Raw genomic sequence first — 50,368 nt, 5'->3', positions numbered from 1 at the left:
AGTGGGGAGTGGGGAGTGGGGAAGATAAGGGAGAATTAGAAAATTATCGACGCCCCATTATAAGGATGTATGGATAATCCATTTGGAATGACATTGACTTATGCACTTAGAAGTAAATCAACTTTACAAGCAGTTTCCCACAGCCAAGAGTTCTTTTGTTGTCCTCAAAAATATAAATATGTATGTTGAGGAGGGAGAATTTGTTTGCGTGGTGGGTGCTTCGGGTTCGGGTAAATCAACTCTCTTGCGTTTGATTGCTGGGTTAGATAGTCCGACAGCCGGAGAGGTGAGAGTGGATGGGGTACAGGTAACAGGACCGAGTTGCGATCGCGGTATGGTTTTCCAAAGCTATACCCTTTATCCCTGGATGACGGTAGCGAATAATGTCGGATTTGGTTTGAAGTTGCAGGGAATTCCAGCAGCACAGCGGCAGCAGCAGGTTTCTTTCTATTTAGATGTCGTGGGGTTATCTGGGTTTGCAAAGGCGCTACCAAAGGAACTGTCGGGGGGAATGAAGCAGCGAGTCGCGATCGCTCGCGCCCTTGCCTGCCAACCGAAAATTCTCTTAATGGATGAACCGTTTGGGGCATTAGACGTTCAAACGAAGGAAGCCATGCAACAATTTTTGCTCCAAGTTTGGCGGCGTACTGGCACGACTATCTTCATGATTACCCACGATGTTGGAGAAGCCGTATTTCTTTCCCAGCGAATTTATGTTCTAACAGCCCAACCCGGTACTGTTAAGCGGGAGTTGAAGATTGATTTATCAGGCGATCGCACCTACACAACCAAGCGTCAACCCCAATTTCAACATTACATCGATGAAATTATTGAGTTGCTTAGAGGTAAGCAAGAAGAGGTGGTGTTGGCAATCTAGGAGATTTTGAAGAAGAATCTAGGAGTTCAGGAGTTCAGAAGCAGAAAGAATCAACTCCCGCTTAAAATTTCATCGTCGAGGGAAGTCCGCAAAAAAAACAGACATCCACCTTCAGTATGAGGGTTATGAGTTGAACCAGGAGCCGAGCGAATGTAATCCCCTTTCTCATACTTCTTCTGCCCAACCACTAAGTCTCCTTCTAGAAGAAAAACCTCCTCGACTCCTGCATGACGGTGAAGAGGGTAGTGTACGCCAGCCTCAAGTTGAGCTAGGGCGCTCAACTGGCGTTGTTCCATGTCTACATACAGTTTAGCAACCTTAACTCCTGGAATTGGGTGAGGTTCCCAATGAACATCAGCCGCGCATACTGCAAAGGAAGCTACATTCATTAATTGACTGTCGTCAAGTTTATCCATGTTGTTAATCTAACCAATCATCAAGATTGCTGGTTTTAAAACTAACGGAGGACTTGGTGTCCTTAACCGTTCGCCTAGTTTCTTCTTCCCTTGTCCGATTGACTTGGGGTTTGTATAAATCCACGGCTGGAGAGGAAGAGCGAGGGGGTGAGGATAGGGGGGATTTGGATGTCGGGCGTGAAACCCTGTGACGAGGAGTGGGTTGGCAAGAACGCAGTTGCTCATGGGCTTCATTGAGTTCTTGAAGCTTGTAGTGCGCTTTCCTTTGTAATCGAGGATGATTAACAAATCGGTCGGGGTGCCACACCCAAGTCATATCAAGGTAGCCTTGGTGGACTTCTTCGGCTGAAGCGCCCGGTTGTAGATCGAGGACTCTGTAGTACTGTGCCACGTTTAACATCGACAGCATCCTAATTAGTGACAGCAACATATTTGATCTTTGATGAAAATGGTAGTTCAACTTTTAAGGAACTGAAGGGGGTAGAAGCAAAAAAAACACATCAGTTTAGGAAAGATATATTTTGTAGTCTTTCGTTTACTTAAGTTAATGATTTGACATTCTAGCGTTCACTGTGCAGTTTACATTTAGGGCATGATGGTATTTGATACTTTTCTCAGTAAACTATCCTACTGAAAATAAATCTTAACTATAAAATTAATCCTTAGCCGCTTTCAGTGCTTTGTATTCTTTGTGGGAAAGACGTTGCTCTAGTGCTTCCCTTGGGAATAAATTGACTAGGAGTACACTAAAATCACTGAGTTCATTTTAGTTGTTCGGATTTAGTAAGCATGAAGCTGGCAGCACGAGTTGGTCAAGTCTCTCCGTCCCTAACCCTGGTAATTGCCGCCAAAGCCAAAGCGATGAAAGCAGAAGGCTTGGATGTTTGCAGTTTCAGCGCCGGGGAGCCTGATTTTGATACCCCCACCCATATCAAGGCAGCGGCAAAGAAAGCCTTGGATGAAGGAAAAACCAAGTATGGTCCTGCGGCTGGGGAACCCAAGTTGCGAGAAGCGATCGCTCGCAAACTGCGCCAAGATAACAATTTAGATTACCAAGCTGAGAATGTGATTGTCACCAACGGCGGCAAACATTCTCTGTTTGGATTAATGTTGGCATTAATTGAGCCAGGGGATGAGGTTCTTATTCCTGCCCCCTACTGGCTTTCCTATCCCGAAATGGTGAAGTTGGCAGGCGGTACCCCCGTCATTATGCCAACAGATGCTTCAACGGGTTACAAAATTACCCCTGAGCAGTTACGGGAATCTATAACCCCTAATACTAAGCTGTTTGTTCTCAATTCTCCCTCCAACCCCACCGGTATGGTTTACACTCCAGAAGAGGTGAAAGCGTTGGCAGAGGTTATCGTCGAGGCAGATATTTTTGTCGTCTCTGATGAAATTTACGAAAAGATTCTTTACAACGGTACGCAACACTTAAGCATTGGTGCAGTTGGCTCTGAAATCTTCCAGCGCACCTTTATCAGTAATGGCTTTGCAAAAGCCTACTCAATGACGGGTTGGCGTATCGGCTATCTCTCCGGTCCAGTGGAACTGATTAAAGCCGTGACGACGATTCAAGGTCACAGCACCTCCAATGTCTGTACCTTTGCTCAGTATGGCGCGATCGCAGCCTTAGAAGGGTCACAAGACTGTGTTGAAGAGATGCGCCTTGCCTTTGCTGGACGACGGCAGGTGATGTACGACCGTCTCAATACCATACCCGGATTACGCTGTCCTAAACCAAACGGTGCTTTTTATCTGTTTGCCAACATCAGCAAAACAGGCATGAAATCTCTAGAGTTTTGCAATGCGTTGTTGGAATCTCAGAAAGTTGCAGCAGTTCCTGGTATCGCCTTTGGTGCTGACGATTGCATCCGCTTCTCCTACGCTACTGATATGGCGTCGATTGAGAAGGGGATGGACAGGTTAGAGCAATTTGTACACGACTTGAAGGTAGCAGCGACCTAATATTGGTGATGGGGTGAAGGCATTTAAGTCGCGGTCAATTATCCAGTCCGCAGCAGTCACACTTGAACACTCTTTCAGATAGAGAGAGTGTTTTTTTGTTTCGCAATTGGAGCAGAGCTGACCTACCTCAGGTATGAAAGTGGTTCCGTTTCTATATCCCACAGTTGCAGGAGGGCGATCGCCTTTGGGATGATGTAAAAGGGCGATCGCCTCAAGTTTCAATTCAACTCTCCCCCTACAAAGTTACTGCCATTTGTTTCTCCGGCAGTTGCGTGTATTGGGCAACGATTTTGCGGAATTGATCGCCTTCAATCGTTTCTTGATCCAACAAATTATCAACTAAGCGGTCTATCAAGGCTCGGTTCTCGCGAATTAGGCGACAAGCTTCCCCATAGCAACGCAGAGCGATCTTTTGCACTTGTTGATCAATTTTTGCCGCCACCTCTTCTGAATATTCTGATCGCTGCGACCAACCGCCGCCCAGAAAAACTTCACTATTTGGACTTTCGAGGGCAACTGGACCCAAGTCAGACATTCCATAACGAGTCACCATCTCGCGGGCAAGTTCAGCGACTTTTTTGATATCACTAGCGGCACCAATCGTCACCTCACCATGACCAAAAACTTCTTCCTCTGCTGCCCTTCCCCCTAAAGCGATGGTAATCTGATCGATCAGCCAAGTCCGAGGCAGATAAAGGTCGCCTAAATCTCGAAAGCGACTGGCATCCATGAACTCTTCATTCGGAAGCGGTTGGGCAAACCCGCCAACGCCGCCAGAACGAGGCAGAATCGTGACTTTATTGAGCGGGTCAGAGTTTTTCAGTATAGTCATTAACAAGGCGTGTCCCGTTTCGTGGTAAGCAATCAACCGCTTTTTCTTGCTATCCAGTAGGGGTGCCAGTTGCAGACCAATGCTAACCCGATCAATGGCATCGGCAATTTCGAGAGGAGTAACCGCCTCTTTTCGCCGTCGTGCTGTTAAGATGGCGGCTTCATTCAGCAAGTTAGCCAGATCCGCTCCAGAAAAACCGGGCGTGCGTCGGGCGACGCCTTCGAGAGACACCTCCGATGCTAACTTCTTATTGCGAGCGTGTACCTCTAAAATTCCCAGCCGTCCCTTATAAGTCGGTAAATCCACGATGACATGGCGGTCAAATCGACCCGGTCTAAGGAGGGCGGTATCCAAAACATCGGGACGGTTCGTTGCTGCAATAACGATAATACCCGTGTTCCCTTCAAACCCATCCATCTCAGTCAGCAACTGGTTAAGGGTTTGCTCTCGCTCATCGTTACCCCCACCGATGCCTGCCCCCCTCTGTCTACCAACGGCATCAATTTCATCGATAAAAATCAAGCAAGGGGCGTTTTCTTTGGCTTTTTTGAACAAATCGCGGACGCGGGAAGCACCGACACCGACGAACATTTCTACAAACTCACTGCCGGAGATACTGAAGAATGGAACTCCTGCCTCTCCTGCAATCGCTTTTGCCAAGAGAGTTTTCCCTGTACCAGGAGGTCCCACCAACAGGACGCCTTTGGGAATGCGTGCGCCTACAGCCGTGAAGCGTTCCGGTTCTTTGAGGAAGGTAACGACTTCCTGCAATTCTTCTTTGGCTTCTTCAATGCCTGCTACATCATTGAAGATGACTCCGGTTTTTGCTTCCATCTGGAAACGAGCGCGAGACTTACCGAAGTTTAGGGCTTGACCAGAGCCACTGCTAGAGCGGCGCAGGATCATCATTAATCCTGCCAGTAATAATAAAAGTAAAAATAAGTTCATGACTAGCCCCAAAGCCGCAGAGTTATCGGTAGTGGGTTCTACATCAAATTCAATGTTCGTCCTGCGGAGTTTCTCAATGAGTTCCAAATTTTGATCGAGGAGTACCAACTCTTGGGGGTCTTCATTGGCATCTTGTCCTTTGAGGTAGACTTCGGCAACTCTCCTAGCCGGATCGATCTGGACTTTGGTAATATCGCAATTCACTTTCGAGACTGGTTGAGCGTCTCTAGCTTCAGATGCTGAGGAGGGTGAGGGGATGCAGGCATCAATTTTTTGTAATATCTGTCCGTAGCTGAGAGACGGATCACTTTCTTGGGCTCGGACGGGAGTACCCAGCATCATTCCTTGAAATAGTAATAAACTGGCAGCAAAACGCCAGAGGTTTCTCGGCGTAGTTTGTGGCTTGTTTGGCTGGGAAACCGAACCGCTAGTCCGTTCGTGTTTTTTCGATTCTTTCATTGTGCGTCCTGTCTTGACTCAACCCCTATGTACTGCGCGTTACGGTCTAAGTACGTGACGCGACGGTTAAACATTGTTAACCATCTCTAGTTTAGCTTTCTCAATTCCAGTCGTGGTTGTCTACCTTGGTTGACGAGGTTGAGCAACAATCGGTATATTATTTGTAGTCATAACGACTTTAGCTTAATGCGTGTGATGTTGTACCGATAAGTGGCTTAATCTTGGTATAGAGGAAGCTTGGCAGACTCGCTGACTCAGTTAGGCTAAGTAGTTTTGAGCAGAGGGTGTTAGGGAAATGGTGAAAATTGTCGGGATTAACGGGAGTTTGCGCTCTAAATCGTATAGCTATCAAGCATTAACGCTAGCCGTTCAGCGAGTGGAAGCGTTGGGAGCAGCAACGGAAATTCTCGACCTGCGACAAATGCAGTTACCATTTTGTATCGGCAGCGATGACTATCCGGGGTATCCAGATGTTACTCGGTTGCGGGAAACAGTTCAGACAGCCGATGGATTGATTTTGGTAACTCCGGAGTATCACGGTGGAGTCAGTGGAGTTTTAAAAAATGCCCTCGATTTGATGACATTTGACCATTTATCGGGGAAAGTGACGGGGTTGATTAGTGTATTGGGAGGTCAGTCCAACAGTAACGCCCTCAACGATTTGCGGTTGATTATGCGTTGGGTACACGCTTGGGTGATTCCCGAGCAAATTGCGATCGGTCAGGCTTGGAAAGCGTTTGGTGAGGATGGCAAGCTTTTAGATGAGAAACTCTCGAAGCGTTTGGATCAGTTTGCTGAAAGTTTGGTACTGAGTAGTCAGACTCTGACGGGGTGAGAAAAAGGTCTAAAATATGTCTTCTTTGAGTTCGTCCATATTCTTTAACACATCCCACATAATTCTGTACTCCCATACGTTTAATTTTTGCCTCGATAGAGTTGCCCCGTCAGAGGCTTCCTCTAGCTGGGATCTTTACAATAAACTCTGTTCCTTTTCCTAGAGCAGAACTACAACTGAGTTGCCCCTTATGTTTCTCTACTACAATTTGATAACTAATTGATAACCCCAATCCCGTGCCACTGCCGACGGGCTTCGTGGTAAAAAATGGGTCAAATATTTTCTGTTTTACCGCTTCACTCATGCCAGCACCATTGTCAGCAATACGAACGACAACAAAATGAGAATTGAGGAGACAGGAGCCAGAATTCGGACTGGTATTCTGATGAGTAACATCTGTGTGAATCGTAATCGTCGGTATCACTTCTGACTCGTGACTCGGTGCTTCTGAATCCTCTTGTAGAGCATCAATTGCATTCGAGAGCAAATTCATAAACACTTGATTTAACTGACTGGCATAACAGCTAACCCGTGGAAGTTGACCATAGTTTTTAATCACTTTTATTTCCGGATAATTTCCCTGTGCTTTCAGTCTGTGCTGTAAAATCAGGAGGGTATTATCAATACCTTCGTGGATATCGACTGCTTTTAGCTCTTTTTCATCCAGCCTAGAGAAGTTTCTGAGTGATAAGACAATTTGGCGAATCCGTTCAGCGCCAATCTGGATTGAATCTATCAGCTTTTGCCAATCTTCCACCAGAAAATTAACTTCGATCTCAGACTCTAGCTGCTCAATTTCGGGTGTAGGCTCAGGGTAGCTTTGTTGATAAAGTTCAATCAGGGAGAGCAGGTCCTGGAAATAGTCTCTGGCAGGAGTAAGATTACCATAGATAAAGCTAACTGGATTGTTGATTTCATGAGCAATACCTGCTACCATTTGACCAAGAGACGACATTTTTTCAGTTTGAATTAGTTGGGATTGAGTGCGTTTTAATTCGTCTAAAGCAAGTTCTAGCGCTACTGCTTGTTGTTGAGTATGTTGGAGTAACTGAGCTTGCTGCAAGGCGATGCCCAACTGAACACCAATCTGCACCACGGCACTAATTTGGGATTCACTCCAACAGCGGGGAGCCGAATTTTGATAAGTCGCCAGTAATCCCCAAAGTTGATTGCCATAAAAAATGGGGACAATGATGTAAGCTCGGACTTGAAATCGTTCTAAGAGGTTAAGATAACAAGGGGTAAATCCAGCGTTGTAAATGTCTTGGGTAACTCGGTAATTTACGCCTTGAGAGTATGCCCCACCTCTAGTCTCTTGTAGATAAGTGTCCTGTACTGAGTCATTTTCAATATCCAGGATTTTGATAATGCAATTTTCATCTTCTACTGCATCCTCTTTCAGAGAAAAATCATTTTTCTGCTCGACGATTAGAGGTATCCAGCCATCCGCTACCGACTCGGATACAAACTCCCCACTCCAGTCCGGATTGAAACGATAAATAGCGACGCGATCGCAATTTATGACGTGCCGCAATTCTTCGGTTGTAGCACTAAATATCGTCTCAATATCAAGTGTCTTACGCATCCGTTGCAGAACATGGGCGATCGCTTTTTCCCGCAAAGCACTCTGTCGTAGGGCTTCTTCTATTCGTTTGCGTAAGCGAAGCTCGTCGTAGACATCGCTAATATCAGTAGAGGTTCCAATCACTTGCTTAACTGTGCCATCAACAGTCCTCTCAAACACCGTTTCCCGAGTCAGCAAAGTCCGCCATTCTCCTTGAGCATTTCTGATCCGGTACTCGATTTCTAGAATGTCATCATCTGTCGCTGTCTTCCATTTATTTAAATGCTCTGGAAATCTTGCCAAGTCATCAGGGTGAACAATGGTTGGCAGAAGTGCTGCACCCATCCCTTGCATCTGTTGGGGAGTATAGCCTAAAACAGCGGCAATTTCGCGATTGGCATAGACATTGCGTTTTTCAATATGATCGTAAATATACCAAAGATTAGGAGACGCATTAGCAATGCGTTCAATAAAACGCTTGCTTTCTCGTAGCTCTTCTTCGGTTTGTTTGCGCTCAGTAATATCTTTACCAATACCAACAATAGAGCCATTCGGTAAACGAACATTTGCCCAAGAGGTAAATAGACTATTACCATTGCGAGTTTTAAGCTGAATATCTCGCCATGTGCTATCAGCTCTCATCATGAACTCCATAACCGAGGCGCGGTAGTCTGGATCTGGATAGCATTGCGCCATAATATCAAATTCTCGAATTTCTGCGAGGGACCAACCCAAGGTTTTCTCAAAGGCTGAGTTGATAAGCTGCACTTCCATGTTGGCATTATAGAAGCACAACATACCCGGAATATTTTCAAAAGTAGTTTGCAGAATTTCTTTTTGTTCTTTGAGAGCAAGTTCGGTGATTTTACGCTCGGCAATTTCAAGTTCCAACTGCTCATTAATATGAATTAATTCCGCAGTTCGTTCTATAACTTGGTTTTCTAAAGTACGGTTATATACGTCAGTATTCAAGGGAAGACTTTGCTTGGTATTCCGACGAACGAGAATAATACCAATTCCTGTCGCTAGGATTAAAGCAGCTATACCCAGTAAAATAGTCATGGGAGTACTTAGTATTTCAGTATATTTATTCTGAGATGGGCATCTTACCCGTCCCAATAATGCCAATTAGATGCACAGCAGCTTACTTTCAGAGAACAAAGCTAATATTTACTCTAAACTAAGGTGAGTGAACTTTCCAGGAGTGGTTAGAGCAAACAGGCTCTCCAACTTTGCCTACCTAGCTATGACATCTGTCCTCTTTTTGCTTCTCCTGGTTTCCCTTCTCGATTAAGCTGAGGTAGGGCAAAATAAAGTTATGAAAATTTGCAAAATTACTAAACTGTGTGGCTGGTCATTGGGTATTGTGTTTTTCTGCACTACTCCGGCTTGCGCTCAAAATCACCAACTTCAAACTGAACCCGTAGAGACACCTTCTATTGAGTCTCGTGAAACCATAGTGCAGGAACTGCTAAAAGCAGATATTGTTTACCTAGGTGAAACCCACGATAGTCCTGAAGATCACAACGCTCAGTTAGAAATTCTGCAAGCACTCTACCAGCAGAATCCCAAAATTGCGATCGCTATGGAAATGTTCCAGCGACCCTATCAGGATATCCTTGATCGCTACTTGGCAGGACAAATTACAGAAGCCCAACTCATTCAACAAACCGAATACGAGCAACGCTGGGGCTTTCCGTGGGAGTACTACGCCCCCCTATTGCGTTTTGCCAAAACCCATCAACTGCCTGTTTTAGCACTCAATACCCCCACAGAAGTAACGCGCAAAGTTGCCCGCACTGGCTTAGAAAGCCTGACTCCCACTGAACAACAGCACATTCCCCCCCGTTCAGAAATTCGGACTGATAACGCCGAATACCGTCAAATGATTCGAGAAATCTACGAACAGCACCATCCAAAGGGGCAGGGCAACAGTACCAACTTTGAACGATTTTTCACCGCCCAAGTTCTATGGGATGAAACGATGGCAGCCGGAATTGCTGACTTTGTCAAGGCTAACCCAGACTATCAGGTGATGGTAATCGTTGGGAAAGGTCATATTGTTTACGGTTACGGGATACCCAGCCGAGTGGCTCGTCGCCTCAATACCCCTGAGTTGGTGCAGCGTTCGGTTTTATTCGGTGTGCCAGAAGCGGTGCAACCTGACGGGGAAAAAGCGATCGCAGATTTCTTCTGGTAATCTCGATAATATTCTATAGAAAAAGCTCGCCCAAGGGTCAATGCACTGACATAACATAAGGGACAGGAGATTGCTTTGAGTATGTACAGTTTACAAAACTCATTCGACCGTTTTGGCTATCATGGGGTTTACCCCTGTCCGATTTGTCGTTTGGGTCAAATCCAAGCTATGCCTTTGATGGAGGCTTTAGCTTGTGAGTCGTGTCGTCACATTTTCACCGCTGACTTGGAGCGACAGCTACTCAAAATGACAGACAGACAGCCCCCCTTAACCTGGCACTGGAATGGCAAAACTTGGGTAGGAGCGCACCTCGAAGGAGTGAAGTGGGGATGGGTTGCCGGAATTTTTGCAGTCGCATTCGTAATCCTGCCACCGACTTTAATTGGTCTTTCTGCCTACACCTTTCCTCCAGATCCAAATAGCCACTTATCCTGGTTGCCGACAGTTTGGACTGGATTAACCTTTGTGTCGCACTTAACCATTATCCTGTGGCTGGTGATGGAGTTTTATCAATTTCCCCTGGGGGTGTACTTGAGAGTCAGGCGGCAGCAGTTGTTCAATCGCTGACTTATAGCGGTTCTCAGGCTGAGAAGAGTACGCTCATCTCTAGTCCTGACTTGATTTTTAAGAAAGATATAGTTATTGTATCTGTTTCTGTTTCTGTTCAGAAAGAAAGAATTGCGATATTTTTTCTTTCTTAGAGGTTATTATGTATTATCTACCTCACTGAGAGCTGGGGAGAGGAGAATTCCCAAAGTCCCTATACTCTCTCTAAAACTGCATAAGCTCAATTGAAATCGCTAGTGGGTGCATCTAAACTATCGCGACTATCGCGAAAGATTCCGGTGAGCATCCGGAATGGTAGAGCTTCAGTGGGTAGCTCAGTGTATTCCAGAAACAAGTTGAGATGCACCAACGATGAAAAGCGAAGAAAAATCCCTAACCATCAAAGAAATCTTAATTGAATGCCCCAAGTGCGGTAAAAAATCGGTAGTTCAGCGCAACCCGGATGTTTACCAGTGCCTTGCCTGCGACTTCAGTCGCGATTTTGCCAAAAAGCCCAAGGAGGAACCGAAAACGGATCTGCTGTTGCCCATTATTATTGCTTTTTTCCTGGGGGCGTTCCTGTTAACGCTTTACGAGCAAAACCGTTCAAATACCAACCCCGATACTAGTGATCAATCCTTGTCAATACCTGCCACAGCCGTGTTTTGTTAATGCTATCAATTAGCATTAGGGATGGACTCAGGATAAACCCATCTAAATTATTAGACAAAAAGACAAAGATATATAGCGTTTCTCTGTCTAGTGAGGTACACACTGATGAAGGCAGGGAGTGGGGAGTAGGGAGTGGATCTGTAGCTCATGTAAGTGAGAAGCGGAATCGGCGGTATCAAAATAATAAATCCGCTCCCAACCTTACTGTAACTTGGCGATCGCTCCCTTCTCCACCAACAGCCGCTCTGTCAGCAAATCCCTCACCGTCGCCAATAACATCCGCCGTTCATCCACCTCAAACTGCACGGCAACCCGATCAACCCCCACCTGTCCGGGCGGATCAAGATGGGCGATACACACTTGCTCGTGATGACTTTCCAGCGAACGGTAATCGGCGTGTTTATACAACTGACTACTCGTCATTCGTCCCTGGGCATCATAAACAACTTCAGCTTGCGCCATTTCCGCCACTTCCCCAATATCTAGGCGAATTTCCCCCTGTGCTTCCGTTGCTACTTGCAGAATTAAAGGTTCGGCTCGCTGACAAGGATACTGAATTCCCTTCTCAAATAAAGGAAAATAAGAATACCTCCGCCCATGGGGTTCCCACAACCGAATGGCATAACCATGGCGCAGATAGTCATCTACACCCGCAAACTGACTCAACGCCAACGCCCCATGAGCCACCGCTTCAAACGGCTTATCTAACTTTACCTTTGTCCTGCCAAAATAGGACGTCATCAACTGCTGTACCGCAGGAATCAGACAACTTCCCCCAACCAGTAACACTTGCTCAATATCACGTTTATCGATACCTTTGCCGTGAGCAACCCCTAGCACCTCATCTACGGTATTACGCAATTGTTCAAGGAACTGGCGATTTTCTAAAATCTCTTCTAACCCATCTCGACTCAGTTCCAAGTCATAGGAGGTAAAGGTTTCTTCCTCTAACCAACTTTCTTTTGCCTCCTCTGCCCTGGAGAGACGAATTTTCAGACGCTCGGCAATTTCCAACAAATTCTGCCAGCCAATTTCCCCAATCTCAGCTCTTGACAAACCTTGCTTGTGCAGGTATTCTTCAACAATCCAGATATCAACATCTTCCCCACCCACATAAGCATCAGACTTAGCCAACACTTCTGCTTTCAATACCGTCTGGCGATCGCTCTTACCCCGATATTGTTGAGGAGCCGTTCGCACAAGACTTAAATCCAACGTCCCGCCGCCAAAATCTACCACCAAAACCAAGGAACTAGGACGCTGCACCGCATAACCTAATGCCGCCGCCGTAGATTCATCGATCAGTTGCACGCTCGATACATCTAGACGACTCGCTATATCCCGAAACCAATCCAAATAGCGCTCAAACGCTCCCACTGGTACGGTGAAAATAAGCTGAGACGGCTGAATTCTTTGTACCTGTAACTGCTGCCAAATCGAGTTGATAAACTCTTCTGAAATCGATTCGGCACTGTAACGATGACCATCTAAAAGACGCGGTGGGGGTTGAAAATCTGCCGCTAAATCCCGTTTAAATGCTTTGAAAAAACGAGTGGGTTGAGATTGCCCCAACCGTTGCGAGCGCACCTGTTCTCCCAACAAAATTTTGCCGGGTTCCTTGACAAACACTAACGTCGGAATTACCGGAATATCTTGTGCCTCTCCCTCAGCACCCGATACTTTAAACAAGCGAGAGAGGGAACCCAATCTGAGGGTTTTTGGAGCGTTGGTATCGGGTTCAAGAATACTGACAACAGTATTACTGGTGCCGAAGTCAATCGCAACAGTAGTCATGGTGTTAAAGAGTCAGGAGACAGGGGACAAGAGTTGAGAATTAAATTGGCTTTAGGAAGTCAAAACTGTGCTTCGTTTTAAACCTTAACTCCCCCTTCATAATTCATTCCCCCAGGCAAAGTACGGCTGACTTTAGCTGGACAGAGAATTCGCTCCCCATCTCGATAGCCCACAAACCGAATATAAACTAACTCTCCCTCAACAATATCATCACTATCGGGTTGGTGGAGTTGAGGATCATAAGGAACAGGCTCCCAAGGCAAACCAATGGATTCGTACTCCCAACTATCGAGCAGATTTTCTAGGGGCGTAAACAGAGACACCAAATTTTTAGCGAGTAAATCCGGTCGAGCTTTGACCATCTGACGAGCCGTTGGAAAATTAGTCAGTAAAGGTTGCAGTTGCTCAAAGATTGTATCCTGAAAATCCGCTTTATGCTGATTCGATTGCTCCTGCAATTCCGTGCGTAGGCGCTGACATTGCTCCTGCAATTGTTCGATTTGCATCGCACTATCAGCAATTTGAGAGGCGTTAACCCGTGTTTTTTCCTTGTACTTAGAACCCAAGAGACTTAACACCAGCGAAGAACCTCCCAACCAGAGTACGCTACCTAACCAAAAAAGGTTGGGGTTATCAAGCATTGCGCCTCCATTCTTAGATCTGATTCAGAGTTGTGGTTTGAGAAGAGGTTATTGTTTCTTCCCCCTCATAATAGTCGGGTAGCAATTCTCGATCATCGACCTCACCCAAAGCTTTTTCAAGTCCTTTAGTCGTTTCCGTGCAACTTGAGCCCGTAGCACCTATTACGGTTTCGGTAATCTTGCCATCTTTACCGATACGATATTCAATCTTTTGATATTCAGCCATGGTTTCTCCTAATCATTAGTACGACAGCTTGCTTATTTAGAACATCCCGAAGGACTCAGGACTGAAGATAGTCCTCATCTTAGCGTAGGAATCTCTACCCAACCCACACCCTTCACCCATGCTGGCGATACCAGGTATCCAGCGCTAGTTGATGCACTTCCCGCCAAGACAGGTTGTGATGCCGTGCGATCGCGGCACAATCGTCATACTCTGGCTGTACATTAGCGATCGCTTTTTTGCCACTACGAGTCCGGCTAGCTACCTTCACCCGTACTGTGCCATAGTCTGTCTGAACCTCTTGGATTTCTCGATCCAAAACAGTGCGCTGCTGGATAAAGTGACGAATACCCAACGTAGTCGTTTCTCGAAAAAGAATATCTTCACAAACCGTTGCCTTTTCTGGCGGACAGATAACCGTAAGCAAAATCCCCAGGCGAGACTTTTTCATGCCGACTGCTTGGGTAAAAACATCAAGCGCCCCCGCATTAAACAACACTTCAAACACGTAGCCGATGGCTTGAGGACTTAAGTCATCTATTTGAGTTTCCAGCACACAGATGGTTTCTTGGCAAGGGTCATTGTTCAGTTGTCCGCTATCGGGTAGTTGAACCTCTGATGCTTCACCAATCCAGAGTCGCAGGATATTAGGAATCGGTAACTGGGCAGTACCCGCACCCTGACCAACTTTCTGGATGCTCATGGGGGGTGGAGAACCAAAGCTAACCGCGAGAGTAACGGCAAGAGCCGCACCGGTTGGCGTCACGAGCTCCCGCTCAATCCCATTACTGTAAATAGGAACCTGACGGGATTCCCACAATTTTAAGACTGCCGGTACCGGTACGGGAAGCTGACCGTGAGCAGCTCGGACAATACCGCCCCCTGTCGGTAAGGCAGAACAGTAGAGTTGGTCAATCCCCAGCCAATCTAAACCCAAACAGGTGCCGACAATATCGATGAGGGCATCGGTGGCTCCCACTTCATGGAAATGCACCTGAGTTGGAGCAATACCATGAACTGCCCCTTCTGCTTCTGCTAGGTTGCGAAAAACCGCTAAACTCCAATCCAAAACCCGTGGCGGCAACCCCGCCATTTTGAGCATTCCCTCAATTTCTGGCAGGTGTCGGGTTGGTGCGTGACCTGAAAGGTTGTGGTCGTGGGAGTTCTGTCCTTGGGAGTGATGATGATCATGTTCTACCTCACCCAGCAGATCAACATGAACTTTCGTGGCTAACTGACCGTTGCGATGGACACTTTCGGCTCGTAACCGATACTCCTCATCAATACCCAGTCCTTTGAGCTTTTCAATTAAATACTCTAAAGGGACACCTGCCCCTACGAGCGCCCCCAAGCACATATCACCCGCAATTCCTGTCTGACAATCCAGGTAAGCTAACTTTGGCATATCAAGTCCTTCAACTCAAAAAAGCAGGAAAATTCCCCCATTCCCCACTCCTCACTCCCCACTCCCCATTCCAACATTAACGATATTTTAAGTATTGTTACTTCAACATGGTATGATTGCCTATGGCTAGATGCGATCGAGCCAACTTTAATAGACTAGCTTTGGCTGCTGCCCGTGAACCCGTCAGACGACTCTCTTCAACCCACACCGACCGAAGAGGAACTCTCTCAACCTAGTTCCTCAATGCGGGAGTATTACCAACTACAACGAACGTTGTTGCTGGTGACATTTACAATGGCAGGGGTGATCTTTGTCTCTGTCTGGAGCTTTTACTCCCTAAATATTGCCTTGAACTATTTGATCGGGGCGTGCACCGGTGTGGTTTACTTGAGAATGTTGGCTAAAGATGTTGAACGGATAGGTTCCCAAAAAAGGCGTCCGAGTTCTACTCGGTTTGCTCTTTTGATTGGGCTAATTGTCCTTGCCAGTCAATGGCAAAAATTGCATATTTTGCCCATCTTTTTAGGATTTCTGACTTATAAGGCTGCAGTCATCGTCTATATACTGCAAAGCACGCTGTCTCCTACATCTAAGTAGGCTCAGTTGTTAAGTCAGCCGCTTTTACGCTTGAAGATATCTGGGGAAATCTCCGGGATGGACATGATAGATGGTTTAACGCTTGTAAATGCTTTCCCCCTTGCTGAATTAGAAGTTGGTCAGCATCTGTACTGGCATATTGGCAATTTAAAAGTCCACGGACAGGTTTTCCTTACCTCCTGGGTAGCCATTGCCATTCTGCTGGTGGCTTCGATTGCTGCCTCTCGCAACGTTCAGCGAATTCCTAGCGGTATCCAAAATTTTATGGAATATGCCCTAGAATTTCTGCGGGATTTAGCGAAAAATCAGATTGGGGAGAAAGACTACCGTCCATGGGTGCCTTTCGTTGGCACTCTGTTTCTATTCATTTTTGTGGCAAATTGGTCTGGAGCGCTCGTACCTTGGAAGCTCATTGAGCTACCAGAAGGTGAATTAGCGGCTCCAACCAGTGATATCAACACCACAGTAGCGTTTGCCCTGCTGACTTCCCTGGCGTATTTCTACGCAGGTCTCAGCAAGAAAGGTTTAGGGTACTTCGCGGGTTACGCTCAACCGACACCCATTCTGCTGCCGTTCAAGGTTCTGGAAGATTTTACCAAACCCCTATCACTCAGTTTCCGTCTGTTTGGCAACATTCTGGCAGATGAACTGGTGGTGGCAGTGTTGGTGCTGTTGGTGCCGCTGTTTGTACCGATACCTGTGATGGCACTGGGTTTGTTCACAAGTGCCATTCAAGCGCTGATTTTTGCAACCCTAGCTGCCGCCTATATCGGTGAAGCCATGGAAGATCATGGCGAAGAGCATCATGAATGATGCGGCAGGCGCTAGTGGTAAAGATTAAATTTCTCATCCGAACTAAAAATTCCGCTGTTCTAAGTGGATTTTTCCAGGTGGGAGTTTCATGTTGTCGTTTAGTTAGTTAGTTAGAAGGAAGGTTACCATGGATCCATTAATTGCTGCTGCTTCTGTTATTGCTGCCGCTCTAGCTGTTGGTTTAGCTGCAATCGGTCCTGGCATTGGTCAGGGAAATGCTGCGGGTCAAGCTGTAGAGGGAATTGCTCGTCAGCCAGAAGCCGAAGGTAAAATTCGTGGAACATTACTGTTGAGCTTGGCTTTCATGGAAGCGCTCACTATTTACGGTCTGGTGGTTGCCCTCGTTCTGTTGTTTGCTAACCCCTTCTCGTAACACTTGATTGACTCAGCATTCGGGCGCTGAATTTCAGTAGCCTGAATGCTGAAAAATAACCTCAACCCAGGAGACAAACCGAGTAAAAAGGCATCCCCATATCAAGTGAAAAGCTGACCTTTTCTTGCGCTGTGGAGCCACAGGAGAATCATGATACACTCGACGATTTTACTAGCTGTAGAAACAGTAGAAAAAGCAGCCAAAGAAGGGGGCTTGTTTGATTTTGATGCCACCCTACCCTTGATGGCACTGCAATTTGTCATCTTAGTAGTGGTGTTGAATGTAGTATTCTACAAGCCGCTCGGAAAGGCAATAGATGAACGGGGTGATTATATCCGCAAAAACCAGACAGAAGCACGGGAACGCTTGGATAAAGCCAAGAACTTGGCACGGCAATACGAGCAAGAACTAGCAGAAACTCGCCGTAAGTCTCAATCGACAATTGCAGCCGCCCAAGAGGATGCCCGGAAAATTGCTGCTCAGAAGATGGCTGATGCGCAAGCTGAAGCGATCGCTCAACGAGAGCAAGCCCAAAAGGAGATCGAACAGCAAAAAGCTGAGGCGATGGCATCTCTTGAACAAGAAGTGGATGCTCTCTCTCGCCAAATTTTGGAAAAACTTTTGGGTCCGGAGTTGGTTAAGTAGGACAAGCAAAAGCTGGCGTTTCTTTGGAACATCGGGTTTGCCTATTTAAACCCTGGGATTTTGTCGGTTATTTATTATTAGTCGTTCAGGACTTAGTGACCGATAACCGAAAGGCTAATGGCAGAATTCCAGCATTGTAGATTTATGCGGATTTAAGACGTACAGCAGCTCGGCAGTTCTCAATTTTGGCAGTTGTATATGGCTATTATGAGTACTTTCTCAATCCTAGCTACAGCAGCAGAGGCTGTGGCAGAAGGCAGTTCAGAAGGTGGTTTTGGTCTGAACTTTGACATTTTAGAAACCAACCTGATCAACTTGGCGATCGTTATCGGGGTGCTATTCTATTTTGGGCGAAAATTTTTAGGGAATACCCTATCACAACGACGCTCAGATATTGAAGAAGCAATTCGCGAAGCGGAAAAACGCCAGAAGGAAGCGGCGGCATCTTTAGCAGATGCCCAGCAGAAGTTGGCGCAAGCCCAAGCCGAAGCCGAACGAATTCGGGCAAAGGGGGAAGAAAACGCCAAGGCAGCTAGAGAATCCGTTTTGGCAGCAGCCGCAAAAGATGTTGAACGGATGAAAGAATCAGCCGTTCAAGATTTAAACTCGGAACGAGAACGAGCGATCGCCCAACTCCGGCAACGAGTTGTAGCAATGTCAATGGAGCGAGTCGATTCGCAACTGAGAGGGCGCTTAGATCAAGACCAATCGGCGCAGCAGCAATTAATTAACCGCAGCATCGCTCTAATGGGAGGTGGATCGTGAAAGGGAGTTTAGTAAGTGCAGAGGTGATCGAGCCCTATGCAGAAGCACTGATGTCTGTGGGTCAAGAACACAACCTCGTTGATCGCTTTGGTGAAGATGTGGCTGCCCTGCTCGATCTTTTTAGGGAATCACCAGAATTTCAGGAGTTTATCGGCAATCCCATCGTCAAAGCCGACGACAAAAAAGCCGTGTTGCAACAGATTGCTGGCGACCAACTACACCCTTACATGGTGAACTTCTTAAAGATTCTGGTCGAGCGGCGACGCATTCTCTTTTTAGAAGGGGTTTGTAAGCAGTACCAAGCTCTCTTGCGAAAGTTAAAACAAACTGTTCTAGCAGAAGTAACCTCCGCCGTCGAACTCAACGATGACCAAAAACAGGCAGTCCGCCAGAAAGTCATAGCGATGACTAATGCCCAGCAAGTTGAGCTCGACACAACAATTGAACCCGATTTAATTGGTGGTGTGATTGTGAAAGTGGGTTCTCAAGTCATTGATGCCAGCCTGCGTGGGCAACTCCGTCGCATTGGCATACGCCTGAACAGTGCAACGTAAAGAAAGAAGTACAGAAGTCAGAAGTCAGGAAGATAAAACTTTCTTGCTAAATTCTGAATTCTAAATAAATGCTTGTTCTGAAGCTAATAATCCAACAACTGACAACGAATCATGATCAGCATTAGACCCGACGAAATTAGCAACATTATTCGGCAGCAAATCGAGGAGTATGACCAAGAGGTCAAGGTTTCCAATGTTGGCACTGTACTGCAAGTGGGTGACGGCATTGCCCGGATCTATGGCTTGGAACAGTGCATGGCTGGGGAACTGGTAGAGTTTGAAGATGGCACCGTTGGTATTGCCCTGAACTTAGAAGAAGATAACGTGGGTGCTGTACTCATGGGTGCAGGGCGCGATATCCAAGAAGGCAGTTCCGTTACCGCTACGGGTAAGATTGCCCAGGTGCCTGTGGGAGAAGCCCTGATTGGTCGTGTGGTGGATGCCCTCGCCCGTCCGATTGATGGGAAGGGAGATATCCAGTCCGGTGAATCTCGCCTGATCGAATCTTCAGCTCCTGGTATTATTGCGCGGCGTTCTGTCCATGAACCGATGCAAACGGGTATTACCGCGATTGACGCGATGATTCCCATCGGACGGGGACAACGGGAGTTGATTATTGGCGATCGCCAAACCGGTAAAACCTCGATCGCCATTGACACCATCCTCAACCAGAAAGAAGAAGACGTAATCTGTGTTTACGTTGCCATCGGTCAAAAGGCGTCTACCGTCGCTCAGGTCGTCGGTGTGTTGCAAGATCGGGGTGCATTAGACTACACCGTTGTTGTAGCTGCTAATGCCAGCGATCCAGCAACTCTTCAGTACCTGGCTCCTTACACAGGTGCCACTATTGCCGAATACTTCATGTATAAAGGCAAAGCGACCCTAGTCATTTACGACGACCTCTCTAAGCAAGCTCAAGCCTATCGCCAGATGTCCCTGCTGCTACGCCGTCCCCCCGGTCGGGAAGCCTATCCTGGAGACGTTTTCTACCTCCACTCTCGCCTATTGGAACGGGCAGCGAAGCTGAATGACGAATTGGGTGGCGGTAGTATGACGGCACTGCCAATTATTGAAACCCAAGCGGGTGACGTGTCGGCATACATTCCCACTAACGTAATTTCCATTACCGACGGTCAGATCTTCCTATCTTCTGACTTATTTAACTCCGGTCTACGACCTGCTATTAACCCTGGTATTTCAGTATCGCGGGTGGGTTCTGCTGCACAAACAAAAGCCATTAAAAAGGTGGCAGGTAAGTTAAAGCTGGAATTGGCACAATATGATGACTTGCAAGCCTTTGCTCAGTTTGCCTCCGATTTGGATAAAGCCACTCAAGACCAACTGGCACGGGGTCAGCGTTTGCGGGAACTACTCAAGCAATCCCAGTACTCACCCCTAGCAGTGTACGAACAAGTAGCACTCGTTTACGCAGGTCTGAATGGCTATCTGGATGATATTGCTGTTGATAAAATCACCACATTTGCCAAGGGTCTGCGGGAGTACTTAAAGACCAGCAAGCCGAAATTTGGTGAGATTATTAAGCAACAGAAGGTTCTCACCGATGAAGCAGAAAGCCTGCTGAAGGAAGCCCTCACCGAATACAAGCAGACCTTCCTAGTATCTGTGTAATTGGTTCTTAGTTCATAGCTCATGGTTCATTGCTGATGGCGATGAACCATGAACAATCAGCAATCAACAATGAACAGGTTATGCCCAATCTAAAAGCGATTCGCGATCGCATTCAATCGGTCAAAAATACAAGGAAAATCACGGAGGCGATGCGCCTCGTAGCTGCGGCGAAAGTACGTCGCGCCCAAGAACAGGTAACGGCTACCCGCCCCTTCGCTGATCGTTTGGCTCAAGTCCTCTACGGTTTGCAGAACCGCCTACAATTTGAAGACGTTGACCTGCCTCTGCTCAAGCAGCGGGACGTCAAGTCTGTAGGCTTGTTGGTTATTTCAGGCGATCGCGGTTTGTGTGGCGGTTACAATAGCAACGTTATTCGCCGCGCCGAAAACCGCGCCAAGGAACTCCAAAAGGAAGGACTTGACTACAAGTATGTCTTAATTGGACGCAAAGCTAGCCAGTACTTTGAGCGCCGTGACCAGCCAATTAGTGCCAAATACACGGGTTTAGAGCAAATTCCCACAGCCACAGAAGCATCGATGGTTGCTGACGAATTGCTCTCCCTATTTTTATCGGAAACGGTAGATCGGATTGAGTTAGTTTACACCAAATTTGTCTCGCTTATCAGTTCTCGTCCGGTGGTACAAACCCTGCTACCTCTGACGGCGCAAGGACTAGAAGCCCAGGATGATGAAATCTTCCGGCTGACAACTCGTGGCGGTGAATTCGAGGTGACACGGGAGAAAGTCACACCCACAAATCGCCCCCTACCTCGTGACATGATCTTTGAACAAGATCCAGTGCAAATTCTTGATGCTCTTTTGCCGTTGTATCTGAACAACCAGTTGCTGCGGGCATTGCAAGAATCAGCGGCAAGCGAACTAGCAGCGCGGATGACGGCAATGAACAACGCCAGTGACAACGCCACAGAACTGATTGGCAACCTAACGTTGTCTTACAATAAGGCGCGGCAGGCGTCTATTACTCAGGAAATCCTGGAAGTTGTCGGCGGTGCCGAGGCACTCAGTGGTTAGATTTAGTTTGTAAATTGATATTGATAAAATGCGTCTGGGGCGACTCAGGCGCGTTTTTAATTCATAATTCCTATGGATATTTTTAGTCATCGTTGGGTAGACGACCAGATTCTATCCCCAGAAAGAGGAGATAAACCCGATATCTTGCTACATTTATGATTATGAGGGAGCAGAATTTCAGTTTTTTTTAGGGAAACCTTCAATAACCATTCCATTTAAACAATCTATCTTGGTTGGTAGAAAGAAATGCAAAAAAGGCACAGTGAAGACAATAAAAAAATATCAAAATTGTCTCGCTCTATTTTTAATTTTGTTTTAATTGCTTTTGCGGCTGCAATAACAATAGGTTCTTTAAGCTACCTGATCATCCAATCTTTTTCTTTGGGTATTGGTATGGGACTTAGAAGCTTACTTGCCGCTCTGCTACCCGTAATTATTACCGCATCTCTAAGTTCTTTTGTCAAGACTGGCAATGCCCGCCAAGGTGAATTTCCCCTCGTGAGTACTTATATTATTTTCACCTTTCTAACGGCAATTGCATTCTTAATGCTTAAATTCTTTGAAAACCCGCTAATTCCTTTATCAGAGATTCTTTTCTCTTCTATTATCGTTTCGGTTTGGTTAGTTTACGAGCGTGTGCGTTTCAAAGCCTTCTTATCACGGATATACGGAATAGTTTCTGGGTTTTTAGTGTACGTCATCTTCTTTGAGTTACCCATCTAAAAGTTTGCTTGGCGGTGGTAAAGTCACTCGCTATATCGGTCGCCACGGCACCAGTCGTGTTGCGAAAGCTGCGCTGGTAGGTGCAGTGCCACCGCTGATGTTGAAGACAGAAGCAAATCCTGGTGGGTTGCCGATCGAAGTCTTTGACAATATCCGTGCAGGTGTGAGCAGCGATCGCTCTCAGTTCTAAAAAGACCTCAGTGAAGCATTTTTCGGTGCCAATAGACTGACTGACAAAACTTGTGAGCAGATGCCTAGAAAGCCCAACCCCTCTCCCTTGGGGAGAGGGGTTGGGGGTGAGGTTAACCGAGTAGTATGGCTTCTGCACCTTTATCGTCAAGATTAACGACTCGATACTGCTACTTGCCGAGGTTGGTAATTAGACCCCTGCTTGTCAGCACAAAATCCCAATTCGCGGCTTTGTCCGGGTGCAATAACCCGCCCCCAATCTAGAGGTGTGACTGTATACTGAGAACCTTGGGGTTTAAACTTACCGTTCCAACTTTGACGAATTGCCGCCTGATCCATCTGGAACTGCAATTCCCAATCCCGAACATTTTTATTGCCCTGATTGGTGACTTGCAGGCTCAGGCAAAATCCGTCCTGCCAATCTGAATGGATGTTAGACGCCACCTTTAACTGAGGTGGGCTTGTTATCGGAACCGTTACACTGGGTTGATTGTTAGAGGTTGAGTTAATGGCAACAGCAGAAAGTTGCTGGGGTTGGTAGTCAGACCCCTGCTTATTGGCACAGAATCCTAACTCTCGGCTTTGTCCGGGTTCGATCACCCGTCCCCAATCTAAGGGAGTCCCGGTATATTGTGACCCTTGGCGCTTAAAGTTACCGTTCCAACTCTCATTAATCGTTGCTTGATTCATCTGGAATTGCAACTGCCAATCACGAACACTACTACTGCTTGGATTGATGACCTGTAGACTCATGCAAAATCCGTCCTGCCAATCGGAGCGTATATTTGAGACTACTTTCAATTGGGGTTGCGCTGTAGGGGATATAGTCGAAGGGGGTTGGGGTTTTGGCGTGGGAGCGATCGCAATGGGGGAAGAACGCGGTTTGGGGTTGACAATCGCCGCCGTTGGGGTATGGGAAAAGCGAGTTGCAACCAGCAGTCCTTGGAGCAGTTCTTGCTTGGGAGCATCGACGGTTAGCCAGTCATCTAATAAAATACCACCCGTATCGTCACTGTTAGGATTCCAACTCCAGTAGGCGAAACCTAGCTCTTCTTGACGGACGAACTCCACTAATTTCCGTTGCCAAATTCCTTCTTTGGAGTTTTTGCCGACTTGCCGACCCCCGAATTCGCCAATAAAGACGGGAGCAATTCCTTTCGTGGCGATATAGTTCCATCCAATTTCCCAGCGCTTAGAAAGATTATTGGGAAAACTGGGTTCGGAAAACCAAGGTTGATCAAAAACTCCAGCACCGTATTCGTGAGGGGAATAAACGACCTTGTTAGGACGCGACAGCCGGACTGGAAAGCGTCCGACTCCCTCTAAATTGGCACCCATCCAATGAATTTCCAGCTTTTGACCAGGGACATTATTTTCGACACCTTCAACGACAATTAACCAATTGGGGTTGATGTCGAGAATTGCATTACCTGCTCGTTCGGCTGCCAGTCGCCAGTCGGTCGCTAGGTTGTTGGTTCCCCAACTCGCTCGACCGTGGGGTTCGTTTTTGAGGTCTGCGCCAATAATATTGAGCTGATTTTTGTAGCGCTTTGCCAGCATCGTCCAAGTATCAATCCAGTCTTTCTCGGTGAAGCCGTCACCGTACCATAATTCTGGAATGCGTTGGTCGTTGAGTCGGTGAGAGTCCAGCAGGATCATTAATCCTTGGCGATCGGCTTCTTGGATGATCGCATCCATAACTTCCAACGGCGATTTCCCCTCCAGTTCAGAGTTAACGCCAATGCTGTAGTCGATGCCTGTTACTTCTGAAGCTCTCAGAGATTGTACGGAGTAGGGAAGCCGAATTGTGTTGTAGCCCAAGTTTTTCATCTGGGCTAGCATCTCTTTGTAATCCCGTTCCCACAAACCGTGAGGGGCGTGCATTTCTGTTTCAATGCCAAACCAGTTCACGCCTCGGAGCAACACTTGCTGACCTTTAGCATCAACAATTTTCGCCCTTCGGGTAGATAAGGGAACTTGAATGGTAATAGCTGAACTAGTTGCTGTTACAGGGCTTTGATTTGGTAAAACCAATCCCATCAGTAAGGACAACAGTAAGGCTAATCCAAACCAAAGTAGTCTGGAATACAGTTTCAAAGGGAATCGTCTTTCTCTAGAGGCATATTGCCATGCTTCCCGATTCTGCTGGCGGTTCGCGTTGTGCGATCGGGTGAGCTGAAAGCGAATCAAAAGGGGGTGCAGGAGGAATCTAAACATAGCTTTGTGAAACACTAAAGCAGTTGATGTGGTTAGAACGAGACAACTTGATTGAAGTTAACCCGTGATTGGCGTTATTTAAGGTTGTTAGCATTGGCTGTTGTTTACCCTGATGAACTACAGAACTTGATTAAATCCCGCCTAGTAAGCATTTTAGATAGACTCTAAGGACTTCAGCCAACCTCGTTATTTTTTGACGCTCAGAGGGAATTCTTTCAAGTTAAGAGGCTCCTCAATTAGTTTTTTTGTTAAGTCGGTTCATCACCCTGACCCACTTGACACCATCTCTCCGCCTGATGTTTCCGATTGGGGTTGCTATTTACAATCAAACGTGCATGATTCGAGAAGCTAGACTCATCAGAGTCAATTTTTCATTGATTTTACGGAGTCCCTATAAATTCTTCATCTCTACTTCATGAAAATATATGGACATTTTTAAACATAAAGATTAACTTTAAAAAAGTAAGCATTAAGTCGGTTCTTTTAACTACCATTTCTCCTGCCAAATATTAGTTCAAAGGAATGGGATTGAGGCATCCTAATTCTCTTGAATTTTGTGACGGACACTGGAAATTGCCACTAGGAATTACTATTATGACTGGTTCTCCACTCAGAAAATTCGTCGTTGCACCAGCAATCATTTCGGCAGCAGTCTTTGGTGTACTGACTTTGCCATTAGTCATACTGGGTCAGAAGCCAATCACCATTCAACTCCAAGAGGAATCGCTGTTTCATGGACAGCTAAGGGATGTAGCACCTCCTTACCTCGGTTTAACGACTGTCCTTAGTTTGGCAGCAGGCACCGCTAGTCTAGCGATAACGGGGTGGCGACACTCTTCCCAGAAATCAGCTCAAGCTGAGGCAAAACTCTCTAGCTTGACGCAAAACCTAAAGGAAAAGGAAGAGTTGCTAGAGTCACTCAAAGTTTCAGAACCCCGGTTGACAGCTTCTGGACTAACTTCATTTTTGGATGAAGACGTTAAAGCCGAACTAGCGTCACCTTGGGATCAGGATGTCAAACTCGAACCATTACAGTCTTTAGACAGGGAAGTCAAATTAGAACCAGCAACACAGGCACCCTACACCAATTCTGCGGAGCCTCCCACCGTTCAACCGATGGTGATGACGGCATCAGTTGTTGAAACTCAACCCGCGACACCGACTCAACAGAAAGGGCAGACAGCAGCAACAAAGTTTGCTTCAGCCCAAACTTACATGGGTTATGCGTCCCGGAAAACTGTGGTTGAGCCTCCTACAAGTGTAACTTCGCTGCCTTCCTCAGAGGTCGAAAAAGTCCAAAATCAACTTGAACAAATCAAGGCACAGATGGAGGCTTTGCACCAAGCATTGGCAGCACAGGATCAACAGGCAGATGCTTCCGAACATTCAACGCAGTTGAAAGTCATTAAAAACTGGTCTGTGGAGGCGGAAAAGATATTTTCTTAGTACAGCACGACGGAAATAGAGCTACCCTTCTAAGAATCGCTATATAGCGGTTCCCAACCTAGTGCATCTCGGCAGCAGTTTTTGACTACTTCAAGAGAGACAAGGGGGATTTTAGCTGGTCACTTATTTCCGTCACGCTGCACTAGTGAGATACATTGAGTTTTTTTACCCACTCCCTACTCCCTAAACTCCAGGGTGTTGTATCTCACCAGATAGAGAAACGCTATATAGGGAGAGTTAGTAGTGGATTCAAGGAGACGGGGAAAAGGGAAAAGGGAAATTATACAAACCTTTCACCCTTTACCTTTCCCCTTGTCCGTTTTTGTTGCCTCACTCAAGCATTCTCCTGAATCTGGCTGAATAGCATTGAAATAATCCTGTCTACTTTCTGCCGATTTTGCTCTCCAATCCACAGGGGCAGTACTTCAGCCTCAGCTAATTCAACAATTAAGGAAGCAATTTGGCTGTCAGAGGCTTCTCCGTGGAGTAGCAAGACTAACATTGCTTTGAGATTATTTGCCATTTGTTTGGCTTGAGGCAGAACTTCTAGGGATTTCGCCCAGTGAACGGGGAACATTAAGTGTAGCGGTTTTCCTTCTCCCATATTGACTAAAGTGGGTTGGAGAATAGTGCAAGTTCCATTGGGGCTTTCATACCAAGGACTGTTATTTTCCAAGGTTGCTTCCTGTGAGTGCATCGGATTGCCTCTTGCCTGCTTCCATAGTTTTGTCTATTTTAATCAAAAAGCTTTGAGAATTGTCCAGTATGCCAAGGACGCTTTCCGTGAAATTACCGATGGTAAAAACTTACTTTAATAAAATTAATGCTAACCACCTTAATGCCATAATTTTCTCTTGCTAATTATTAATCGAGGCGTGACAATTAATAATTGATTGGAATTTTCTCAATAATTTCTAAAAATTATCCCAGTACAAGTCCAAGAATGGTATTGCTCGATACTTAAAGCCGTTGGTGAGGATGGTGATTCGTGAGAAAAATAGGGCTGTGTCTAAGCTACCCTGTGAAACAGGTAGAACCTTGCAGTGGTGCTGCCCTATCGCTGAATCAAACCTTACCTAGTAATGCCGGATATTCCCCTATGAAACTCCTCTGGAATTCACTGCTAATCTCCTTAGGCATTTTGCTGCCTACTTCAACATCAATGGTTTTAGCCAAGTCCGTTGCTGTTGAGGAGCGGGAGCCAGCCAAAAACCCCACAACAATCGTCATTCCAGATATTACCCAGGAGTCTCTGAGAGAAGTGATAATCTCTGACGACTCCTCCGAAACTCCAGAAACCATCGTCATTCCCGATACAGCACCCGTCTCATCACCCTCAACTTTCACAACCGAGGAAACCGATGTACCGACTGCCGAAGAATCCACTGAGGAAATAGAGGCATCGGAAAATGCAGAAACTGCTCCTGAAGCTGGTACTGAAGAATCGGTCGATGCCCAAACACCAGAACTCACTCCAGAAGAACTTGAACGACAGCAGACCTTAATTGAGGCAGACCGACTCTACATGAGTGGACAGTTTGCCGCCGCTCAACAGCTCTATCGTCAAGCCAAAGCACCCTTTGAAGTCGAGGAGCAAGTTCAAGAACAATCTGTAGCCATTTACGACCCAGCCGAACTATCGCCAGCCGGGGCAGTGTACTGGCGTCAGGCACAGGCGGGTTTAGAGCAGCAACTTGAAACGAAAATCCTCGTACCGCTTCAGTTTTTAGTTGAGCAGCAGCCAGAATTTATCCCTGCTCATTTAAGCTATGCCCAAGCTCTTAAGGATTATGGTCGGGAAGAAGAGGCTCTGGAAATCTTGGAGCGAGGGAGTACTCTCTATCCAAATGAACCGGAATTACTCAAAGCTAGAATAACGGCGCTAGGGGAAGCAAAACGGTGGTTAGAAGCATCCTTGGCAGCACGTCAATTTGCCTTGCTCAACTTCAACCATCCCCAGGCTGAAGAATTTGAGGTGCTGGCAGAGGAGAATTTGGAACGCCACAAGTCTCACCTACGCAGTGAACTGCGGGGGAATGCGATCGCAAACGTGATTACTGGGGCATTAGGCTATATCTTCACGGGCAATCTCTTCGGACCTATCTCTGCCGTTGAAACAACGGTGCTGATGCTGCGGGGCGAATCAGCCGTTGGAGAGGGAATTGCCAAACAGGTGCAGCGGCAGTTGCCCATGGTAGAGGATGAAGAGGTGCTTGAGTATGTCCGGGAGATCGGCAACAAATTAGCGATCGTGACAGGTCGTGATGAGTTTGAGTATGAGTTTTATGTCATCATGGATGACCGCATCAATGCTTTTGCCCTACCAGGTGGAAAGGTATTTGTCAATGCTGGAGCGATTTTGAAAACAAACTCTGAAGCAGAGTTAGCGGGTTTACTCGCCCACGAATTAGCCCACGCTGTTTTGTCTCACGGTTTTCAGCTAGTCACGGAGGGTAACTTAATTGCCAACATTACTCAATACATTCCCTTTGGAGGGACGGCTACGAATTTAATTGTTCTTAACTACAGTCGGAACATGGAACGCCAAGCTGATGATCTAGGTACTCGGATTTTAGTTGCTGGCGGTTATGCCGCTGATGGCTTGCACAACTTGATGATGACTCTGGCGAAGGAAGAACAGGAACGTCCCTTATTCGCGTGGCTTTCCACCCACCCTGATACAGAGGAACGGATTAGCAATTTGGAAACTCTGATTGAGCGTAATGGCTACAACCGCTATACCTATGAGGGTGTAGCGCGGCACCTTGTCATTCAGGAACGAGTTGCCAAACTTCTCAAAGAATACGAAGAGCGCCAAGAGTGTGAGGAAGAGGAAAGGGAAGATTGCGAGGAAACTCCGGAGCAGAACGAGAGTGAACTGAGTAACTAAGCAGGTAGGGCTCAATGTTGAGATTTGACGCGCTTGCTCTAGAACGTGTTTGCAAGCTTCGAGCCTTCCTTTCAAGGAATATATGCTAATACAGAGAAAAGACTAAATCTGTTACTGTCACCTCTGCGTTCCAGTCAGGGAGCGCCAGAATAATTTCACTGAAGTGCAATGCAGCCTGATTTACAGGGTCTAGAAATTACGAAAGGAGAACTCAAACGCTGTAGCGGCGTAAGTATAGAAACGGTCTTTCGACCGCCGACTCTCCCTAACTTTCTAGCAGAGATTGCTAAAACTTTCCTGATTGTTCTGTTAATCACGGGTAGTTGCTTTATTTTCAGCCAGCTCTTTCCTGAACAGTTGCTAGTGTTAATAACTAGCCATGCCTGTGTTGCTGTTGGTTTAGTGTTGGACGATATCCGAAAAATTTACCTCAGTTACAAAAACCGGAACGCCATTAAGATTTTTGAAGATGTTGAGCGATATAATGCGGTCATTACAGCTATCGACATCAATGACCAAATAGCAGCCGTGGGAAATCCAGACGTGCGGTTGAAAAATCGAGGGCAGGTCATTCACGCCCTGAGGCTGACTCGAGAAGATATCGTTCGAGCTTTAAAAACTGAGCGAATTCTTCGAGAAAACGAGAACTTTATCAAATTTAATTCTGATTTATTTGATAATAATCTCATGGCGTTAACGGCGTTGCAAGTAAGCGACCAGGCAAGTGAACAGGGTCGCCTGCTCAATGAAGCGTTGCAGATTGTTGTGGATGTTCAACAGGAAATGAGAAAGCTGCAAAATCAACGTTGATGAATTATGAATTATTGGGTGGGGTTCTGTGCAATCAGATTTGCAGGGTTTGGAAATTTCATCGGGAGAACTCAAGCATTTAAGTGGTGTTGACCCTACTGAGATCTTCAGACCATCGATTTTTCAAAATTCACGAACTCAAGGGAGTTTTTGGTTTCAAGAATTCATTGTGAGTCTGGCACTCACACCAATCGGGGTTGGCTTGCTGTATGTTTTTATTATTCTTCCCTTGATGGGAGTTTCCTTGATTGCTATTCTGGTGACGCTGATTGTGGTGCCAATTGCGGTTGTAGGGGGTCGCTGGTTTTGGCGACAACGCCACAATAACAGGAATCTGGGCAGCTTGTTGGATGAAGTGGATCGATACAATGGTGTCATTAAAGCCATCGATCTCAAGGATCAATTAGAGGTAGCGGGAACTACTTCAATGAGTTTAAGCGATCGCCAAAATGTGATTGAAGCCCTAACTCTTATTAAAGAGGATTTGCTAAAAGCCATTAGGGTTGAGCGAATTTTGCGGGAGAATAAAACCTTACTGGTTAGCAATCCGGAGCTATTGGCAAGTAATTTGAGAATCTTAAATGCGCTGCAAGTTAACGACCAAGCTAGCGAGTACGGACATCTGTTGAATGAAGCGTTACAGATTGCGGCTGATGTCTCTGAAGAGATGAAAAAATTGCAGGATAAACACTGAAAATCCCCATTTTCCCCTATCCCCCACACCCTTTTGAATACACCCTGCTGAAAAGCATCACAAATAATAATGGATGTGATAGATGCGACGCCTAGCACCAGGGTTGGCTCACCCTATCCATAAGACCCCAAAAGGAAAACTAACGGCGGCGATAAGTAGAAATTCTCAGGATCAGACTGGGCGGATAACCATCCAACGATATACTAGGCAATGAGGTTGGAAAAAAATCTTCACATAAAGAACCGCGTAGAAATCGATACTCGTTGTATCGACTCTGCCTGGTGTAACTACTTGTAGCCGCCAAAATGAAAGCAGGAATTGACCTTCAAGGAAGTTTTATTCAATCGCTTAAGGATTTCGGCATCCCAGCCGGTGTTGCCAAAGCCATCTGGATGCCGCTGCCGATGTTCCTGATGATTATCGGTGCCATCGTCGGTGTCTTAGTCGTTATCTGGCTAGAACGCAAAATTTCTGCCGCTGCCCAACAGCGCATAGGTCCAGAATATGCCGGACCGCTGGGTGTTCTCCAACCCGTCGCTGATGGTCTGAAACTGGTCTTTAAGGAAGACATTATCCCAACTAAAGCAGATCCGTTGCTGTTCACCCTCGGACCGATTCTGGTCGTTATCCCCGTCTTTCTGTCTTACCTGATTGTGCCGTTTGGACAGAATTTGGTGATCTCGAATGTGGGTCTGGGCATCTTTTTGTGGATTGCCCTGTCTAGCGTTGCACCGATTGGTCTGCTGATGTCCGGCTATGCATCCAACAATAAGTATTCCCTACTGGGCGGATTGAGGGCAGCAGCACAGTCTATCAGTTACGAAATACCCTTGTCCTTAGCGATACTGGCTGTTGTGATGATGTCAAACAGCCTGAGTACTATCGACATCGTTGAACAGCAATCTGGCTACGGTATCTTGGGATGGAATATCTGGCGTCAGCCAGTTGGCTTCCTAATCTTTTGGATTGCCGCTTTAGCAGAATGTGAGCGACTTCCCTTTGATCTACCGGAGGCAGAAGAAGAACTGGTTGCTGGATACCAGACGGAATATGCTGGGATGAAATTCGGTCTATTTTACATTGGTTCCTACGTCAACCTAGTTCTTTCGGCTTTGCTATTTGCCATTCTCTATCTGGGTGGCTGGGAATTGCCAATTCCCATTGAACAGTTAGCGAGTTGGTTGGGCATCAGTGAAAGCACGCCTTGGTTGCAGGTAATCGCAGCGTCTTTGGGGATTATCATGACTCTTCTGAAGGCTTACCTATTGATTTTCATCGCCGTTCTGCTGCGCTGGACGGTTCCTCGCGTGCGCATCGACCAACTGCTCAATTTGGGGTGGAAGTTTCTACTGCCAGTTGGACTGGCAAATCTACTCCTGACTGCTGCTCTTAAACTAACCTTTCCGTTTGCTTTTGGGGGTTAGTTATTGGTCATTGCTCATTAGTCATTGGTTAGTTGTTGTTTACAAAGAATGAATGACAAATAACCAATGACTTGGAAGAAGAAAGAGAGAATACCTGAACTATGCTGAAGTTTCTCAAACAAGTTGGCGATTATGCCAAAGAAACGGTTCAAGCTGCCCGTTACATTGGTCAAGGTTTGTCTGTTACCTTCGATCATATGCAGCGCCGTCCCGTTACTGTGCAGTATCCCTATGAAAAGCTGATTCCGTCTGAGCGGTATCGGGGTAGAATTCACTTTGAGTTTGATAAGTGCATTTCTTGCGAGGTCTGCGTGCGGGTTTGCCCGATTAACCTGCCTGTAGTAGACTACGAGTTTGACAAAGCGAGTAAGAAGAAAAATCTCAAGCACTACAGCATTGATTTCGGAGTTTGCATTTTCTGCGCTAACTGCATTGAATACTGCCCCACTAACTGCTTATCTGCGACAGAAGATTACGAACTATCTACCTACGATCGCCACGAACTCAATTACGATAGTGTGGCAATGGGACGCTTGCCCTATAAAGTGACTCAAGACCCAATCGTTACTCCTTTACGGGAGTTTGGCTACCTACCGAAGGGTGTTATAGACCCACACGATTTACCACCAGGTTCTCAACGTGCTGGTCTGCGTCCAGAAGAAATTGTGGAGCGAATGGAACCCAAGACTGAAGAAACGGCTAAGACTTAGTCATTCTATCAAACTTCGGTTGAATACCGATTAATAGCGATCGCTCCCAGTCATTGGTCATTACCAAGAACAAATGACCAATGACAAAAAAACACTTTGTAAGGAGATTAGATAACGGTGGATTTAGCCCAAGGGGTTCAGTTAGTTTCGTTTGCTCTACTGTCTGTGATGGCACTCGGTTCAGCGTTAGGAGTTGTTTTGCTCGCCAATATCGTCTACTCCGCTTTTTTACTCGGTGGTGTATTAGTCAGCATGGCGGGTTTGTACCTTTTGCTCAATGCCGACTTTGTAGCAGCCGCGCAAGTATTAGTTTACGTGGGAGCGGTTAACGTCCTAATTTTGTTTGCCATCATGCTGGTGAACAAGCGAGAGGATTTTACCCCGATTGCCAATCGCTGGGTTCGTCAGGCTGCCACTGCACTAGTGTGTGCTGGTTTGTTCGTGCTTTTGGGGACAATGATATTAGCAACACCGTGGTCGGTTTACACGGGTTCTGCTGTCCCTGGTGACAGTTCAATTGTGGAGATTGGTAAACATTTCTTCACTGACTTTTTGTTACCATTTGAGCTAGCTTCCGTGTTGTTATTGATGGCAATGGTGGGAGCAATTATCCTAGCACGTCGAGATTTTATTCCAGAAAATCTAGTTCCTCGGGATACAGAAGAAACCGAATTTTCGACGTTGCCAGAACGCCGTCGTGAATTGGCATCTATTGCGGGTGAGTCCCAAGTCAAGTCCCGTTAAACCCGATTAGATTTGTGAAATTTTGTTCTTAACTCAAGACGATTCATGCAACTGCAACTTCAGTATTTCTTACTTATAGCTGCTGCTTTGTTCTGTATAGGCATCTATGGCTTAATTACCAGTCGCAATGCCGTTCGAGTGTTAATGTCGATTGAATTACTGCTGAATGCAGTTAACCTGAATTTAATGGGGTTTTCTAACTATATCGATCCCGTGGAGATTAAAGGTCAGGTTTTTACAGTCTTTGTAATCACTGTGGCAGCCGCCGAAGCAGCGGTGGGGTTGGCGATTGTGCTTTCGATTTACCGCAACCGCGATACGGTGGATATGGAGCAGTTTAACCTGCTCAAGTGGTGAGTTATCGACAATTTGAGAAACTTGATAACCTGTCAACGCCTGCCGATATCGGTGGGCGTTTTTGATAATAAAGCCTGTATAAGACATGATAAGTACATGAGCCCAATCCCCAAGAAAAGCTTTCCTTGAAGCTGCAATCTGCCCATTGAGTATAACTTTCATATTAGAACCAAGGGGCTACACCAATCCCCAAACTCTAATTGTCCCATCCGCACTACCGCTGATCACGGTTTGGCGATCGCAACTGAAAATAACTGATAAAACATCCCCCGAATGCCCAGATAGAGTATGCAGCAGTTCCCCCTCATCTAAATCCCACAGATAGATCCTTCGATAACTGCCACTCGCCAAGGTATGTCCATCAGGGCTAAAGGCAAGGGATAAAACATCCCCAGCCTGTTCAGATAAGGTACAGATCAATTCCCCCATCTCTAAATCCCATAGCTTAATTGTTTTATCAGTCATCCCACCGCCGCTAGCGAGTAACCGCCCATTGGGGCTAATCGCCATTGTCACCACCAAGTCAGAATGCCCAACCAAGGTTTGGAGTAATTCCCCAGTGTGCAGATGCCACATCTTAATTGTCTTATCGCCACAACTTACCAAGGTTTGCCCATCGGGACTAAATGCGATCGCACTCACTCCACCAGGATGACCAGAAAATTGGCGGGGTAACGCTTTCTGATAGATCTGCTGTAGCAGAATAGTTCCCTCCCAACCCCCACTGGCGAGAGTTCTGCCATCCGGACTGAATGCCACAGCAAAAACGGGTGCAGTATGTCCCGTGACAGTGCGTAGCCATTCTCCAGAACGCAAGTGCCACAATTTAACGGTATTGTCCTGACTACTACTGGCAAGGATTTTGCCATCGGGACTCATCGCTAAGTTAGAAACCGCGTGATTATGACCTGTGATCCAGCGCTCTAATTTGCCCGTGCTAAGTTGCCAAAGTCGAATCGTTGCGTCCTGACTGCCACTCGCCAAGGTTTGCCCATCCGGGCTAATCGCCAAGGATGTCACCCCGCTAGTATGCCCCGTGAGCTGATAACGACAATCTAATAAACACCAATTCACTTTGGGCTGCACCACCGGCGATTCAGCCTCACTGCTAGTTGAAGCTGACGCCTCGGATGGCGGAGCGATAGGTTGCTCGGCTACCGCCACTTCCAACCGCCGTCTTGCTCCAGCTAGCCCTCCTAGAACAGCACCATCTACTGGCTCTAATCGGTTACTCCCTGACTCTTGAAGTCTGGGTTGGTTCGCATTCCCTCGGAGTTCTATCTGATTCAGCAGAACTCGTTGCGTCAGCAAATCTTTTACTGTCAAAACTAAAACCCGGTGTTCATTTACCATCAAGGATAGTTGAAGTCGGTCTACTCCAGTTTTACCGGGGGGAGTGAAGGGAAGAGCATAAACGTGTTGAGCTTGATCTGCCAATACTCGGAATTCAGTGGGTTGAGGGATTTGCTTACTGGTGAGCTGACCTTGGTCATTGTATGCCACTTCAACAGATACTGCCTCTGTTAATTCCCCGATATCCAAGCGCATTTGGTGCTGCTCATTCGTTGCCGCTTGCAATGTTATCAATCGGGGGCGTTGAGTAGGATAGCGAGTACCTTTATCAAACACCGAGAAATAAGAATAGGTTTTAGCCTTGAGATCCCAAAGGCGGATGGCATAGCTATGTTGTAGGTAATCCTCGACACCTACGATCTTGCCCACAGTCAACGCACCATGAGCGACAGCTTCCAAGGGCTTATCTAAAGACAAGCGCTCTTGCCCAAAATAAGAGATCATTAACTGCTGCACAGCCGGAATTTGACAAGAACCGCCGACTAATACGACCTTATCAATTTCTTCTTGGCTAATGCCTTTGGTTAGAGCGATCGCTAGTACTTCATCTAATGCCTCTTGCACTTGTGTGAGTAACTGTCGAGATGTAAAAATATCCTCTAACTCGGAACGAGTTAAATGCCAGTCATGAGACGTAGTTGAGTTTGGATCAAAGTAGGTTTCCGTTACCTCGGTGGCGGTGGAGAGTTGGATTTTCAGTCGTTCTGCTACATCCAATAAATTCTGCCAGATATTTTGAGTCAAGTTTGTGCGTGAGATACCGATTTTTTGCAGATAATGCTCAACCATCCACGTATCAATATCGACGCCTCCGAGATAAGCCTCAGACTTGGCTACGACTTCCGAACACAAAACCTTTTGTCCTCGATTGGCAGCTACAGTGCGCACTAGACTCAAATCGAGAGTACCCCCCCCAAAATCCACAACCAATACAACCGATTGGGGTTGGTTTACGGCATAGCCAAAAGCAGCGGCTGTGGACTCATCTACAATCTGAATTGTGGGGAGATTAAGCCGTTGTGCCAATGCCTGAACCCAATTGCGGTAACAGTCAAAGGCTCCGACAGGTACGGTAAAGATTACACGGGTTGGTTGAATCTCTTGGGAAAGGATATGCTGCCAGAGTTGCCCTATAAAAATTTCTGAAATAGATTCAGAGCTATAAATATTACCATCAATTTGCCGAGTCGGTGGTCGATAGTCTGCGGCTATATCTCGCTTAAAGCCTTGAAACAGCAGTGATGATTCGTCAATATTATGGCGCAGACTACGAACGGGTTCACCGACTATCAGATGATTCGCTGCTTGCACCAACACCAGACTGGGCACGACATCTACTTTACCCCTTGCGGTTTCAAAGCTGCGTGAGATACCCTCAAACTTCAAGGTTCGTGGAGTTTGAGTCACAGCATCTTGGATACAGACGACTGTGTTGCTAGTTCCAAAATCGATCGCTACCGTAGTCACTGCTATTTTCCTTTAAATCTTGCTACTTTAGTTCCATTTTTAAACCTAAATCCCACATCCTATCGATTTCGCGGTGATGTTGTGTTCAAAATACAAGCTGCCTCTAGCACCAAAAACCCTTCAACTTGGAAAACAGAACACTCCACCACCACCCCTGCCAAAGCTGGAGTAAATGCCTGTTCTAATTTTGCCCTTGCCTCTTCGGTAACGAACTGATAATCTTGAAGCCAGTCATGGTTTGCCAAATACTCTGGTGTAAAAACATCCTGCTCTAGTAGCCAGAAATCTATTCCATAATGCTGGATAAACTGCTTGACCTGTGCTAAATCTGGACTGTACTGAGCCTGAATCAACTCAATCGCCCGTTGCCGAAATTGACGATAGTAACCCCAATGATAAGGAATCGCATATTCTCGACCTACTAAAATAGAACGCCGGGAAAATGTTGGTAGATTATTCGCTTCTTCTGCGGTTGATGCTATCAAACTGTCTTTCGGTTGCTCCTCAAAGAACTGATACAAAGATGGAAAATGACCAACTTTATACTTAGTTAAGGGAAAATCCTCTACAAAGACGGGATACAGAATGAGTGTTGTTACGATTAGACCTGTGGAAGATAATGCCAAAAACTGTCGCCTGTGTAGAGGAGTACAAGAAGAATTGGCACGCTCGTTGTTTCCTGTTTCCCTATTCCCCACTCCCCATTCCCCACTCCCTCTTTTCAGAATTGCATCCAGAATAATCGTCAGCACCATTGCTGCGGTTAGCGCTAACAAAATCCGAATGCTATGTTCTGTGTAACGACTGGGAAGATGAAGTTTGAATAGCAAGGCATGGGCAGCCAAAAATAGCCCAACAGAGACTAATAAAAGTTGCGGCAAGAGTCTGATAGCTGGATAAATTTGCCTAATTAACGGAAATTGAGCAGGAAATCTTATGAGTATCGGTAATAATACTCCTAGAGCTAAGGTTCCCGGTCTGACAAAACCTACATTTAACAAACCACTGCGTGAACCGAGGAAGAAAAAATACCAGGGATTATCATGGAAAAAATAACTGCGTCCTGTTTCTCCAAATTCTGGTAAGGTTTTTGCTTGAGTTGCTGTGATGACTGGAGCGAATTCTGATGGCGTGAGCCCGTAGAATGCGATCGCTAGTAGGGCTACCCCCAAATTCAGCAGGTAGAATCGGTAATCATGCCACCTTTGGGAATGACGAGGATGCCTATCTTGGCGATTGAGAAGTCGCAGGATTAATAGACCAGCCGCAATGAGGATATACTGGGGATAGAAAAGTGCCAAAAGTGCGATCGCTACAATACAAGGCAAGATTGCTTGGTGCAACAAATAATACAAAAAAGCCAGGAATAGGGGATAGAGGAAAGCTCTAGGCGTTGCTGATATCAAGTCATCTTTCATCCACAGACTTTGATTCAGCAGCAATGATGCCATAAAAGCTGTGGCGGGTACGGGCAGAAGTTGCATACAGATGCCAAAACAGTAACCTGTTGCGATCGCTCCTAGAAGAGGGGGTAAGAATTTGTTGAAAACGAAGGGATTGATGCCGAAGGTGGCTGCTATTCGGTAAACCGTTTTATATCCAACTGGTGCTACCGATTGAAAATAATCGGCAATTAAATCGTCGGGAAATAACTCTGAATCGATAAATCGCTGCATCCAAAATACGTGCTGTCGGGCATCGTCTTGGACAATATACTCGTGGCTAAATGCTTCCTGTAATCCGAACAAACTATAAATTGCGGCAAATGTCAAGCTTAAAGCGAACCAAACAACAACTTGAGCGCTAAATCGTTGAGGGATGGGTGTGGCTAAAAGTCGTTGCAGGTGTTTCGTAAGCATGGAGTTTGTGGGAGGGGGTTAGGCTATTCTGATGTACTGCACGCCACTGAAAACTGCTATATTTTCTGAAATTGTCCTAGTCATCACTCTGCCAATCTCCTAACTGAGTCACCAAAAAATAGCGAACGTGGTCAACGAAGGAGGAACCGAATTGACTTGTCCCGTGACCCATACCAGGCACGATGTAACAGGCACCATCCGGGAATCGAGTCGCACAGGATTGAGCGTCTGTAATACGAACTAAAGGATCATTCTTACCTACAAGGAAACGGACGCGACGCGGGGGCTTCACTCGGTCAATATAAGTCATCGGGTTGCAGGCATAACCGTAGCTATCCGGTTCTTTGAGAGACTTGGCAACTCGCAGCACTGAGACTACACATTTGAGCTCCGGTTGAAATCGTCCCAATAGAACCTCTGCCAGTTTACCGAGAGGCGATACGGCTAAGTCTGGCAAAATGACCTTACCCCAGCTTTTGGCGAAGGTTTGTAAGTCAGCATGACCAAGGGTGCCAAGCAATCGTTTGCCAATACCATCGGCATTAAAGGCAAAGGCAGCTAGCAGAACCCCCATGCTGATACCAAACAAGGCAAGGCGACTGTCCGTTAGATTATAGCGATCGCGGCAGAAGTCCTGCACTAGTCTAATGTCCCGTGCCGTACAGCTAAAAATTTGTAGGAGTAACGGAGTATCGAAGGGGATGCAACGATTGAGGAGTGGCGTAATTTCCTGTTGCACTAAGCCTGAGAAAGTACGCGCTAGACTCCGTTCTCCAGCCAGGGGGGTATCAAACAAGGCGACTGCAATACCCATCTGTGTTAGGGTCGGTACGATAAAAGCATTCCAACCGTAAGGGGCGCACATTCCCTGAAGACCGATAACCAGAGGCGTTTGGTGTGTAGGTCGGTTAGGAGGAAGGAAAACGGCAATAGGAAAACCACTCAACCGTTCGTCAATATCGGGGACTCCGGTAAAGGTGAAGGGTTCGTTTATCCAGTGGCGATAACCGATAATACCTTCAAAGGCGATCGGGTCAGAACTATAGATGGGCATGGATTCTAGATGAATGGCACAGTCAGTGTCTTGAGCTGCTGGCGTGGTGCAGTTAGCCCAATCGCGCAAAATTTGCTATGATAGCTCGACACGAAAAGCTCCAGAGAAATTCTCTGAAGCCGTTTTGAACTCGTGAATTAAGCAAGGTCGAAACCGTAAATTGTAATACAGGTTAGACAGATTGGCTACATTACCTGTAGCCAATTTTTAGATTTTAGAGGATTTGGCTGCCAGCAGCGCCCTGTAATATGGGGCATAGGACTCGGCTAAATCCACTTCTAGGAGCGATCGCATTGATTTTAGATTTACCTATCGAACCCAATCTCTATCTGCTGTTCGGAGCGCACTGTATCATTGGTGCGATCGCTGCTATCGTTGCTCGAAGAAAGGGATTGAACTTCCGCAACTGGGTAGTTTTCGGGTTAATTGGCGGCACAGCCGCGTTGGTTGCAGCACTGATGGCTAAACCAAATACCCGATATCCTGCACCTTAAACGAAACTGGCATTATGAATAGGAGCTGCGATCGCACTTTGGCGGTAGGGTGCTTTGCTAACGCACTGTGCAAGGCTGTCCGCTACCGTATTGCTTGTTCTCCTTCAACAGGATAGTAAGCCGCACACGCGGCAAAAATCTTGCTCAGAACAGGTGTAAACTCTTCAGGCATTTCTTTCTCTGCATCCATTTCTAAGGCGATGACTAAAAATTCCTCTAGCGTATATTCGTTTTGAATCTGCTCGATTGCACAGGCACAAAGGGGTTCAAATTCAGAGCCCCGCTCTCCAACGCAGCCATTCATGAACACCTGTACTATCTGTGGGGGATAAGCGTTAACTGCCTGTTCGCTAAGTTCGGCTGTCTGCGCAGAAGCAGAAGTGCCAAGCCCTCCAAAAAAATTGCGATCGCTACTCCCAAAGATTTTTGCCACTTTTTCATGGTTTGATTACCCAATGGTTAACTCACTGGCTAGGTACATCTGAGCCAAGCTACCTTATGCAAGATTAGGTTGCAAACCACTGTATAGCGATCGCAATTGACTGTTGGCGACATCAGAATGAAGGAGTTAGGAGAGGAGCGATCGCGCTTTGGCAGTAGGATGGGTTGTTAAGATATCTCACCATTGAGTGTTTGATACTCGTCGTTGAGTGTTTGACACTCGTCGTTGAGTGTTTGACACTCGTCGTTGAGTCTTTGACACTCGTCGTTGAGTGTTTGACACTCGTCGTTGAGTCTTTGACACTCGTGAATGAGTCTTTGATACTCGTCGTTGAGTCTTTGACACTCGTGAATGAGTCTTTAATACTCGTCGTTGAGTCTTTGATACTCGTGAATGAGTCTCAGAACTTCGCTAACGAGTCTTGGATACTCACCAACGAGTCTTTGCACTGTATGGTTTAGGGAAGTATGAGGAAGCAATCGCGAAACCTTCGGTAAGCATTCACGTCTCCATCGCTCTACTAATTCCCGAATGTAATACGCAAAAATGATTTGCCCAAATGAATCAGCTACAATCAATCCAGACCAACCTCTCTTCTCTATGCACACCCGTACTATTGGGCTGGTCTTACAGTTACGGGTAAAGTCTAAGCCATGACATTCCAGACGCTAGACCTCGATCCGATTCAAGCCCTTATCCTAGAAGCCTTCTCAGCAGCACTGGCTAAATTAGATTCTGCTTCAACTTTACCTGCGGAACTACGAGAAGAGATTAACCAAGTTGGTGAGGCTTTAGCTAATCGTCAATTTGACGCCGTGGTTCGCCTGGAAAATATAGCCAGGAAATATCAACCCCTGTATGACCGTTTTGAAGCTGCTTACGATGCTTTAGATGACCAGTATCACACGCAGGAACGCAATAAACGCAATCCCCTATCAGCAGAATCTCTGTCAGAAGTTGATAGCATTCTACACATTCTAAGAGCCAGCAATCCTGTTGAAGAAGCGAAAAGGCAGGTATCTGAGTATCAGCAAATACCCAGCCAGATAACCTACACTGAAGCTTGCAGCAATTTTGACAAAATTTACGAAGAGGCAATCTCAACGCGCCAAGCTATAGTTGTTACTCGTGAAGATTCTGAGAGCGTATCCGTAATTCCTACTGCGGAACTTGACAGCCTCATGGAGACAGTTTATTTGTTTCAGTCACCGGAGAATGCAACACGTCTTTTAGCAGCGATAGAACGAGCAAAGGTACGGACTTTTAAGCCTCAAACTATAGATGATTTGCGTCAGGAGTTTGGGCTTGGCGAAGAAGCGTAAAAAGTCTAATTCGGAGAATTCAGAACCCGAACAAGTCTCTCAGTCTGCATCTTCTCAACAGGAGAAAACAGAACGTGACATTGTATTCGACTCCCAATTTTTAGAAGACTTAACTTTCTGGGTAGATACAAATAGAAAAATTGCACTCCGTCTCTTATCTCTAGTTGAGGAGATAAGGCGCAATCCTTTCACGGGAACAGGAAAGCCAGAACCATTGAAGTATCAGGGCGCAAATATTTGGTCACGGCGTTTAACTGATGCAGACCGCATTGTTTATATGGTTAGTGATGACCGAATTGATTTTCTCCAGGCTCGATACCACTATAGCGATCGCTGAATTAAGTGCAACAGAGGGTGATTCAAAGTCAGCTCTGAAAACTGATAAACCAATTTTCACGATGGTATCTGTAGCATCAGGGCAAATTTGGAAATCATTATCCGTTGAGTTGTTTGCACTAGGTGCATTTTTAAGGTATATTACCTACATACCAATACCCATTAAAATACTCATTCATTTAAGTACATCCTTAACTGAATCCCTGACCGCTGCTTAACAATAGGTGTTAGTCAGCGGCTACCGTGCAGGGCGCTTCAGTGTCGGACTTTTAACTGACCCTCCTAACAACTCATTAAAAGGTGTTAGGGGGGTCAATTATGTAGCGTCTTAGCGATAATAATTGACAAGTTCTACAGAAATATCATCAGATGCTACAAGACGCTAACGCCTGGATTCACCTCGGACGCGAGAAGCTTCGAGCTCGAAACTATAGCGCAGCTCTAGTCTTCTTTGACCAAGCCCTCACCCTTGACCCTGAAAATGCTGATGCTTGGAAAGAACGTGCTACAGCCCTTCAGAAGTTAGGCAGCATTCAAGAAATTCTCTCTGCATCTAACCACACCATAGCCATTGCTTTGTGCGAACGAGGTCAGCAGCTAGAAGAAGAGGGAGATTACACCGAGGCAATCAAAAAGTACGATCAAGCCTTGGCAGTCAAACCCGAATTTGAACAAGCAAGGCAAAGCCGCAGCAAAGCCCTGAAAAATTTACAATCTGCCGATTTTTCATCCTTTGTCCTCCTGCGTCCCTCCTCCTCTAGTACTCTCACTAACAACTCTCACCAGCAGTCTGTCTATGCTGAAGCTGAGGATTTTAGCAGGTTAGGACGATATCAAGAAGCGATACCTTATTTAAACGAAGCGATTAAGCAGCAACCAGACAATCACCTTGCCTACGATGGGCGGGGCAATGCTCTGAGAAAGTTAGGACGCGATGAAGAGGCAATACTCGATTTAAACAAAGCTATCACGTTGCAACCAGACTACCATCTTGCATACTATCATCGGGGTGATATTCAGAGAAAGCTAGGACGCTATCGAGAGGCGCTCTCTGATTTCGACAAAGCCATAGAGCTGCAACCGAGATATCACCTAGCTTACAACGGACGGGGTAATACCTACAGAGATTTGGGATACTATCGAGAGGCGCTCTCTGATTTCGACAAAGCTATAGAGCTGCAACCGAATGACCACCTTGCCTACAACAATCGAGGGGCTGCCAAAAGAAAATTAAGGCTTTACAAAGAGGCAGTAGATGATTTCAAACAAGCTCTGCGACTTTCTCACAACCAAAACTGGCGAGCTTGGGTTAACTTGGGTTGGACATACTTTCAAGATAAAAAGTATCCTGAACACTACCGAGATGCTTGGCGAACTTGGAAGGAAGCCTTGTTCGAGCTGAAAAACTTAAAGAAAATACACCCCCAAAACCCTGAATATCAACGAGGGTGTGGTGAATTATTTTGGTGTAGAGGGAAAGCGCAGTACCGATATGAACTACAGCATCTTAAACCGAATGAATCTTGGGACAAAACCGATAAAAGCTATGAATTAGCCCTCAAGATACTGACATTTGAGCAATTTCCTGTGCGGCATTTAGAAGTGTGGCAAGACTTGATCCAAGACAGTCAATACCTGAAGCGCCTAGACCCAGACAGAGTTAAACAACTTTTGAGTGAGGCGACTGACTTGTTGAGGAGGCTCCTGGAAGAAACCCAGAGCGAAAGCGCGAAAATCTCGCTATCACGGAAGTTTGCCAGTTTTAACCAAATGGGTGTGGATGTTCTAGTCCAGAAAGGGGAAACAGAGGAAGCTTTAAAGTTAGCGGAAAAGCGCAAGAATACTTGCCTCGCTTGGTTCCAAGACGGTTGGAGCGATGAACCTACCCCCAGCCCTAAGTTCCCAGATATTAAAAAACTTCTAAATTTACATACGGCTGCGATTTACTGGCACATCAGCCCTGTTGCTATTACCACATTTATCCTCAAACAGAACCAACCTCTGCAAGTTTACTCTGTCTTGGTAACAGCAGATGATGCTACTTATCCCACTGCTGCCCGTCAACTCCGCGACTTTGAAAATTGGGTGAAAGACTGGAAATGGAATTATCAAGATTACCGCGCAGGCAAAGAGAAAGGCAATGAAGAAAAACTATCGACCCCAGAAGATAAAAAGCCAGCCCTAAAAGACCATCCTTGGCGAAAGGAAATGATGGCGAAACTGGAGGAACTCAAAAACATCCTCAACATTCCCGGAATTGTGCCCCATCTATCCGACATTCCCCACCTGATTCTGATTCCCCACCGCGACTTACACCTGCTGCCGCTCCATGACCTGTTCCCCGAAGATTTCACCATTACTTATCTACCCAGTGTTCAAATCGGTCTTGACTTGCAAAAATCTAGAGTCAATCCTGGACAACGGTTGCTGAACGTAGAAAATCCCCAACAAGACCTGCGCTACGCTACCGTTGAGTCTGCCGCTATCTCCCTGCTGTACCCAGACTCTACCCTTCCCCTTAAGGGACAAAAAGCTACCAGAATTGAAGTGATGACTACTATGCAAACTGATGAGCAGCTAGACGTATTCCACTTTACCGGACATGGAGAGCATGACATCAATCAGCCCTTAGAGTCATCACTGCTCTTGACAGGTGAAGATAAGCTAACCCTGCGCGATATCTTCCAGTTAGACTTCAGCCGCTATCACCTCATCTGCCTCTCCGCTTGCGAAACAGCCCTCACCAGCAAGCAAGGCTTGATTGATGAATTTGTCGGTTTGGTTAGTGGCTTCCTAGCGAAGGGGGCTGCTTATGTTATCAGCGCTCTCTGGGCAGTGGATGAATATTCAACTGCTCTACTGATGGTGCGCTTTTATCAGTATCTTCAAGAAAATATGACCCCGCCTTCTGCCCTGAAAGCAGCGCAAAAGTGGCTCCGCACCGTCACTCATACCCAACTCATTCAGTGGTATCAAGACCTTGCAGCCGAATTTGAGGGCAAGAACTCTACAATTGAGTCTTATCTAAACCGACAAATCAAGAGACTGCAAAAGGACTCTGCTACGATCAATCCAGACCACCCTCTCTATGTACATCCCTACTATTGGGCTGGTTTTACAGTTACGGGTAAAGTCTAAGCCATGACATCCGACAAGTTAGACCTCGATCCAATCCAAGCCTTGACGCTAGAAGCTTTCTCACAAGCTCTGGCTCAATTAGATTCCATTTCAGCTCTACCTGCGAAACTACGAGAAGAGATTAATCAAGTTGGCGAGGCTTTAACCAATCAGCAAACTGATGTGGTGGATTGCCTGGAAGATATCGCAAGGAAACATAAACCACTGTATGACCTTTTTGAAGCTGCTTACGATGCATTAGGTGAGCAGTATGATACACAGGAGCGCAACAAACTGGCAGGAAGTCCACCTAATAGTAATATCTCAGCGTCAATCGATTCAGTAGATAAAATCTTACAAATTCTGAAAGCCAAGAAGTTCGTTGAAGAAGCTAAAAATTTGTCACAAACACAGCAAGCCCAAACTCTAAAAAATGAGAGTAGACAGATTCAGTTTGGAGCGTCGAATTCACCAGCAATATCCCGTACTTTTACTGCCGTTTTATATCAAGAAGAAGATGTCTATGTAGCTGAATGCCCAGAGGTAGGTACAGCCAGCCAAGGTGAGACAATCGAAGAAGCACTTTCCAACCTCAAAGAAGCGACAGAACTCTATTTAGAAGAATTCCCCATCCCTGAAACATCTCCTCGACTAATAACTACATTTGAGGTAAAATATCAACCTCAGCAAGAATCTACACTTAAAACTTCATCACTTAATGTGATCGCTCGACAACTTGATACCCTATCCTCAGAGGAACTGCTAAAAGTCAGGGCGATAGTCAATGCCCTGATTGAATTAAAATCCCTGTTGCCTGTTCGTGAGAAACAACCCTCAGCCACTAGTGGCACTACAGGTGCGAAGAACAGGAAGAGTCTTGTTACAGCACAATCTATTTTGGAGCGTGCAAAGATACTAAGCGTAGAACAAAACAAAACCGATGAGTCTGTAGAAGACTTAATCGAGCTTGTTGATGAATGGATGAATGAAGACTCTCCCTATGATGAAGAGGTATACCCTCAAATTGATGCAGCCTTAAAACAAAATCGGGTGTCTATATAACCATTGAATGACTACAGTTGTATTAATTGATAGCGGTCCCTTAGGAAAAATTACACACCCCAAAATAGATCCAGCCGTTAAAGAGTGGTTGCAATTTATCCAAAATAATAAAATAGCTCTGCGAGTAGCAGAAATCTCTGATTACGAACTTCGACGAAACTTACTACTGGAAGGCTTGGGAAAGAGCATTAACCGTCTGGAAAAGTTTCGCAAAACTAAGCGTTTTATCCCAATCACCTCTGAAATGATGGTAGAAGCAGCAGAATTATGGGCTTGGGTGCGAAGCCAAGGGCAACCAACAGCGAGTAACGAGAGCTTAGATGGTGATGTAATTCTCGTTGCTCAAGCCATTTTTCAGAAAGACTATTTTGATGAGGTAATTATTGTAACAGAAAACCCAAAGCATATATGCAGATTCGATAGCTTTGGAATTTGTACTTGGGAATGGAAACAAGCTCTGGCTGATTGTAAAAGTAACTCAATCACCTTATACAACTAACAGCCGTAATGGGAGTGCGATCGCATCGATTACAATTAATACCACTACCAGAATTGGAATTCCAGCAATGGTTCACCAACTCCAATCTTCCACCCAGCCAGACATCATCTACCCCGACAGCGATAGACAACCCATGGCAGACAACACCCAGCAATTTGAATTAATTGTATGGATAAAAGAAAATTTAGAACTGTTGTTTGCCAACGACCCCAATGTATTTGTCGCTGGCGACCTGCTGTGGTATGCAGTTGAAGGCAATAACACCCTATGCCAAGCCCCAGACGTGATGGTAGCATTAGGCAGACCCAAAGGATACCGGGGTTCCTATCAACAGTGGCGAGAAGATAACATTCCCCCCCAAGTTGTCTTTGAAATTTGGTCGCCAGGAAACCGTCCCTCCAATATGGCGAAGAAATTTGAATTTTACGATCGCTACGGCGTAGAAGAATACTATCTGTACAAACCCGATCTAGTAGACTTAACCGGTTGGCAACGTCGTGAGTCAAGATTAACAGTAATAGAGCAGATAGCAGGTTGGGTCAGCCCTAGGCTGGGAGTGCGGTTTGAGTTATCGGAGGAAAGACTTCAGATTTATCGCCCTGATGCTCAACCGTTTCTCACCTATTTAGAACTCGCGCAACGGACACAAGAGGCAGAAAACCTTCTGGCACAGGAGAGACAGCGCTCACAAGCCCTAGAAGCTAAATTAAGAGAACTGGGAATTAATCCAGACCAACTGTGACCAACATTAACTTACAAGTCCAAGAAACCACCGATCGCCTCGATCGCTACCTTGCCCAACATCTCCCCGAACTCTCCCGTTCCCGCATCCAGAAACTTATCGAAGAAGGCAACGTGCAGATTAACGATACCCTCTGCACCTCCAAAAAAGCTACCGTTCACCCCGGAGACTCCATCTCCCTCACCATCCCCGCAGCCAAACCCCTAGACTTACAACCCGAAACTATCCCCCTAGATATCCTCTACGAAGATGACCAACTCCTGATTATCAACAAACCCGCAGGCTTAGTCGTCCACCCTGCACCCGGACACGAAAGCGGCACTCTTGTCAACGCTCTCCTCGCCCATTGTCCCAACCTAGCGGGAATCGGCGGTGTACAGCGTCCCGGTATCGTCCACCGTCTGGATAAAGATACCACAGGTGCGATCGCAATCGCCAAAACCGACCACGCCCACCACCATCTCCAAGCCCAATTAAAAGCCAAAACCGCCCGTCGAGACTACCTGGGCGTCGTCTACGGTGCGCCCTCAACTGAAAGCGGCACCATTAACCTCCCCATCGGACGCCATCGGGTTGACCGCAAAAAAATGGCAGTCGTCCCCGTAGAACAAGGTGGACGCCCCGCCGTCACTCACTGGCAGGTCAAAGAACGCCTAGGTAACTACACCCTCATGCACTTCCAACTTGAAACTGGTCGCACTCACCAGATTCGCGTTCATACCGCCCATATGGGACACCCCATCGTCGGCGACCCTGTTTACAGCAAAGGGCGCGATATCGGCGTCAACCTCCCCGGTCAGGCACTCCACGCTTGGCGACTCCGGTTGCAACACCCCAATACAATTGCCCGTCCCCTCCCTCCTAACACAGGAGATGAGAAGACGGGCATTGAAACTGAGGAATGGATCGAGGCAGTTGCCCCTCTCCCCCCAGCCTTTACCACACTCCTAGCCGTATTGCGGCGGCGAACTGCGGCTCTTAACGACGGCGAGGCACCATCGCTTCGTAATTGATATTCATCGCAGACACACGGGGGGTAGGGTTGGGTTTAGCCGCAACCGACCGTGCCATATCCAGATAGTTGGATGGATCGCCTGCTTTGGCTTGCTTCTCTTGGGGCTTGAACCGACGCACTTCGTTCTGCCAAACGATTTGCGGGAAGCCGAGTTGAGCGCGATAGTAGCCCTCGTAGCGCGGAGATTTGATGTTGAAGGGGGTTTCACCCTGAGTCCGACCGGGTAGGGTGCGACGCCGTTGGTAGGGAACGGTGTCGTAGCCAAAGGCAGTCAGATACTCTTCGCTGTTGAGCAACTGATCAACGAAGCCTTTAATCCCCTTGGTAGCAACGACGATTGACCAAGCAATTTTTTCCCGTTCGTTATAGACATCGCGTCCCAGCACCCGCTGTACGCACTGCTCAACGAAACGGTAGTTGCTGTTCTTCTCGTAGAAGCTGTTGTAGAAGGTCTTAGACAGCAGCAATCCACGAATGAAGTCCCGCACCGTAAGCTGACCGTTGCGCAGTTGAGACTCCAGGAAACGTTCCCTATCCCAAGCGAAGGCATAGAAGAAAATCTGACGATAGGCTGCATTAATCAGCTCGTCCATGTTACCGGCTGAAAGAATGTTTTCAGTGGTGTAAATTCTGGGTTGTTCGTCACCAGGTACTTCATAACCAGCGACCCGCTGATTTTGACTTGCTGGAGCATAATTTAATAATGGAAGAGCCACGTTTTAATCTCCGTAATCTTAGAAACTCTTACAAACCTTAACTTTAAACTATATAACAGATTGCGTCCCATCTCTAAGAATTGATACCAATTTAAAAAATAGTGGCGACACAGGGATTGCCCCTTGTCATCCCCAGATTTCAGGGAGTAGGGAGTAGGCAGTGGGGAGTGGGCAAGAAAACTAAATGTACTTCACGACGCTAGGAAATGCTATATAACCCCTGCCGTCCTACTATTAAAAAATGTTTCAAAAATACCCCATCCAGAAAGCGAGGGGATTTGCCAGAGAAGGGCAATGGGGCCAGTTTCGCAAATACATTTCCAAATCCGCTTGCCAAATTGGAGGTTCCAATCCCAGTCCCAAGCACAGATGAGAAAGAACCTCAAAAAACCGCCGATCGTGACCTGGTGAGTCTAAATGAGCATGGGCGTATTCATGGACAACAATACCCAGCCAATCCCGTGGTGCAATCCGCCCTACATCGATCAGAATAACCGTCGGATCAACCAGAATATTGCACAAACCATCAATACCAAAGTTTTGTGCTATGGGAACTGCCCAAATTTGAACCGGACGTCGCAGCTCGGGATGAAAGCAGCCGTGACACGCTTCTAGACAAGCATTCAGTTCAGCATTAATCACACCAATATTATTGCCAATCCAGGTACAAATGCGATCGCGCACTTTCAGATTATCGCTCACGTCAACCATACCAGGCTCTAAGGTTAACTGGCTCACAGCCTCCAAATATTGATAGCCGCGTACTACAGGCTCGGCAATAACTGGGGATTCACCCAACAAATACGGACTCAATCTAATTGTTTAGCTTCCAAAATCTTTCTGTAGATTCTAGCCTGAAAATGAGGAATGGGGAATAGGGAGTGGGGAGCTAGGGGGCT

46 protein-coding genes and 2 pseudogenes are annotated in these 50,368 nt (G+C 46.4%); 32 read left to right on the top strand and 16 right to left on the bottom strand.

All coding sequences use genetic code 11. The annotated features are described in order from the left end of the window. The first annotated feature begins 100 nt into the window (after nucleotides 1–100). Nucleotides 101–877, top strand: a complete 777-nt coding sequence (locus tag IQ257_RS10860) for an ABC transporter ATP-binding protein (RefSeq protein WP_193879022.1) — start codon at nucleotides 101–103, stop codon at nucleotides 875–877. A gap of 50 nt (nucleotides 878–927) precedes the next feature. On the opposite strand, the gene IQ257_RS10855 is transcribed toward IQ257_RS10860, so the two are convergent. Both IQ257_RS10855 and IQ257_RS10850 read right to left on the bottom strand, forming a co-directional pair. After that, nucleotides 928–1,293, bottom strand: a complete 366-nt coding sequence (locus IQ257_RS10855; RefSeq protein WP_193879019.1) for a cupin domain-containing protein — start codon at nucleotides 1,291–1,293, stop codon at nucleotides 928–930. A gap of 4 nt (nucleotides 1,294–1,297) precedes the next feature. Further along, on the bottom strand, nucleotides 1,298–1,723 hold the full coding sequence (locus tag IQ257_RS10850; protein WP_193933033.1) for a J domain-containing protein: 426 nt from the start codon (nucleotides 1,721–1,723) through the stop codon (nucleotides 1,298–1,300). Nucleotides 1,724–2,082: 359 nt separating this feature from the next. Between IQ257_RS10850 and IQ257_RS10845 the strand changes: the two genes are divergently transcribed. Continuing rightward, a complete protein-coding gene (locus IQ257_RS10845; protein WP_193879013.1) occupies nucleotides 2,083–3,261 on the top strand; it encodes a pyridoxal phosphate-dependent aminotransferase in 1,179 nt (392 codons plus the stop codon). 235 nt (nucleotides 3,262–3,496) lie between these two features. Here the strand turns inward: IQ257_RS10845 and ftsH are convergent, their stop codons facing one another. Then, a complete protein-coding gene (gene ftsH / locus IQ257_RS10840) occupies nucleotides 3,497–5,500 on the bottom strand; it encodes an ATP-dependent zinc metalloprotease FtsH (RefSeq protein ID WP_193879011.1) in 2,004 nt (667 codons plus the stop codon). A 295-nt stretch (nucleotides 5,501–5,795) separates the two neighbouring features. Here ftsH and IQ257_RS10835 point away from each other — a divergent pair, with 295 nt between their 5' ends. Beyond that, nucleotides 5,796–6,335 (top strand): NADPH-dependent FMN reductase, encoded by a 540-nt coding sequence (locus IQ257_RS10835; RefSeq protein WP_193879008.1) that lies wholly within the window; start codon nucleotides 5,796–5,798, stop codon nucleotides 6,333–6,335. A gap of 109 nt (nucleotides 6,336–6,444) precedes the next feature. On the opposite strand, the gene IQ257_RS10830 is transcribed toward IQ257_RS10835, so the two are convergent. Continuing rightward, nucleotides 6,445–8,961, bottom strand: coding sequence for a PAS domain S-box protein (locus IQ257_RS10830; protein ID WP_193879005.1), 2,517 nt, complete (start codon nucleotides 8,959–8,961; stop codon nucleotides 6,445–6,447). A 256-nt stretch (nucleotides 8,962–9,217) separates the two neighbouring features. Here IQ257_RS10830 and IQ257_RS10825 point away from each other — a divergent pair, with 256 nt between their 5' ends. The 3 genes from IQ257_RS10825 to IQ257_RS10815 all read left to right on the top strand — a co-directional run bounded on the left by IQ257_RS10825 (nucleotide 9,218) and on the right by IQ257_RS10815 (nucleotide 11,317). Next, nucleotides 9,218–10,099, top strand: coding sequence for a ChaN family lipoprotein (locus IQ257_RS10825; protein ID WP_193879002.1), 882 nt, complete (start codon nucleotides 9,218–9,220; stop codon nucleotides 10,097–10,099). Between the two features lie 81 nt (nucleotides 10,100–10,180). Continuing rightward, nucleotides 10,181–10,666: a hypothetical protein gene (locus IQ257_RS10820; RefSeq protein ID WP_193878999.1), complete on the top strand. Its 486-nt coding sequence runs from the start codon at nucleotides 10,181–10,183 to the stop codon at nucleotides 10,664–10,666. Nucleotides 10,667–11,017: 351 nt separating this feature from the next. After that, a complete protein-coding gene (locus IQ257_RS10815) occupies nucleotides 11,018–11,317 on the top strand; it encodes a hypothetical protein (RefSeq protein WP_193878996.1) in 300 nt (99 codons plus the stop codon). Between the two features lie 201 nt (nucleotides 11,318–11,518). Here the strand turns inward: IQ257_RS10815 and IQ257_RS10810 are convergent, their stop codons facing one another. From IQ257_RS10810 to larC, 4 genes are all read right to left on the bottom strand, one after another. Beyond that, nucleotides 11,519–13,111, bottom strand: coding sequence for an Hsp70 family protein (locus tag IQ257_RS10810; protein WP_193878994.1), 1,593 nt, complete (start codon nucleotides 13,109–13,111; stop codon nucleotides 11,519–11,521). A 77-nt stretch (nucleotides 13,112–13,188) separates the two neighbouring features. Then, nucleotides 13,189–13,752 (bottom strand): nucleotide exchange factor GrpE, encoded by a 564-nt coding sequence (locus IQ257_RS10805; protein WP_193878991.1) that lies wholly within the window; start codon nucleotides 13,750–13,752, stop codon nucleotides 13,189–13,191. Between the two features lie 13 nt (nucleotides 13,753–13,765). After that, nucleotides 13,766–13,978 (bottom strand): DUF2997 domain-containing protein, encoded by a 213-nt coding sequence (locus IQ257_RS10800; RefSeq protein WP_193878988.1) that lies wholly within the window; start codon nucleotides 13,976–13,978, stop codon nucleotides 13,766–13,768. Between the two features lie 112 nt (nucleotides 13,979–14,090). Further along, nucleotides 14,091–15,380 (bottom strand): nickel pincer cofactor biosynthesis protein LarC, encoded by a 1,290-nt coding sequence (gene larC, locus IQ257_RS10795; protein WP_193933031.1) that lies wholly within the window; start codon nucleotides 15,378–15,380, stop codon nucleotides 14,091–14,093. A 174-nt stretch (nucleotides 15,381–15,554) separates the two neighbouring features. Here larC and IQ257_RS10790 point away from each other — a divergent pair, with 174 nt between their 5' ends. The 10 genes and pseudogenes from IQ257_RS10790 to IQ257_RS10745 all read left to right on the top strand — a co-directional run. Further along, the gene (locus IQ257_RS10790) at nucleotides 15,555–15,977 is read left to right on the top strand and encodes an ATP synthase subunit I (RefSeq protein WP_193874627.1); all 423 of its coding nucleotides are present in this window, start codon (nucleotides 15,555–15,557) and stop codon (nucleotides 15,975–15,977) included. 57 nt (nucleotides 15,978–16,034) lie between these two features. Then, entirely contained in the window at nucleotides 16,035–16,790 is a 756-nt protein-coding gene (gene atpB / locus IQ257_RS10785) for a F0F1 ATP synthase subunit A (protein WP_193874629.1), read from the top strand. A gap of 127 nt (nucleotides 16,791–16,917) precedes the next feature. Next, nucleotides 16,918–17,163, top strand: a complete 246-nt coding sequence (gene atpE / locus IQ257_RS10780) for an ATP synthase F0 subunit C (protein ID WP_190641179.1) — start codon at nucleotides 16,918–16,920, stop codon at nucleotides 17,161–17,163. Between the two features lie 150 nt (nucleotides 17,164–17,313). Beyond that, nucleotides 17,314–17,808: a F0F1 ATP synthase subunit B' gene (locus IQ257_RS10775; RefSeq protein ID WP_193874631.1), complete on the top strand. Its 495-nt coding sequence runs from the start codon at nucleotides 17,314–17,316 to the stop codon at nucleotides 17,806–17,808. Nucleotides 17,809–18,006: 198 nt separating this feature from the next. Next, nucleotides 18,007–18,573 (top strand): F0F1 ATP synthase subunit B, encoded by a 567-nt coding sequence (locus IQ257_RS10770; protein WP_193874633.1) that lies wholly within the window; start codon nucleotides 18,007–18,009, stop codon nucleotides 18,571–18,573. Beyond that, complete coding sequence (atpH, locus tag IQ257_RS10765) at nucleotides 18,570–19,127, top strand: ATP synthase F1 subunit delta (RefSeq protein ID WP_193874635.1); 558 nt, start codon at nucleotides 18,570–18,572, stop codon at nucleotides 19,125–19,127. The genes IQ257_RS10770 and atpH overlap by 4 nt, the downstream gene beginning before the upstream one ends. A 108-nt stretch (nucleotides 19,128–19,235) precedes the next feature. Beyond that, nucleotides 19,236–20,756 (top strand): F0F1 ATP synthase subunit alpha, encoded by a 1,521-nt coding sequence (atpA, locus tag IQ257_RS10760; RefSeq protein ID WP_193874670.1) that lies wholly within the window; start codon nucleotides 19,236–19,238, stop codon nucleotides 20,754–20,756. An 80-nt stretch (nucleotides 20,757–20,836) separates the two neighbouring features. Then, nucleotides 20,837–21,787, top strand: coding sequence for a F0F1 ATP synthase subunit gamma (locus IQ257_RS10755; protein WP_193874672.1), 951 nt, complete (start codon nucleotides 20,837–20,839; stop codon nucleotides 21,785–21,787). Nucleotides 21,788–22,033: 246 nt separating this feature from the next. Then, on the top strand, nucleotides 22,034–22,510 hold the full coding sequence (locus IQ257_RS10750) for a hypothetical protein (RefSeq protein WP_193874637.1): 477 nt from the start codon (nucleotides 22,034–22,036) through the stop codon (nucleotides 22,508–22,510). Nucleotides 22,511–22,520: 10 nt separating this feature from the next. Beyond that, a pseudogene (locus IQ257_RS10745) lies at nucleotides 22,521–22,697 on the top strand (alpha/beta hydrolase); the annotation flags it as partial. Nucleotides 22,698–22,852: 155 nt separating this feature from the next. Here the strand turns inward: IQ257_RS10745 and IQ257_RS10740 are convergent. Then, nucleotides 22,853–24,916 carry a cellulase family glycosylhydrolase gene (locus IQ257_RS10740; RefSeq protein WP_193874639.1) on the bottom strand — a complete coding sequence of 688 codons (2,064 nt, stop codon included), beginning with the start codon at nucleotides 24,914–24,916 and terminating at the stop codon, nucleotides 22,853–22,855. Nucleotides 24,917–25,510: 594 nt separating this feature from the next. Here IQ257_RS10740 and IQ257_RS10735 point away from each other — a divergent pair. Beyond that, on the top strand, nucleotides 25,511–26,362 hold the full coding sequence (locus tag IQ257_RS10735; protein WP_193874641.1) for a hypothetical protein: 852 nt from the start codon (nucleotides 25,511–25,513) through the stop codon (nucleotides 26,360–26,362). Nucleotides 26,363–26,696: 334 nt separating this feature from the next. On the opposite strand, the gene IQ257_RS10730 is transcribed toward IQ257_RS10735, so the two are convergent. Further along, complete coding sequence (locus IQ257_RS10730; protein WP_193874643.1) at nucleotides 26,697–27,059, bottom strand: hypothetical protein; 363 nt, start codon at nucleotides 27,057–27,059, stop codon at nucleotides 26,697–26,699. Nucleotides 27,060–27,461: 402 nt separating this feature from the next. Here IQ257_RS10730 and IQ257_RS10725 point away from each other — a divergent pair, with 402 nt between their 5' ends. From IQ257_RS10725 to nuoK, 7 genes are all read left to right on the top strand, one after another. Then, a complete protein-coding gene (locus tag IQ257_RS10725; RefSeq protein WP_193874674.1) occupies nucleotides 27,462–29,252 on the top strand; it encodes a M48 family metalloprotease in 1,791 nt (596 codons plus the stop codon). Between the two features lie 168 nt (nucleotides 29,253–29,420). Further along, on the top strand, nucleotides 29,421–30,062 hold the full coding sequence (locus IQ257_RS10720; protein WP_193874645.1) for a hypothetical protein: 642 nt from the start codon (nucleotides 29,421–29,423) through the stop codon (nucleotides 30,060–30,062). A 28-nt stretch (nucleotides 30,063–30,090) separates the two neighbouring features. Continuing rightward, a complete protein-coding gene (locus tag IQ257_RS10715; RefSeq protein ID WP_193874647.1) occupies nucleotides 30,091–30,756 on the top strand; it encodes a hypothetical protein in 666 nt (221 codons plus the stop codon). A gap of 305 nt (nucleotides 30,757–31,061) precedes the next feature. Further along, nucleotides 31,062–32,180 carry an NADH-quinone oxidoreductase subunit NuoH gene (gene nuoH, locus IQ257_RS10710; RefSeq protein ID WP_193874649.1) on the top strand — a complete coding sequence of 373 codons (1,119 nt, stop codon included), beginning with the start codon at nucleotides 31,062–31,064 and terminating at the stop codon, nucleotides 32,178–32,180. Nucleotides 32,181–32,284: 104 nt separating this feature from the next. Further along, nucleotides 32,285–32,890 (top strand): NAD(P)H-quinone oxidoreductase subunit I, encoded by a 606-nt coding sequence (gene ndhI / locus IQ257_RS10705; RefSeq protein ID WP_193874676.1) that lies wholly within the window; start codon nucleotides 32,285–32,287, stop codon nucleotides 32,888–32,890. Between the two features lie 117 nt (nucleotides 32,891–33,007). Further along, nucleotides 33,008–33,634 carry an NADH-quinone oxidoreductase subunit J gene (locus IQ257_RS10700; protein WP_193874651.1) on the top strand — a complete coding sequence of 209 codons (627 nt, stop codon included), beginning with the start codon at nucleotides 33,008–33,010 and terminating at the stop codon, nucleotides 33,632–33,634. Between the two features lie 51 nt (nucleotides 33,635–33,685). Next, nucleotides 33,686–33,991, top strand: a complete 306-nt coding sequence (gene nuoK / locus IQ257_RS10695; RefSeq protein ID WP_193874678.1) for an NADH-quinone oxidoreductase subunit NuoK — start codon at nucleotides 33,686–33,688, stop codon at nucleotides 33,989–33,991. 177 nt (nucleotides 33,992–34,168) lie between these two features. Here nuoK and IQ257_RS10690 read toward each other — a convergent pair whose 3' ends face one another. The 3 genes from IQ257_RS10690 to IQ257_RS10680 form a co-directional block, all read right to left on the bottom strand. After that, the gene (locus tag IQ257_RS10690; protein WP_193874653.1) at nucleotides 34,169–36,811 is read right to left on the bottom strand and encodes an Hsp70 family protein; all 2,643 of its coding nucleotides are present in this window, start codon (nucleotides 36,809–36,811) and stop codon (nucleotides 34,169–34,171) included. A 59-nt stretch (nucleotides 36,812–36,870) separates the two neighbouring features. Continuing rightward, complete coding sequence (locus IQ257_RS10685) at nucleotides 36,871–38,670, bottom strand: hypothetical protein (protein ID WP_193874656.1); 1,800 nt, start codon at nucleotides 38,668–38,670, stop codon at nucleotides 36,871–36,873. A gap of 76 nt (nucleotides 38,671–38,746) precedes the next feature. Further along, entirely contained in the window at nucleotides 38,747–39,793 is a 1,047-nt protein-coding gene (locus IQ257_RS10680; protein WP_228060606.1) for a hypothetical protein, read from the bottom strand. A 179-nt stretch (nucleotides 39,794–39,972) separates the two neighbouring features. On the opposite strand from IQ257_RS10680, the gene IQ257_RS10675 reads away from it, so the two are divergent. Beyond that, a complete protein-coding gene (locus IQ257_RS10675; RefSeq protein WP_228060605.1) occupies nucleotides 39,973–40,218 on the top strand; it encodes a hypothetical protein in 246 nt (81 codons plus the stop codon). Between the two features lie 82 nt (nucleotides 40,219–40,300). Here the strand turns inward: IQ257_RS10675 and IQ257_RS10670 are convergent, their stop codons facing one another. After that, on the bottom strand, nucleotides 40,301–40,651 hold the full coding sequence (locus IQ257_RS10670; RefSeq protein ID WP_193874658.1) for a hypothetical protein: 351 nt from the start codon (nucleotides 40,649–40,651) through the stop codon (nucleotides 40,301–40,303). 662 nt (nucleotides 40,652–41,313) lie between these two features. Here IQ257_RS10670 and IQ257_RS30020 point away from each other — a divergent pair. The 7 genes and pseudogenes from IQ257_RS30020 to IQ257_RS10630 all read left to right on the top strand — a co-directional run bounded on the left by IQ257_RS30020 (nucleotide 41,314) and on the right by IQ257_RS10630 (nucleotide 48,751). Then, a complete protein-coding gene (locus IQ257_RS30020) occupies nucleotides 41,314–41,982 on the top strand; it encodes a type II toxin-antitoxin system Phd/YefM family antitoxin (protein ID WP_228060604.1) in 669 nt (222 codons plus the stop codon). Further along, a complete protein-coding gene (locus IQ257_RS10660; RefSeq protein WP_228060603.1) occupies nucleotides 41,966–42,319 on the top strand; it encodes a Txe/YoeB family addiction module toxin in 354 nt (117 codons plus the stop codon). The genes IQ257_RS30020 and IQ257_RS10660 overlap by 17 nt, the downstream gene beginning before the upstream one ends. Nucleotides 42,320–42,687: 368 nt before the next feature. Continuing rightward, nucleotides 42,688–45,456, top strand: coding sequence for a CHAT domain-containing protein (locus IQ257_RS10655; protein WP_193874662.1), 2,769 nt, complete (start codon nucleotides 42,688–42,690; stop codon nucleotides 45,454–45,456). A gap of 456 nt (nucleotides 45,457–45,912) precedes the next feature. Further along, nucleotides 45,913–46,107 (top strand): annotated as a pseudogene (locus tag IQ257_RS31490) (type II toxin-antitoxin system HicB family antitoxin); the annotation flags it as partial. A gap of 397 nt (nucleotides 46,108–46,504) precedes the next feature. Further along, on the top strand, nucleotides 46,505–46,996 hold the full coding sequence (locus IQ257_RS10640; RefSeq protein ID WP_193874664.1) for a type II toxin-antitoxin system VapC family toxin: 492 nt from the start codon (nucleotides 46,505–46,507) through the stop codon (nucleotides 46,994–46,996). Between the two features lie 67 nt (nucleotides 46,997–47,063). Beyond that, nucleotides 47,064–47,738, top strand: coding sequence for a Uma2 family endonuclease (locus IQ257_RS10635; RefSeq protein WP_193874688.1), 675 nt, complete (start codon nucleotides 47,064–47,066; stop codon nucleotides 47,736–47,738). Beyond that, the gene (locus IQ257_RS10630) at nucleotides 47,735–48,751 is read left to right on the top strand and encodes an RluA family pseudouridine synthase (protein WP_193874666.1); all 1,017 of its coding nucleotides are present in this window, start codon (nucleotides 47,735–47,737) and stop codon (nucleotides 48,749–48,751) included. The genes IQ257_RS10635 and IQ257_RS10630 overlap by 4 nt, the downstream gene beginning before the upstream one ends. On the opposite strand, the gene IQ257_RS10625 is transcribed toward IQ257_RS10630, so the two are convergent. Continuing rightward, the gene (locus tag IQ257_RS10625) at nucleotides 48,717–49,469 is read right to left on the bottom strand and encodes a phycobilisome rod-core linker polypeptide (protein WP_193874668.1); all 753 of its coding nucleotides are present in this window, start codon (nucleotides 49,467–49,469) and stop codon (nucleotides 48,717–48,719) included. The genes IQ257_RS10630 and IQ257_RS10625 overlap by 35 nt on opposite strands. Before the next feature lie 246 nt (nucleotides 49,470–49,715). After that, complete coding sequence (locus IQ257_RS10620; protein ID WP_193874691.1) at nucleotides 49,716–50,282, bottom strand: hypothetical protein; 567 nt, start codon at nucleotides 50,280–50,282, stop codon at nucleotides 49,716–49,718. Nucleotides 50,283–50,368 lie beyond the last annotated feature (86 nt).

The sequence above is a fragment of the Coleofasciculus sp. LEGE 07092 genome (genome assembly GCF_015207375.1).
Taxonomy (GTDB): Bacteria; Cyanobacteriota; Cyanobacteriia; order Cyanobacteriales; family Coleofasciculaceae; genus LEGE-07092.
This window is presented reverse-complemented; position numbering and strand designations above follow the sequence as displayed.

Excerpts from the sequence above, each read along its gene's own strand:
- IQ257_RS10860 (WP_193879022.1), top strand. The coding sequence starts at position 101 with ATGCACTTAGAAGTAAATCAACTTTACAAGCAGTTTCCCACAGCCAAG.
- IQ257_RS10855 (WP_193879019.1), bottom strand. The coding sequence starts at position 1,293 with ATGGATAAACTTGACGACAGTCAATTAATGAATGTAGCTTCCTTTGCA.
- IQ257_RS10850 (WP_193933033.1), bottom strand. The coding sequence starts at position 1,723 with ATGTTGCTGTCACTAATTAGGATGCTGTCGATGTTAAACGTGGCACAG.
- IQ257_RS10845 (WP_193879013.1), top strand. The coding sequence starts at position 2,083 with ATGAAGCTGGCAGCACGAGTTGGTCAAGTCTCTCCGTCCCTAACCCTG.
- ftsH (WP_193879011.1), bottom strand. The coding sequence starts at position 5,500 with ATGAAAGAATCGAAAAAACACGAACGGACTAGCGGTTCGGTTTCCCAG.
- IQ257_RS10835 (WP_193879008.1), top strand. The coding sequence starts at position 5,796 with ATGGTGAAAATTGTCGGGATTAACGGGAGTTTGCGCTCTAAATCGTAT.
- IQ257_RS10830 (WP_193879005.1), bottom strand. The coding sequence starts at position 8,961 with ATGACTATTTTACTGGGTATAGCTGCTTTAATCCTAGCGACAGGAATT.
- IQ257_RS10825 (WP_193879002.1), top strand. The coding sequence starts at position 9,218 with ATGAAAATTTGCAAAATTACTAAACTGTGTGGCTGGTCATTGGGTATT.
- IQ257_RS10820 (WP_193878999.1), top strand. The coding sequence starts at position 10,181 with ATGTACAGTTTACAAAACTCATTCGACCGTTTTGGCTATCATGGGGTT.
- IQ257_RS10815 (WP_193878996.1), top strand. The coding sequence starts at position 11,018 with ATGAAAAGCGAAGAAAAATCCCTAACCATCAAAGAAATCTTAATTGAA.
- IQ257_RS10810 (WP_193878994.1), bottom strand. The coding sequence starts at position 13,111 with ATGACTACTGTTGCGATTGACTTCGGCACCAGTAATACTGTTGTCAGT.
- IQ257_RS10805 (WP_193878991.1), bottom strand. The coding sequence starts at position 13,752 with ATGCTTGATAACCCCAACCTTTTTTGGTTAGGTAGCGTACTCTGGTTG.
- IQ257_RS10800 (WP_193878988.1), bottom strand. The coding sequence starts at position 13,978 with ATGGCTGAATATCAAAAGATTGAATATCGTATCGGTAAAGATGGCAAG.
- larC (WP_193933031.1), bottom strand. The coding sequence starts at position 15,380 with ATGCCAAAGTTAGCTTACCTGGATTGTCAGACAGGAATTGCGGGTGAT.
- atpB (WP_193874629.1), top strand. The coding sequence starts at position 16,035 with ATGGACATGATAGATGGTTTAACGCTTGTAAATGCTTTCCCCCTTGCT.
- atpE (WP_190641179.1), top strand. The coding sequence starts at position 16,918 with ATGGATCCATTAATTGCTGCTGCTTCTGTTATTGCTGCCGCTCTAGCT.
- IQ257_RS10775 (WP_193874631.1), top strand. The coding sequence starts at position 17,314 with ATGATACACTCGACGATTTTACTAGCTGTAGAAACAGTAGAAAAAGCA.
- IQ257_RS10770 (WP_193874633.1), top strand. The coding sequence starts at position 18,007 with ATGGCTATTATGAGTACTTTCTCAATCCTAGCTACAGCAGCAGAGGCT.
- IQ257_RS10755 (WP_193874672.1), top strand. The coding sequence starts at position 20,837 with ATGCCCAATCTAAAAGCGATTCGCGATCGCATTCAATCGGTCAAAAAT.
- IQ257_RS10750 (WP_193874637.1), top strand. The coding sequence starts at position 22,034 with ATGCAAAAAAGGCACAGTGAAGACAATAAAAAAATATCAAAATTGTCT.
- IQ257_RS10740 (WP_193874639.1), bottom strand. The coding sequence starts at position 24,916 with ATGTTTAGATTCCTCCTGCACCCCCTTTTGATTCGCTTTCAGCTCACC.
- IQ257_RS10735 (WP_193874641.1), top strand. The coding sequence starts at position 25,511 with ATGACTGGTTCTCCACTCAGAAAATTCGTCGTTGCACCAGCAATCATT.
- IQ257_RS10730 (WP_193874643.1), bottom strand. The coding sequence starts at position 27,059 with ATGCACTCACAGGAAGCAACCTTGGAAAATAACAGTCCTTGGTATGAA.
- IQ257_RS10725 (WP_193874674.1), top strand. The coding sequence starts at position 27,462 with ATGAAACTCCTCTGGAATTCACTGCTAATCTCCTTAGGCATTTTGCTG.
- IQ257_RS10720 (WP_193874645.1), top strand. The coding sequence starts at position 29,421 with ATGCAGCCTGATTTACAGGGTCTAGAAATTACGAAAGGAGAACTCAAA.
- nuoH (WP_193874649.1), top strand. The coding sequence starts at position 31,062 with ATGAAAGCAGGAATTGACCTTCAAGGAAGTTTTATTCAATCGCTTAAG.
- IQ257_RS10685 (WP_193874656.1), bottom strand. The coding sequence starts at position 38,670 with ATGCTTACGAAACACCTGCAACGACTTTTAGCCACACCCATCCCTCAA.
- IQ257_RS10675 (WP_228060605.1), top strand. The coding sequence starts at position 39,973 with ATGGGGCATAGGACTCGGCTAAATCCACTTCTAGGAGCGATCGCATTG.
- IQ257_RS30020 (WP_228060604.1), top strand. The coding sequence starts at position 41,314 with ATGACATTCCAGACGCTAGACCTCGATCCGATTCAAGCCCTTATCCTA.
- IQ257_RS10655 (WP_193874662.1), top strand. The coding sequence starts at position 42,688 with ATGCTACAAGACGCTAACGCCTGGATTCACCTCGGACGCGAGAAGCTT.
- IQ257_RS10640 (WP_193874664.1), top strand. The coding sequence starts at position 46,505 with ATGACTACAGTTGTATTAATTGATAGCGGTCCCTTAGGAAAAATTACA.
- IQ257_RS10635 (WP_193874688.1), top strand. The coding sequence starts at position 47,064 with ATGGTTCACCAACTCCAATCTTCCACCCAGCCAGACATCATCTACCCC.